This window comes from Streptococcus sp. 2018110 (assembly GCF_019754115.1).
Lineage (GTDB): Bacteria > Bacillota > Bacilli > Lactobacillales > Streptococcaceae > Streptococcus > Streptococcus hashimotonensis.
In genome coordinates, this window is the sequence record NZ_JAIJZO010000018.1 from 1 (window position 1) to 47,286 (window position 47,286).

Below are 47,286 nucleotides of genomic sequence, written 5' to 3' on the forward strand. Positions count from 1 at the left end.
TGAAGTAGTTGGGGGTTGCCCCCTGTTAGATACGGTAGTCGCTTAGCAAATTGGGAGTTTAGCTCAGCTGGGAGAGCATCTGCCTTACAAGCAGAGGGTCAGCGGTTCGATCCCGTTAACTCCCATAGGTCCCGTAGTGTAGCGGTTATCACGTCGCCCTGTCACGGCGAAGATCGCGGGTTCGATTCCCGTCGGGACCGTTGAAACATCACAGTTTGATGTTTCAAGTGACTTAAATAAGGAAAGACTCGTTAGCTCAGTTGGTAGAGCAATTGACTTTTAATCAATGGGTCGCTGGTTCGAGCCCAGCACGAGTCATATGCGGGTTTGGCGGAATTGGCAGACGCACCAGATTTAGGATCTGGCGCTTTCGGGCGTGGGGGTTCAAGTCCCTTAACCCGCATAGAATAGAAATAGGCCGGCTTAGCTCAGTTGGTAGAGCATCTGATTTGTAATCAGAGGGTCGCGTGTTCAAGTCATGTAGCCGGCATTAGGAAAGATTGCGAACGTAGTTCAGTGGTAGAACACCACCTTGCCAAGGTGGGGGTCGCGGGTTCGAATCCCGTCGTTCGCTTTGAGAGGCCGGGGTGGCGGAACTGGCAGACGCACAGGACTTAAAATCCTGCGATGGCAACATCGTACCGGTTCGATTCCGGTCCTCGGCATGAAGATTATAATAGTTAGCACCCTTAGCTCAACTGGATAGAGTACCTGACTACGAATCAGGCGGTTAGAGGTTCGAATCCTCTAGGGTGCATCACTCGCTTAATGGAGACGTTAGGGGAGCTTTATTTTTAATAGTATCGGGAAGTAGCTCAGCTTGGTAGAGTACTTGGTTTGGGACCAAGGTGTCGCAGGTTCGAATCCTGTCTTCCCGATTATATTATTTTGGCGGTGTAGCTCAGCTGGCTAGAGCGTCCGGTTCATACCCGGGAGGTCGGGGGTTCGATCCCCTTCGCCGCTATATACTCTTGTTTGCTGGACCTTTAGCTCAGCTGGTTAGAGCTCTCGGCTCATAACCGAGCGGTCGTAGGTTCAAGTCCTACAAGGTCCATATTATTGGAGGATTACCCAAGTCCGGCTGAAGGGAACGGTCTTGAAAACCGTCAGGCGTGTAAAAGCGTGCGTGGGTTCGAATCCCACATCCTCCTTTTCTACTACCGCGGGATGGAGCAGCTAGGTAGCTCGTCGGGCTCATAACCCGAAGGTCGTAGGTTCAAATCCTGCTCCCGCAATTTCTTTAAGAATTTGGCTCGGTAGCTCAGTTGGTAGAGCAATGGATTGAAGCTCCATGTGTCGGCGGTTCGATTCCGTCTCGCGCCATTAATTTAACTTTGTCCAAGTTTATTATCTTGGGCGCGTAGCTCAGATGGTTAGAGCGCACGCCTGATAAGCGTGAGGTCGGTGGTTCGATTCCACTCGTGCCCATATTATATTGATGGAGAATTACTCAAGAGGCTGAAGAGGACGGTTTGCTAAATCGTTAGGTCGGGTAACTGGCGCAAGGGTTCGAATCCCTTATTCTCCGTAGTGAACGAGATTATCGCTTGATATTCTCGTTTTATTGTATCTTGGTGAGGGTCTATTATGAATAAATTTTCAAAATTAGTAGTAGTTGTTTCTATCTTTTTATTACTGTCATTTTCTCTTTTGTTTGTGACTTTCTCTAAGGGGTTACAGGTACCATATTTAAATAATATCATTAGTGTTGTTGTAACGCCAATTCAATCGGTTATTTCAGTACCTACTAGATTTTTTTCTGAGCAGAAAGATGTCTTGACAGATTTGATGAACGCTTACGAGGAAAATAAACAATTAAAGGAAGCTATTATGAGCCTTGAAGGGATGGCTGCTGAAAATACTAGCTTGAAAGAAGAGAATGCATCGCTTCGTAGCAGTTTAGGTGTGGTATCTGATTTTCCTGAAAAACAACTTATTCCAGGATCAGTTTTAGTGAGGACTCCTTCATCGTGGTCGGAGCATATTTCAATTAATATTGGTGAGACTAGTGGTGTGACATCTAATGCACTTGTGGTTGCTAATGGTGGATTAGTTGGCATCGTGAGTTCATTGAGTTCAGATTCGGCGGTTGTTACCTTATTTACGAATTCGGATGAATTCACGAAGTTGCCTGTGAAAATTTCTGTTGATTCTAAAGAAATTTATGGTATTTTATCAGGCTATGATGCAGATACAAATAGTTTTATCATTAATCAGTTGAACTCAGCTGATGAAATTGCAGTGGGTAGCAATGTTGTAACGAGTGATTTGGCTGGTGCAACTCCGGCAAATGTCCAAATTGGTAAAGTTTTATCGGTTAAATCAAATAGTAACAGTTTAAATAGAGAAGTATATGTTGAGCCGACAGCTAGTTTTTCAAACATTTATTCGGTTTTAGTGGTAGGTCAAACAAATGCGCAATAAAATGATAGAAATATTCATGTTTCCCATCTTGTTCTTTATTTTATTACTTGATGGACAGATTTCAACGTTGGTAACAAATTGGTCGGTTGGATTATTTACTATTTCAAGTCATTTGGTACTTATGTTAGCTATTTTTTATGCTAACTATGTGTCTCTTGGTTTTTCATTATTCATATTTACTTTGCTAGGTTTGGTATATGATATTAGTTATCTTAATCTGATTGGTATTGCTACTACAACCCTTCCTTTAGTTTTGTATTGCATCTATTTCTTCTTCCAAAGTGCTGTCAGCAAGCGAGGAATTAATATTCTGATTTTACTAGTAGCTATTTTTCAATTTGAATTTATTAGTTATTCATTTGCTCGTATTTTTCATATAACAAACTTGTCTGTGTTTATCTTTGTTTTTAATAAATTACTTCCAAGTTTACTATTCAATTTGGCCTTATTTTTCGTACTACAGCCGTTATTTGAGCGTTTATTTGGAATAACAAACAAGACATAGAAATGTAATAATTGCGTAATATACTTACGCAATTTTTTTGATAAAATGAGAGAGTCAGAAAGTATAGAGGAGTTATGTTCGGATATGAAGAAAAAAATCTTGGCTACAATTATGTTAAGTACAGTCGTTCTATCTAATGCTAATTATGTAGCTGTGATTAGTGCGAATGATGTAGATAGTCAGATTGCAGCAAAAAATCAACAGATTAGTGAGTTGACAGCACAACAAGCTGAAGCTCAACAACAAGTTGATGCTATTCAAGGACAAGTTGATGCAATTGTTAGTGAACAGGCGAAATTAACAGAAGAAAACACTCGTTTGGAAGCAGAATCGCAGACATTGGCGGCAGATATTGAGCGTTTGTCAGCTGATATTGTGTCACGTGATGGTGCTTTAAAGGAGCAGGCGCGTAGTGCTCAAGTTGATGGCTCTGCTTCAAGCTATATTAATACAATTTTAGATTCAAAATCAATCGTTGATGCTGTTTCGCGTGTTAATGCAATGCGTGAGATTGTTTCAGCTAATAACCGTATGTTGGAACAACAAAAAGCTGATAAGGAAGCAATTGTTGAAAAACAAAAGGCAAACCAAGAGGCAATCACTACTTTGGCAGCTAATCGCCAAAAATTGGAAGATGACGCTCAAGTATTGCAAGTGCGTCAGGCTGAATTGGAAGCTGCTAAGTTAAATTTGGCTGTGCAGAAAGCTACTGCTGAAGATGAGAAAAATTCATTGTTGGTGCAAAAAGCAGCTGCAGAAGAAGCAGCTCGTCAAGCGGCAGCTCGTCAAGCGGAGTATCAAGCACAACAGGCAGCTCTAGCACAGCAACAAGTAGCTTCAGTATCAGCACCAGTTGTGTCAACGCCAGTAGAAACTACAGTGACTGAAACGGTTGCAGCTCCTACTCAAACAGTATCACAATCTACACCAACGGTAAGTACACCTACAACGTCTACATCATCAGGTTCAGGTAGTTCAGCGGCAGCAAATAATGCGCGTTATGATGCTTCATCTTACCCAGTTGGTGAGTGTACTTGGGGAGTTAAATCTCAAATTTCATGGGTTGGTCCTTACTGGGGAGATGCTAAGCAGTGGTTAGCATCAGCACGTGCTGAAGGTTTTAGTACAGGTTCTACGCCACAAGTAGGTGCGATTGCTGTTTGGACAGGTGGTTATTATGGGCACGTAGCGGTTGTTACGGCTGTTCAATCTTCAACAAGTATCCAAGTTGTTGAATCAAACTACATGGGTCGTCGTTATATTGGTAACCATCGTGGTGGTTATTTCAATCCAACAACGACTTCTGAGGGAGCAGTTTACTACATTTACCCTCCATATTAAGAAATTTTCAAATAGAGCGTGTGGATTTGCGCTCTATTTTTGTTTGAAAAATGAAGGAAAAAGGGTTAAAATAGTAAAGGTAGAAATATATAGGAGGCTGTCATGGCGTTTACTGACTTAAAATTGTTCGCTCTTTCGTCAAATCAGAAGTTAGCTGAACAGGTGTCGAAAAAAATAGGAATTCCTCTTGGAAAATCAAGTGTTCGTCAATTTTCAGATGGTGAAATTCAGGTAAATATTGAGGAATCCATTCGTGGAACTCATGTGTACATTCTTCAATCCACTAGCTCACCAGTTAATGATAATTTAATGGAAATTTTGATTATGGTTGATGCTCTTAAACGTGCATCTGCTGAATCAGTAAACGTAGTAATGCCTTATTATGGTTATGCACGCCAAGACCGGAAGGCTCGTGCACGGGAACCAATTACATCAAAATTGGTAGCTAATATGTTGCAGACAGCAGGGGTCAATCGTTTGTTGACAATTGATTTGCATGCTGCGCAGATTCAGGGATTCTTCGACATTCCTGTTGATCATTTGATGGGTGCTCCATTGATTGCGGATTATTTTGAGCGTCGTGGTATGGTAGGTGATGGCTATGTTGTTGTATCACCTGACCATGGTGGTGTGACACGTGCCCGTAAGTTAGCACAGTTCTTGAAGACACCGATTGCTATTATTGATAAACGTCGTAGTGTTGATAAGATGAATACATCAGAAGTGATGAACATTATTGGAGATATTAAGGATAAAACTTGTATCTTGATTGATGATATGATTGATACTGCGGGTACCATCTGTCATGCAGCGGATGCTTTGGCAGATGCAGGGGCAACAGCTGTTTATGCTTCATGTACGCATCCAGTATTGTCAGGGCCTGCTATGGATAACATTAGTAAGTCAGCAATTAAGAAATTGGTTGTTCTTGATACAATTGAAATTGCAGAAGATCGCTTAATCGATAAAATCGAACATATTTCAACGGCAGAATTATTAGCGGAAGCGATTATTCGTATTCATGAAAAACGTCCCTTGTCACCTTTGTTTGAGGCAAGTCGTGTTAAATAGGTATGAGGAGAGTCAAATGACTCTTCTTTTTTACATTTATTTTCAAAATGTATTATAATAGTTTTATATGTTTTTGAGGTGGTAGAATGGATTTATTAAATCGTTTTAATAAGAATTTGAATCGGATTGAGGTTTCGATGATTCGTCAGTTTGATCAGTCTATTTCGGATGTTCCAGGGATTTTGAAACTGACCTTGGGAGAGCCTGATTTTACAACGCCTGATCATGTCAAAGAAGCGGCTAAGGCTGCAATCGATGCTAACCAGAGCTATTATACTGGTATGGCTGGTCTTTTGGAGTTGCGCCAAGCAGCAGCTGAGTTTGTGGCTGAAAAATATAATTTACACTATAATCCAGAAAATGAAATCCTCTCTACAATCGGTGCGACAGAAGCTCTATCAGCGAGTTTAGTTGCTATTTTGGAAGCTGGGGATACGGTACTTCTACCTGCACCTGCCTATCCTGGTTATGAGCCGATTGTCAATATGGTGGGAGCAGACATTGTTGAAATCGATACGACGGCAAATGATTTTGTTTTGACACCTGAGATGTTGGAAGAGGCGATTATTGAGCAGGGGGATAAGCTAAAAGCTGTCATTCTCAACTATCCTGCCAATCCAACGGGAGTGACCTACTCACGTGAGCAAATTCAGGCCTTTGCGGATGTCTTGCGTAAGTATCCTGTCTTTGTCCTATCAGATGAGGTCTATGCGGAGTTGACTTACACTGGCCAGCCCCATACTTCGATTGCGGAGTTTTTGCCAGAACAGACCATTTTGATTCAGGGATTGTCCAAGTCCCATGCCATGACAGGTTGGCGGATTGGCTTGATTATGAGTCAGGCTCCCATCATCGCTCAAATCATCAAGAGCCACCAATATCTCGTGACTGCAGCGTCAACTGCTATGCAGTATGGTGCGGTTGAGGCCTTGAAAAACGGTAAGGATGATGCTCTGCCAATGCGGGCGGAGTATATCAAGCGTAGGGATTACATCATCGAGAAGATGACGGACTTGGGCTTTAAAATTATCAAGCCTGATGGAGCATTTTACATCTTTGCAAAAATCCCTGCGGGTTACAATCAAGATTCCTTTAGCTTCTTGCAAGACTTTGCGAGAAAGAAAGCGGTGGCCTTAATTCCGGGTGCAGCCTTCGGTCAGTATGGAGAAGGCTATGTGCGAATTTCCTATGCAGCAAGTATGGAGAAAATTCAAACAGCTATGGTTCGTTTGAAGGAATATCTAGAAGAAAATGGAACGAATTGAAACTAGGGGATTAGTCCTTTACAATCGGAATTTTCGAGAAGATGACAAGCTGGTCAAGATTTTTACAGAGAAGGCTGGCAAGCGAATGTTTTTTGTGAAACATGCCTCTAAGTCCAAGCTGGTAGCTTCTATCCAGCCTTTGACCTATGCGGATTTTATCGTTAAAATCAATGATGATGGTCTGTCTTATATCGAAGATTTTCATCAGGTACAGCCATTTAAGAATATTAACGGCGATATTTTCAAGCTTAGCTATGCTACCTACATCTTGGCCTTGGCAGATGCGGCCTTGCAGGACAAGGTCTATGACCCAGCCCTCTTTGCATTTTTGGTCAAGACCTTAGATTTGATGGAGTCGGGTTTGGACTATGAAATTTTGACCAATATCTTTGAAATTCAACTCTTGGGACGATTTGGGATCAGTCTGAATTTTCACGAGTGTGCTTTTTGTCATCGGGTTGGCCTGCCTTTCGACTATTCCTACAAGTACAGCGGTGTCTTGTGTCCGCAACACTATCAACAAGATGAGCGACGGGCTTATCTGGATCCCAATGTTCCCTATCTACTTGATCAATTTCAGGCTATTTCCTTTGATGAGCTGGAAACCATTTCCATCAAGCCTGAGATGAAGCGAAAATTACGGCTTTTTATTGACCAGCTGTACGAGGAATATGTGGGGATTCACTTGAAATCCAAGAAATTTATAGATGATTTGTCTTCTTGGGGGCAGATTATGAAACCAAGAACAGAAAATGAGGAAACAGAATGAAACGTATTGCAGTAGATGCTATGGGTGGGGACCATGCCCCTCAGGCAGTGGTAGAAGGTGTCAATCAAGCCCTGGCTGCCTTTCCAGACATTGACATTCAACTTTATGGTGATGAGGCTAAAATCAAGCAGTATTTGACAGCGACAGAGCGTGTCAGCATCGTCCATACGACGGAGAAAATCAATTCAGATGATGAGCCTGTCAAGGCTATTCGTCGTAAGAAAGAGGCTTCTATGGTCCTAGCGACCAAGGCTGTCAAGGATGGTCAGGCAGATGCAGTCTTGTCAGCTGGAAATACAGGTGCTCTTTTGGCGGCAGGCGTCTTTGTCGTCGGTCGCATCAAGAACATCGACCGTCCTGGTCTTATGTCTACCTTGCCGACTATGGACGGTAAGGGATTTGATATGATGGACTTGGGGGCAAATGCTGAAAATACAGCTCATCACCTCTATCAGTATGGTATTCTTGGTTCATTTTACGCGGAGCACGTGCGTGGTGTCAAACAACCTCGTGTGGGACTTTTGAACAACGGTACGGAAGATACCAAGGGCACGCCAGTTCACCAAGAAGCCTATAAACTCTTGGCGGAAGACAAGTCGATTAACTTTATTGGCAATGTGGAGGCGCGTGAGTTACTTAACAGCGTGGCGGATGTGGTCGTGACGGATGGTTTCACGGGAAACGCTGTGCTGAAAACAGTTGAAGGGACTGCAAAATCCATCGTTGGTCAGTTGAATGGCTCAATCAAGAATGGTGGTCTGCGTGCTAAATTGGGTGGTCTCTTGGTCAAACCAACCTTGAAAAAGGCCTTGGGGGCTATGGACTATAAAACTGCAGGTGGTGCTGTCTTGCTTGGTCTGAAAGCACCTGTCATCAAGGCGCACGGATCCAGCGATGCTCAGTCAATTTTCTATACGATCAAGCAGACGCGTTCGATTTTGGAGGCTGGCATTGTTGAAAAATCAGTGGCCAAATTTTCAGTAGTGGAGGAAAGTCATGACTAGAGAGCAGGTCTATCAGCGGGTTGTTGAATTAATTCAGGATGAAAAGGGAGAAGATTTTCAAGTTCAACCTGAATCTACTTTGGCAGATAATATTGCAGCAGATTCAGTAGAAATCATGGAATTTGTTCTTAATTTGGAGGATGAATTTCATGTAGATGTCCCAGATGCTGCTATTGAGCATTTTGAGGTCCTATCTGATATTGTTGATTTTATTTATGAAGAAGTAAAAAAACGTTCGTAGTTTACGGGCGTTTTTCTTTATTTTTTCCTAAATAACCGTAAATTTGTTGTGAATACGAATGTTGTATGTTAGAATAAACGAAAAGACTAGAATATTTTACGAAAGGCGAACATTCTCATGAAAACAGACCTTCTCTATTCAGGAAAAGCCAAAGACATCTACGCAACGGCTGACAGCGACCAGATTGTTGCGGTTTATAAGGATCAGGCGACGGCTTTTAATGGTGGTAAGAAAGAACAGATTGTGGGTAAGGGCCGGCTCAATAATCTGATTTCCTCTTTTATTTTTGAAAAATTGAATGAAGCGGGTGTCCAGACGCATTTTATCAAGCGTTTGTCGGATACGGAGCAGTTGAATAAGAAGGTGGAGATTATTCCTCTTGAGGTGGTTTTGCGAAATGTGACAGCAGGTTCTTTCTCAAAACGCTTTGGGGTGGAAGAAGGGATTGCCTTATCTACTCCTATCGTGGAATTTTACTATAAAAAAGATGAATTAGACGATCCTTTTATCAACGATGAGCACATTGCCTTTCTAGAACTGGCTAGTCAGGATCAAATCGCCTATATCAAGGAAAAAACAAGACGAATCAACGTTTTCTTGAAGGACTTGTTTGCACAGATTGGGCTGACTTTGGTGGATTTCAAGCTAGAATTTGGGGTTGACTCGTCTGGTCAGATTTTATTGGCGGATGAGTTTTCTCCTGATAATTGTCGTTTGTGGGATGCGGATGGCAACCATCTGGACAAGGATGTTTTCCGTCGGGGTATCGGGGAGTTGACCGAGGTTTACGAGGTCGTATTGGCAAAGTTACAAGAAGTGAAGTAAGGATTGGAAAAAATGGCGAAGCGGATTTTTGTTGAGAAGAAGGCGGATTTTCAGATTAAGGCGGAGGCTCTTCGCAAGGAGTTGACTCATAATTTGCAGCTGACGAGTTTGACGAGTGTACGTCTGGTGCAGGTTTATGATGTCTTCCATCTGGAGGATGACTTGCTGGAGCAGGCGATCAAGCATATCTTTACCGAGCAGGTGACGGACAAGGTCTTGTCGGAAGCGGAACTGGACTTGGCCGAGACTGCTTATTTTGCGATTGAGGCTCTTCCTGGGCAGTTTGATCAGCGAGCTGCCAGCAGTCAGGAGGCCCTTCTCTTATTGGGCAGTCGTCAGGAGGTGCGTGTCAATACAGGTAAGCTCTATATCTTGAATGGCGATGTGCGGGAAGAAGAGTTAGCTGCTATCAAGAACTATTTGCTCAACCCTGTGGATTCGCGGTTCAAGGACTTGGATGCTCCTTTGGTAGCTCAGGAGTTTTCGGTGTCAGATACGACTATTCCAAGCTTGGACTTCTTTGCTAGTTATGGGGTGGAAGAGTTTGCAACTTACAAGCGTGAGGCAGGCTTGGCTATGGAAGTGGACGATCTGCTCTTCATTCAGGACTATTTCAAGTCAATTGGTCGAGTACCAACTGAGACGGAGCTCAAGGTCTTGGATACCTATTGGAGTGATCACTGCCGTCATACGACGTTTGAAACAGAACTCAGAACGATTGACTTTTCAGCTTCAAAATTCCACAAGCAATTGCAGGCGACTTATGACAAGTATCTGGCTATGCGAACAGAGTTAGGTCGGACAGATAAGCCGCAGACGCTTATGGATATGGCGACTATTTTTGGTCGCTATGAGCGGGCAAATGGTCGTCTGGATGACATGGAAGTGTCAGATGAAATCAATGCCTGCTCGGTGGAAATCGAAGTGGATGTGGACGGCGTGAAAGAGCCATGGCTCCTCATGTTCAAGAATGAAACCCACAATCACCCAACAGAAATCGAGCCTTTCGGTGGTGCAGCAACCTGTATCGGCGGAGCCATTCGTGATCCTTTGTCAGGACGTTCCTATGTCTATCAGGCCATGCGAATTTCAGGTGCAGGTGATATTACCCAGCCTCTGACAGCTACTCGTCCAGGGAAATTGCCACAGCAAATCATTTCTAAAACAGCGGCACATGGCTATTCTTCTTACGGTAACCAAATCGGTCTTGCGACCACCTATGTGCGTGAATATTTCCACCCAGGCTTTGTCGCTAAACGTATGGAGCTAGGCGCCGTAGTCGGTGCTGCTCCTAAGGAAAATGTGGTCCGTGAAAAACCAGCCGCAGGCGATGTGGTCATCTTGTTAGGAGGCAAAACAGGTCGCGATGGTATCGGCGGGGCAACAGGCTCGTCCAAGGTACAGACAGTCGAGTCTGTGGAAACAGCTGGTGCGGAAGTCCAAAAAGGAAATGCCATTGAAGAACGCAAAATCCAACGCTTGTTCCGCAATGGTGCCGTGACTCGCTTGATTAAAAAATCCAATGACTTTGGTGCAGGTGGTGTCTGCGTTGCCATTGGAGAGCTGGCTGACGGTTTAGAAATCGATTTGGACAAGGTTCCACTCAAGTATGCAGGTTTGAACGGAACGGAAATTGCCATTTCTGAATCACAAGAGCGGATGAGCGTGGTTGTTCGTCCTCAAGATGTAGATACCTTTATCGCAGCCTGCCGTGAGGAAAATATCCATGCGGTTGTCGTGGCCAAAGTGACGGAAAAACCAAATCTGGTCATGACCTGGAATGGACAAACCATTGTCGATTTGGAGCGCTCCTTCCTTGATACCAACGGTGTCCGTGTAGTCGTCGATGCCAAGGTAGTTGACAGTGCTGTCAACTTGCCAGAAACACGCACAACATCTGCCGAAACACTACAAGAGGACTTGAAAGATCTTCTATCAGACCTCAACCATGCTAGTCAGAAAGGTTTGCAGACGATTTTCGACTCATCTGTTGGTCGTTCAACCGTCAACCACCCTCTCGGAGGTCGTCACCAGCTGACACCGACAGAAAGTTCTGTGCAAAAGCTGCCTGTCCAACACGGTGTGACGACGACGGCTTCTGTCATGGCTCAGGGCTATCATCCTTATTTGGCAGAATGGTCTCCTTATCACGCTGCAGCCTACGCGGTCATTGAAGCGACAGCTCGCTTGGTGGCGACGGGGGCTAACTGGTCTAAGGCTCGTTTTTCTTATCAGGAGTATTTTCCGCGAATGGACAAGCAGGCCGAGCGTTTCGGTCAGCCAGTAGCAGCACTTCTGGGCTCTATCGAGGCTCAAATTCAGCTTGGTTTGCCCTCTATCGGTGGCAAGGATTCCATGTCTGGTACCTTTGAGGACTTGACAGTTCCGCCAACCCTGGTTGCCTTTGGTGTGACCACGGCTGATAGTCGCAAGGTCCTCTCGCCTGAGTTCAAGGCGGCTGGCGAGTACATTTACTACTTACCAGGTCAGATTTTGTCCGAAGATATTGATTTTGCCCTTATGAAGTCTAATTTTGAGGCTTTTGAAAAATGGCAGAGCGATTACGTGATTACGGCTACTAGTGCAGTCAAGTATGGTGGTATTCTAGAAAGTCTAGCCCTCATGTCCTTTGGAAACCAAATCGGAGCAAGAGTCGAGCTTGCAGACCTTGAAACCAGCTTGACAGGTCAGCTTGGCGGATTTGTCTTTACATCGAAAGTAGACATTCCAGACGTTGTGAAAATTGGACAAACCACTGCTGACTTTACACTTCTTGTCAACGGTGTCAACCTAGCTGGGCAGGATTTGCAAGCAGCCTTTGAAGGCAAACTAGAAGAAGTATATCCAACAGAATTTGAACAGGCGACAGAGCTACAAGAGGTTCCAGCTCTTGCAAGCGACTTAGTTGTGCAAGCCAAGGAAAGAGTAGAAGTACCTGTGGTTTATATCCCAGTCTTCCCAGGTACCAACTCAGAATATGATTCTGCTAAGGCATTTGAACAGGCTGGTGCTAAGGTTAATCTGGTGCCATTTGTGACCTTGGATGCAGAGAGTATTGAAAAGTCAGTTGACACAATGGTTGACAACATTGACAAGGCACACATTCTTTTCTTTGCAGGGGGATTCTCAGCTGCGGATGAGCCAGACGGGTCTGCCAAGTTTATCGTGACCATCTTACGAAATGCCAAGGTCCGCTCTGCTATTGACAAATTCATCGAAAAAGGTGGCCTCATCATCGGTATCTGCAATGGATTCCAGGCCCTTGTCAAATCGGGCTTGTTGCCGTATGGAAACTTTGAGGAGGCGGGTGAAAGCAGTCCGACCCTCTTCTACAACGATGCCAACCAGCATGTTGCCAAAATGGTAGAGACACGGATTGCCAATGTCAACTCTCCGTGGTTGGCAGGTGTTCAAGTCGGTGATATTCACGCTATCCCAGTTTCTCATGGGGAAGGAAAATTTGTAGTGACGGACGAGGAGTTCGCTATCTTGCGGGATAATGGTCAGATTTTCAGCCAGTACGTTGACTTTACAGGTCAGCCAAGCATGGATTCTAAGTACAATCCAAACGGTTCTAGCCATGCCATTGAGGGCATTACCAGTCGCAACGGTCAGATTATCGGGAAAATGGGACATTCAGAGCGGTATGAGGACGGTCTTTTCCAAAACATTCCAGGTAAGAAAGACCAAGGACTCTTTGTTTCAGCGGTTCGCTATTTTACAGGAAAATAAATATGACATACGAAGTTAAATCACTCAATGAAGAATGCGGTGTTTTCGGCATTTGGGGACATCCGCAGGCTGCTCAGGTTACTTATTTTGGTCTCCATAGTTTGCAGCACCGAGGTCAAGAAGGGGCAGGGATTTTAGCCAATGATGGTGGGCATTTGCGTCGCCATCGTGGAACAGGTCTGATTGCAGAAGTCTTCAAAAATCCAGTAGATTTAGAAGCCTTGACAGGAACGGCTGCCATTGGTCATGTCCGCTATGCAACTTCTGGTTCTGCTTCTATCAATAATATCCAGCCCTTCCTCTTTGATTTTGCAGATATGCAGGTGGGTTTGGCACACAATGGGAATTTGACCAATGCGGTTAGTTTGAAGGCTGAACTTGAAAAAAATGGTTCCATTTTCTCTTCTTCTTCTGACACTGAAATTCTCATGCACTTGATTCGCCGCAGTCACAATCCAGACTTCATGGGAAAAATCAAGGAAGCCCTCAATACTGTTAAAGGTGGCTTTGCCTACCTGATTATGCTGGAAGATAAGCTGGTCGCAGCCCTGGATCCAAATGGATTCCGTCCCCTGTCAATCGGTCGGATGAAAAATGGTGCCTGGGTAGTTGCCAGCGAAACTTGTGCTTTTGAAGTAGTGGGGGCTGACTGGGTGCGAGATGTGGAGCCTGGTGAAATTGTCGTCATTAATGATTCAGGAATTCAATATGATAGCTATACAAGAGATACGCAACTGGCAGTTTGCTCTATGGAGTATGTCTATTTTGCTCGCCCAGATTCGGTAATTCACGGGGTCAATGTCCATACGGCCAGAAAAAACATGGGTCGTCGTTTGGCCCAGGAATTTCAACAGGAAGCAGACATTGTCGTTGGTGTGCCAAACTCCTCCCTATCTGCGGCTATGGGATTTGCAGAGGAATCTGGTTTGCCAAATGAAATGGGGCTAATTAAAAACCAATATACCCAGCGGACCTTTATTCAACCAACCCAGGAATTGCGGGAGCAGGGGGTTCGCATGAAGTTGTCAGCCGTTTCAAGTGTTGTCAAAGGCAAGCGCGTGGTCATGATTGACGACTCTATTGTTCGCGGTACAACTAGCCGCCGTATTGTCCAGCTTCTTCGTGATGCAGGGGCAAAAGAAGTCCATGTGGCTATCGGTAGCCCAGAACTCAAGTACCCATGTTTCTATGGCATTGATATTCAGACCCGTCGGGAGCTGATTTCAGCCAACCATACAGTTGAGGAAGTCTGTGAGATTATTGGGGCAGACAGTCTGACCTACCTTTCTCTTGAGGGGATGATTGAAGCCATAGGCATCGAAACCGATGCGCCAAAAGGCGGGCTCTGTGTGGCCTACTTTGATGGAGAATTTCCAACGCCTCTCTATGACTATGAGGAAGAATATCTCCGTAGCCTAGAAGAGAAAACGAGTTTCTACATTGAAAACGTCAAGTAAGTGACAGCGGTGTCAATGTTACTTGACAGACCTGTAAACTGTTGAAAGGAATCAAAATGACAAATAAAAATGCCTACGCCCAGTCGGGCGTTGACGTCGAAGCTGGATATGAAGTTGTCGAGCGTATCAAGAAACACGTAGCTCGGACAGAACGCTTGGGTGTGATGGGAGTTCTTGGTGGTTTTGGCGGTATGTTTGACCTGACCAAACTGGATGTCAAAGAGCCAGTCTTGGTATCAGGAACAGACGGTGTCGGCACCAAGCTCATGCTGGCGATTCAGTACGACAAGCACGACACCATTGGTCAGGATTGCGTGGCCATGTGTGTCAACGACATCATCGCTGCAGGTGCGGAACCACTTTACTTCCTCGACTACATTGCGACAGGAAAAAATGAACCAGCCAAGCTGGAGCAGGTGGTGGCCGGTGTGGCTGAAGGCTGTGTCCAAGCTGGTTGCGGCCTGATTGGCGGTGAAACGGCTGAAATGCCTGGTATGTACGGAGAGGATGACTATGACCTGGCTGGCTTTGCTGTCGGCATTGCGGAGAAGTCCCAGATTATCGACGGCAGTAAGGTCCAGGAGGGCGACATTCTCCTCGGCCTAGCTTCCAGCGGCATCCACTCCAACGGCTATTCCTTGGTCCGTCGTGTTTTTGCGGATGTTTCTGGCGACGCTCTGTTGCCAGAGCTCAATGGCAGAGCTCTGAAGGATGTTCTCTTAGAGCCGACCCGCATCTATGTCCAGCAGGTATTGCCACTGGTAAAAGCAGGGCTGGTCAACGGCATTGCCCATATCACAGGCGGTGGCTTCATCGAAAATATTCCCCGTATGTTTGCTGATAATCTCGCAGCTGAAATTGAAGAGGATAAGATTCCAGTCCTTCCAATCTTTACGGCCCTTGAAAAATATGGCCACATCAAACATGAAGAAATGTTTGAAATCTTCAATATGGGAATCGGCTTGGTCCTGGCAGTCAGTCCAGACAAGATTGACAGTGTTTGTCAACTAGTTGACGAGGAAGTTTACACCATTGGTCGTATCATCGCCAAGGAAGATAAGAGTGTGGTCATCAAATGAAACAAATAGCAGTGTTTGCATCAGGCAACGGCTCCAATTTCCAAGTCATCGCAGATCAGTTTGAGGTAACCTTTGTTTTTTCAGACCGTAGAAATGCCTATGTCTTGGAACGGGCTGAAAAACTAGGTGTACCGACTTTTACTTTTGAACTAAAAGAGTTTGCGGATAAGCAGGCCTACGAAGAGGCCCTTATCCGACTATTAGACCAGCACCAGATTGACTTGGTGGTCTTGGCAGGCTATATGAAGATTGTAGGACCAACCCTGCTGGCTCAGTACGAAGGTCGGATTATCAATATTCACCCAGCCTATTTACCTGAATTTCCAGGAGCCCATGGGATTGAAGATGCCTGGCAGGCAGGCGTGTCTGAAAGTGGTGTAACAGTCCACTGGGTTGATAGCGGCGTCGACACAGGACAAATTATCAGACAAGTCCGTGTGCCTAGACTGGCTGAGGATACCCTGGAAACCTTCGAAGCCAGAATACATGAAGCGGAGTACCAACTCTATCCAGCGGTCTTGGAGGAGTTAGGGGTAGTGAGAAAATAAGGAGAAATCATGACAAAACGTGCGTTAATTAGCGTATCCGACAAGGCAGGCATTGTAGAGTTTGCCCAAGAATTGACCAAGTTTGGTTGGGAAATTATCTCGACCGGTGGTACCAAGGTTGCCTTGGATCAGGCTGGTGTAACTACCATCGCCATTGACGATGTGACTGGTTTTCCTGAGATGATGGACGGTCGTGTCAAGACTCTTCATCCGAAAATACACGGTGGTTTGTTAGCACGTCGGGATTTGGACAGCCACCTACAAGCAGCCAGCGACCATGAAATCGGCTTGATTGACTTGGTAGTGGTTAACCTTTATCCCTTCAAAGAGACTATTTTATGTCCAGATGTGACCTATGATTTGGCGGTGGAGAATATTGACATCGGTGGTCCCTCTATGCTTCGTTCGGCAGCCAAGAATCACGCCAGCGTGACAGTTGTTGTGGATCCGACAGATTATCCGACGGTTTTAGGGGAAATTGCAGAGCAGGGGGAAACAAGCTATGCAACACGTCAGCGATTGGCTGCCAAGGTCTTCCGTCACACCGCAGCTTATGATGCCCTAATAGCAGATTATTTTACCAAGCAAGTAGGCGAAGATAAGCCTGAAAAATTAACCATTACTTATGACCTCAATCAGCCGATGCGTTACGGAGAAAATCCCCAGCAAAATGCGGATTTCTACCAAAATGCCCTTCCAACAGATTATTCGATTGCCTCTGCTAAGCAGTTAAATGGTAAGGAATTGTCTTTCAACAACATTCGTGATGCGGATGCAGCCATTCGGATTATCCGTGATTTTAAGGACCGTCCAACTGTTGTGGCTCTTAAACACATGAACCCCTGTGGTATCGGGCAGGCAGAAACCATTGAGAAGGCTTGGGATTACGCTTATGAGGCTGATCCAGTGTCGATTTTCGGAGGCATCGTCGTACTGAACAGAGAAGTAGATGCTGCGACGGCAGAAAAGATGCACCCGATTTTCTTAGAAATCATCATCGCACCGAGCTACTCGGCAGAAGCGCTAGCTATTTTGACCAATAAAAAGAAAAATCTGCGGATTTTGGAATTGGCCTTTGACGCACAGGATGCGAGCGAAGTGGAAAAAGAGTTCACAGGCGTTGTCGGCGGGCTCTTGGTGCAGGATCAGGACGTGGTGGTGGAAAGCCCAGCGGACTGGCAGGTGGTGACCGAGCGTCAACCGTCCGAGCAAGAGTGGGCGGCTATGGAATTCGCTTGGAAGTCCTCCAAGTATGTCAAGTCCAACGGTATCATCATCACCAATGACAAGATGACCTTGGGCGTGGGACCGGGGCAAACCAACCGTGTGGCGTCCGTCCGTATCGCTATTGAGCAAGCCAAAGATCGTTTGGAGGGAGCCGCTTTGGCGTCGGACGCCTTCTTCCCATTTGCTGATAATGTGGAAGAAATCGCAGCGGCAGGCATCAAGGCGATCATCCAGCCAGGTGGTTCTGTTCGTGACCAAGACTCCATTGACATGGCCAACAAGTACGGCTTGACTATGGTCTTTACGGGAGTCAGACATTTTAGACATTGAGAATTTGGAGAAAGAGGAACACCCCAGCTGGAGGAGTTGGGGTGGATTTGGTAAAACCTTCAAAAGATAGTTTACTTTTGTGAGAAGGAGGAGTTAGAGTGGATTTGATAAAAACGTTTGAGTATTTTGTCGTTTATTTTATACCAACAATTACGTTTATCATTCAAATATATGGAGAATTCAAAAATGATAAAAGTAAATCAGAAATTGGTCAGGAATTAGATAAAAATGAGATAAATTTTGATTTTGGGGATAATAATGGACAAATTGTAATTCATCAAACAATAAATAAAAATTTAAACGAAAAAGTAATAGAGTATAATAAGAATATAGAAGATACAAAATTCTATTCTTCTATGTTGTTTAAACTATCAGGGACAGTATTTTTTGTAATCATCGTATTGAATATTTTTAGCGGTCTGTACGAGAATTGGATTAACATTTCTTCTGCGCCAATTCTTGATTTAACGGGGACATCCTCAACAAAATTGGCAGTAATAGGTCAGTCAATAATTAGTGTGATGCCAAATATATATACTCAAATTTTAGTTTTCATGTCATTGTTCTTATTTATAAATTCATTAAAATGGGGAATGCGGATATTTAGGGGTTACAAAGTAAGTGTGGTGAAGTTTGTTTATTATTTATTCCTTAGTGCGCTTTATTATTTTGATTCTCAGTTAAACCCTAATGAATCTGTAGCAATGTATGCATCAAAATTAAGACCTTTATTCTCTGATAATACAACCATAACTGTGGTTTCTATTATATCAGTGTTTTATATAATAGCAATGATATTTGTATCAGATGTGGTGATTGATCGCTATTTTGATTTAGTGAAATCGTCCAAGAAATCAGAAAGACATAATCAACTTATAAATTTAAAAGACAATATTTTAGTTATGGGAGTAGGCATTGTAATATTCTTAGTAGTGTCCTATAGAGGATAATGATTCCACGCACCTTAGAGGTGCTTTTTTCTTATATTCAAATGATATTCCCGAACATTCCCCTGTTTTTTCTATCAAAACCCGTCTGTTTTTGCTATACTGTTTATAGAAAATCCGTTTTTGAGGTGTGAAACATGAAACTTTTGGTTGTTGGGTCTGGTGGTCGTGAACATGCTATCGCAAAGAAATTGTTAGAGTCTGATCAGGTAGAACAGGTCTTTGTCGCTCCTGGAAATGATGGAATGCTTTTAGATGGGATTGAATTGGTAAATGTCGGTATTTCCGAACATTCTGCTCTGATTGACTTTGCAAAGAAAAATGACATTGCATGGACTTTTGTTGGTCCAGATGATGCTCTGGCAGCAGGTATCGTTGATGATTTTGAACAGTCGGGACTAAAGGCTTTTGGTCCGAGTCGTCTAGCCGCGGAGCTGGAGTGGTCAAAAGACTTTGCCAAGCAAATCATGGTCAAATACGGCATTCCAACAGCAGCCTTTGGCACATTTTCCAACTTCGAAGAAGCCAAGGCCTACATCGAAGAGCAGGGGGCTCCCATCGTGGTCAAGGCAGACGGCTTGGCACTGGGCAAGGGTGTAGTCGTGGCGGAAACCGTCGAGCAGGCGGTCGAAGCAGCACGGGAGATGCTCTTGGGCAACAAGTTCGGCGACTCAGGTGCCCGCGTGGTCATCGAGGAGTTCTTGGCAGGCGAGGAGTTTTCCCTCTTTGCCCTGGTCAACGGCGACCAGTTCTATATCCTACCGACAGCCCAGGACCACAAGCGTGCCTTTGACGGTGACCAAGGTCCCAACACAGGTGGCATGGGGGCTTACGCTCCTGTTCCCCACCTGCCTCAAAACGTGGTGGACACAGCGGTTGACACCATTGTCAAGCCTATTCTTGACGGCATGATTGCGGAAGGGCGGTCTTACCTGGGTGTGCTCTATGCTGGCTTGATTCTGACCGACCAAGGTCCCAAGGTCATCGAGTTTAACGCCCGTTTTGGCGACCCAGAAACCCAGATTATTCTGCCTCGTCTGACCTCTGATTTTGCTCAGAACATCGACGACATCCTCCACAAACGCCCGACACAGCTGACTTGGCTGGATAGCGGCGTGACGCTAGGCGTGGTCGTGGCCTCAAACGGCTATCCTTTGGACTACGAAAAAGGCGTGACCTTGCCAGCGAAGACTGAAGGCGACATCACGACCTACTATGCAGGGGCTCGTTTTGCGGAAAATAGCAGAGCACTGCTTTCAAACGGCGGTCGGGTTTATATGCTGGTCACCACAGCAGACACAATTCAAGAAGCCCAAGAGAAAATTTACTTGGAACTGAAAAATCAAGATACGACAGGCCTCTTTTATCGGACAGATATTGGAAGTAAGGCAGTAAAATAAGGGATAAAGAAAAGGAAAGACAAGCATGAACATTCCAATTTCCATCATCATGGGTTCTAGTTCTGACTGGAAAACCATGAAAAAAACAGCAGATGTGCTGGACAAATTTGGCGTAGCCTATGAAAAGAAAGTGGTCTCTGCCCACCGCACCCCAGACCTCATGTTCTGTCACGCCGAGGAAGCGCGTGGCCGTGGTATCAAGGTTATTATCGCAGGAGCTGGTGGTGCGGCTCATTTGCCGGGTATGGTGGCAGCTAAGACCACCCTGCCTGTCATCGGAGTCCCTGTCCAATCTCGTGCCCTAAGTGGTGTGGATTCGCTCTATTCTATCGTGCAGATGCCGGGCGGTGTACCTGTTGCGACCATGGCAATCGGTGAAGCAGGTGCGACCAATGCAGCCCTGACGGCTCTTCGCATTCTCTCCATTGAAGACCAAACCATTGTGGATCAGCTGGCAGATTTTGCCAAGGAACAGGAAAAAATTGCGGAGGCTATGACAGATGACCTCATCTAAGACTATCGGAATTATCGGCGGCGGTCAGCTAGGGCAGATGATGGCTATTTCCGCTATTTACATGGGGCACAAGGTGATCACGCTGGATCCTGCAGCGGACTGCCCAGCCTCCAAGGTCAGCGAGGTCATCGTCGCTCCCTATCACGATGTGGTGGCCCTCAAACAGTTGGCGGAGCGGTGCGATGTCCTGACCTACGAGTTTGAAAATGTCGATGCCGACGGACTGGACGCGGTCATCAAGGACGGCCAGCTCCCTCAAGGGACAGACCTCCTCCGCATTTCCCAGAACCGCATTTTTGAGAAGGATTTTTTGGCAAAAAAAGCTGGCGTGCAAGTCGCCCCCTACAAAGTGGTTACCTCTAGCCTAGATTTAGAAGGTCTGGACCTCAGCAAAAACTACGTCTTGAAAACAGCCACTGGGGGCTATGATGGACATGGCCAGAAGGTTATTCGAGAAGAGGCGGACTTGGTAGAGGCTAGTCGACTAGCCAACTCTGCCGAGTGTGTCTTGGAAGAGTTTGTAAATTTCGACCTGGAAATCTCCGTCCTTGTGTCTGGCAATGGCTCCGACTACACCGTCTTTCCTGTGCAGGAAAATATCCACCGCAATAATATTCTTTACAAGACCATCGTGCCTGCCCGTATTTCAGATGAACTAGCTGAAAAAGCCAAAACAATGGCCCTGCAAATCGCAGACAAGCTCCATTTAGCAGGTACTCTCTGTGTTGAAATGTTTGTCGCAGGGCAGGACATTCTGGTTAACGAAATCGCCCCTCGACCACATAATTCGGGGCATTATTCTATTGAGGCCTGTAATTTTTCACAGTTTGATACCCATATTCGAGGCATCCTAGGACAGCCTCTGCCTCCTATCCGCCTGCTTTCTCCAGCTGTTATGATCAACGTCCTCGGACAAGATATGGAAGCAGTCCAAACCTTTCTTCAAGAAAATCCTACCGCCCATCCCCACTTTTATGGTAAACTAGAAGCAAAGCACAATCGCAAAATGGGACACGTGACGGTGTTGGGGGAGGGTGAATATAGATTTTGAAAGTAAAGGATAGTAGATTAAATATTATTCAATTAATAAAAAATTGGCGTAAAAAAGATATGAAAAAAAGTAAGAAAGTAATAACTATCAATTCGGTCAGTGACTATATTTTGCACATAAAAAGCAGCGGTGATAAGTCTTACTACTTTAGGGGAGAAAACAGTGTCTATCCAAGAAGGATTCCAGGTATTTATCGTTCGGAAAATCCAGCAAATAAGGGGGAGCAATTCAAATATAAAAAGTTGCTAGAGGTTGGAACTCGAGAATATTATTATGAATTATTTGAAGAACTAGGTAGAGGCATTAGTGCAATAAGAGGAAATCGGTTTGAACAGTTACTAGAGCTTCAACATTATGGTGCCATCACTAATATTTTAGATGTTAGCAATAATCCGCTTGTTGCTCTGTTTTTTGCATGTTATGGAAATGATTCAAATGATGGAAAAGTTTATGTCTATTCACCACTTGGAGATGAGAAGCATTATTTTGGGCATACAATATCAATAATGACAGCTCTTAATTTTATTCCACGTAATGATATAGATAGATTTATTGTTACTTTTATGGAGTTGGAAGAGGTTATCCCCCAAGACTCTTCTATGCGACAAATATTTTCTCGTTCATTTACAATTTATGACATTATTTCAAAATTAAAAGATGAATTGTCTAGTGATACAAAAGAAGCTAATACTGAGCAATTTGGAAAAGAGTGTTTCCAACTTCCGTTTAAAAAGTTAAATATTAAGAGTGTTAGTGGAAGTGTTTGTATCAAACGTACAGAGGATGAAGCAAAAAAACAAATACTAGATTTCCTTAAAAAAATATGTCCAGAGACTATTGTACAACAATATAGAGATGCGGGATACACTCTTAAAGCATATCAAGATATTTTGTTACATAACATATCAGAAGTATGCGATAAATTTTTGGAACAATTGAACCAAAATGCTGGTGTAAGAGAAACTTTAAAGTATCCTTATGCCATCTATGAAGACATACAAAGAAGTTATGTTGTCAAAACCGCTAAGATAAATGAGAGAATCAAAAATCAAAGGGGAGCGTTTATTGTACCTGGCTATGTTTCCACTAAAGACAAAAAAGTAGGAGATATTCAGGGGGAGATAAACGCTTCAATCGAAAAATCAATAGACATAGTTCAGGAAGTTATTATTCCACAAAAAGTGAAAAGTGAAATTCTTGTTCAGTTGAAAAAAATTGGAATAGATGAGGGTTTTATCTATCCAGATATAAAACATATTGCAGATGCTGTTTTAGAAAAATACCAATAAGTATCATTAAATTATTGTAGCTTGGATAAGAAAAGTTAAACCAGATGAACGGGCAATGTGCTCTTTCATTGTGAAGACGAACGGAGAGTCTGTAAGAACTAGAGTCGTCAAATATAAAAAAGAAGTCAACCCCATTTTAAATAATAGAAAGGAGAGAGGGCAAGTTCGAGTATTTTAACTCGATCTAAAAGCGTCGGAAAAATGATAAACGGTCTTGTGTGCTAGCACACAGTGGCAATTTCCTATTTTTCTTTTGTTTTCATAAAGCCCTCTGTATCATAAACAATGATCAATCGTTATTCCCGTCCAGAGATGGCGGCTATTTGGAGTGAAGAGAACAAGTACAAGGCTTGGTTGGAGGTGGAAATCCTCGCTGATGAGGCTTGGGCTGAGTTGGGTGAGATTCCCAAGGAAGATGTGGCTTTGATTCGTGAGAAGGCGACTTTTGACATCGACCGCATTTTAGAGATTGAAGAGGAAACTCGTCACGATGTGGTGGCTTTCACTCGAGCGGTTTCGGAAAGTCTTGGTGAGGAACGCAAGTGGGTCCACTACGGTCTGACGTCGACCGACGTGGTGGATACGGCTTACGGTTACCTCTACAAGCAGGCCAACGACATCATCCGTCGTGACCTTGAAAACTTTACAAACATTATCGCTGACAAGGCTCGTGAGCACAAGTACACCATTATGATGGGTCGGACCCACGGTGTCCATGCGGAGCCAACGACCTTCGGTCTTAAATTAGCGACTTGGTATAGCGAAATGAAACGCAATATGGAGCGTTTTGATGTGGCGGCTAAGGGTGTTGAAGCTGGTAAAATTTCGGGTGCGGTTGGAAACTTTGCCAACATTCCTCCATTTGTGGAAGAGTATGTTTGTGGCAAATTGGGCATTCGTCCGCAGGAAATTTCGACTCAGGTCCTTCCTCGTGATCTTCACGCAGAATATTTCTCAGCCCTAGCCTTGATTGCAACGTCTATCGAGCGTATGGCGACAGAAATCCGTGGGCTACAAAAATCTGAACAACGTGAAGTCGAAGAGTATTTCGCCAAAGGCCAAAAAGGCAGCTCTGCTATGCCCCATAAACGCAACCCTATCGGCTCTGAAAATATGACCGGTCTGGCTCGTGTGGTGCGTGGTCACTTGGTAACGGCTTTTGAGAATGTGGCGCTTTGGCACGAACGTGATATTTCTCACTCGTCAGCAGAGCGGATTATCACGCCGGATACGACCATCCTCATCAATTATATGCTCAATCGTTTTGGCAATATCGTCAAGAACTTGACGGTCTTCCCTGAAAACATGAAACGTAATATGGAGTCGACTTTTGGCTTGATTTACAGCCAGCGTGTCATGCTCAGTTTGATTGAGAAAGGTATGACCCGTGAGGAAGCCTATGACTTGGTGCAACCAAAAACTGCGCAGTCTTGGGATAATCAAGTGGACTTCAAGCCCCTTCTCGAAGCGGATGAGCGCGTGACAGCTAAACTTAGTCAGGAAGAAATCGATGAACTCTTCAACCCAGACTACTATGCTAAACGGGTAGATGATATCTTTGAACGACTTGGATTATAAAAAAATTAAAATTCTTTGGATTTTCCAGAGAATTTTTTTGTTTACTTGCGAATAAATAGGTGAAGGGGAAAACAAGCTCCCTCCGCTAGACAATCATTCGTGAGTAAAAATAAATTATTTTTTACAAAAGTTTACGAATAGATAAGTGTGGGGGAAGCAAGCTCACAACTTATTCAAAAAAAGTAAGATTTTTTCAAAAAAATGACAACGACTTGCGAATAAGTAAGTGAGAGGGAAAACACCCCTCAAGGAGATACACACTTGAAAAAATAAATCATTTTCCAAATGATTTACGAATAAACAAGTGTAGGAAAAATGAAAGGAGAAGAAGGATGATTATAGCACCAGCTTTATGGATTTTATCATGGTGGAAAAAATAAGTTTGTTTTAATTTAGGGGAGTAGAGATGATAACAGTTCAACATATCCATAAACAGTTTGGAGACAAGGTTGCCTTAGACAACATTAGCTTTGACATTCAAAAAGGACAAATCTTTGGATTCTTGGGTCCCTCTGGCTCGGGGAAGACAACCATGATTAAGATTATTACCGGGCAGCTACCAGCAGATAACGGAAAATCTTATCTACTAGGTAAGGAATCGACCCTATTGTCACCAGAGGACTTTGAAGCAATGGGCTTGGTCAGTGATTCAAGTGGTTTCTTCGAGAAGATGACCTTGGAAAATAATTTGTTGTTCTATGCAAAATTCTTTGGTGTCAGTTCGAAAGAAGTAGAGGTTATTCTACAAAAAGTAGGATTGCTGGATAGTAAAAAGACAATTGCAGAAAAACTATCTACAGGCATGAAGCAACGAATGTTGCTTGCAAGGGCCTTAATCAATTCACCAAAAGTATTGTTTCTTGATGAGCCGACAAGCGGTCTAGATCCTACAACTTCAAAGCGGATTCATGAACTCTTATTGGAGCTAAAGGGTAAGGGGACGACGATCTTCTTGACCACGCATGATATGGCAGAAGCGACATTCTTATGTGATCAATTGGTTCTATTGAATCAAGGAAATTTGGTTGAAAAGGGAAGTCCGCAGGATTTGATTCATAAGTACAATGTCACTAAAAAAGTGAGGGTTACTTTTGAGGACGGTAGTGATAATGAGCTATTGTTTAGTGAATTGACACCTGAAAAGTTAGCTCAGGCGACAACTATTCACTCTTGTGAGCCGACTTTGGAAGATATTTTTATTCAACAGACAGGAGCAACCTTAAATGTATAAACGATTTTTAGCCTTGCTTTGGCTTCGAACACAAGTCTTGGTGACCAATAAGAACATTTTATTGCCAGTATTGATGCCCTATTTCATGTTATTGCTGTTTAAGTTTGTCATGAAAACAGATGATACCAAGGCAATGGATTTAATGGGAATCTGTTTTTCAATGGCTATTGGTATGTCAGTAGGAAGTCCTATATCAGCAATGATTTCTGAAGAAAAGGAAAAGAATAATCTGTCTACCTTGTTACTGACAGGTGTTCGCCCGAGTGAATATGTGCTGTCTATTTTGTGTTATCCTGTTGTCATTAGCTTTGTCAACCTCATTCTATTTCCAGCTATCACACAGGCTGATGTATCAGGATATATTCTTAGCTATTCGGTTATCATGCTTTTGACATCACTGGCTTCCATTTTAATCAACCTTTTAATCGGGGCAACTTCCCAATCTCAATCCAAGTCACAGGTTACCTCGATGCTTATCACAATGGCAGTATCTATGGGACCTAGCTTGTCTTTGATGAATGAGACAGTAGGGCAGATTTTGAAATATAGTTTTCTTGGAGCTTATATTGAATTTTTCAAAAATCCCCATTTTGAACTTTGGAATCAGGAACTCTATTACCTCTTGGGGTGGATTGTCCTGATTAGTTTGGCCTTGATTCTCTATTTGGGAAATTGGAGGAAATATTTTAAGAACTCCCTATCAGGAATAAAAGAAAAAATTCAATATTCTTTATAATATGAATAAATTAGAAAGGAGAAATTTATGGTATCAGCATTCATTATCGGTGTCGGTGTAGGAATTATTGTTTATTGTATTCAAAACTAATAGGAAATTGAAGAAAGAGTATTATATTATGAAGGAGGAGAAATACATGCTAGTAGCTGCAGTTACAGGTTTCGTTGTTGGTTATGTGGCGGCACATTATTTGAGACCATAATTGATGGTGAAATATGAGTATTAAAATTCTTTGGTTTTTCCAGAGAATTTTTCTTTTTGTTTACGAATAAATAAGTGAGGGAGTTATTGCTCATCTATCTTATTGATAAAAAGGGGAAACAATATGAATATGTTTAGGTCTATTTTTAAATCGATTATCTATAGAAGAGATGTTGCTTTGTTCTATGCCTTTGCTGGTTTACCAATCTTAGTTCCGATATTGTCTAAATTTTTGGTAGGTGTAAAAGCTGAATATACGGATAATTTTTTAGATTTTCTAGGGGCAGCATTGGCAACACAGGATGGGATTGTGTTACCAACATTGCTGTTATCCTTGATAATTTCCGCAGTTTTTAGGGATGAGATTGATAGTGGTATTCTATTTTTATATAAAGATCTGAATAGAACCCAACTTTTTAATGCAAAAATCATTAGTTTAGTGGCGATGTATACCTCTTATGTCCTTCTAACAATGCTGACAAGTGCGATTGCTTATTTTGGCTTCTTGAATGCTTCTGGAAAAGTAGTGTCGGATGATTGGGGTAATGTACAGTCTACTTTGCTATCTATTTTTGCAACAATTTCAATCAATGTTATCGGTATTCTAATGGTTGCCATGGTTTCTATCAAAGCCAAATCCTTACAGGCAGTTTTAGCAGGAGTTTTTTGGTCGCTGTTTACAACAACTGCACCATTTCTCATTGGAGTTCGTTATGTCGTACCGAATGGCTATGCTCAGATGAACCTTAATCAGTCACTGCTTGCATGGTCCTTGGTAGCAGCTATAACGACATTTTATATTGTTGCTATCTATCTCAAAGGCCGTTCGAACTTTGAAAAGCTGGAGTTTTAGAAATAGTTAGAAAAAGGAGTTACTTATGCTTAAAATCAATCATTTATCAAAACAGTTTGCAGGAAACGAATTTTACTCACTAAAAGATGTGAGTTTGGAGATCAATAAGGGCGAGATTGTTGGTTTGATTGGGAAAAACGGAGCTGGAAAATCCACGCTCATGAAATTAATGGCCAAGTCCCTAAAACCAAGTTCAGGAACCATTACTTATAAGGGGACGGATATTTTTAGTCAGGATAATTTGTTGGCAGATTTTGGGATTATGATTGATCCAGTCTTCTATCCAGAAATGACCGTTATGGACAATCTTAAGTTTTATTTGGACCTGCATGGGAAAAAAGAGCTCTATCCAAATATTGAGAAGACTTTGAAATTGGTAGAGTTATGGGATGCTCGTAATCGGAAACCCAAGGGATTCTCGTTTGGTATGAAACAACGGACTGCTTTAGCGATTGCCTTGGTTGCGGAGCCAGATTTCCTTATCTTAGATGAGCTTTTTGTGGGCTTGGATCCGATTGGTGTTCAGAAATTGATTGATATTTTGAAGCAGTGGTCTAGTGAGCGACAAACTTCCATGCTGATTTCGAGTCACCAACTGGGTGAGCTGGAGGCCTTGTGCAGCCGCTATGTCTATATCGAATCGGGAGAATTGGCAGAGGCTTTTGAAGGCAAATCTCATCCAAGTGTGCTCGTGCAGTTGGATACGACTAAAAACCTAGATTCTGTAGAGGCTTTGCTCAATGACCATGTGGTGCTAGAGGGGGAAGTGTTAGAGATTTCCACTGCTACACCTACAAGTGAGCTAAATCAGATTTTTGGTGTGTTGGCTCGTCAAGAATTGATTGTGAAACTAGAAGTGAAAGAGAATCACTTGAAAGAAATCTTTACGAAAGGGTAGTGAGTATGAAGCAAATTTTTCCAGCTATCTTTAAAACGATTTGGAAGCGAAAGGAGACGCAGATTTATCTCCTGTTCACTTTGTTTCCTTTTATTTATCTGGTCACTTCATTTATTGAAGGGTCGAATTTTATGCAAATTCATGCTAGTGAGGGGTCGGTTAGTCTCGTTGCCTTTACGAATATGATGATGAGCTCTGTGGATAGTTTTATTCTTCCTAGTTTGACCCTGTATTTCTTGGCTATCTCTGTCTTTAGGAAAGAAGTAGATGAACATACCATGTTTTTATACAGAGATCTTGGGCGGAAACAGATTTTCTGGTCTAAATATTTGGGTCTCTTAGCAACAATTGTTATTTTCTATGGTCTCTTCTTTGCGACATCTGCATTTGTACATTATGTTCGAGTAATTCACCTACCTTTTGGTAGTCCGTCCGTTTTTGATACTAGTTTGGCAGAGAGTTTGAGTAATGTGTTTTGTATTGTCGCTTATTTGCTAAAAGATATTTTATCGGTTAGTTTGGCAACGGCTCTTTGCTTGTATCTGAAAAATATTACCACAATGATCACAGGATTTTTGGTGACGATTACGATGATGATTTTAGCAGTTGTTGGCGGTCCAGTTGCGATGCTTTTTCCAACTACTTATATGCCTTTAGCGAGCGAAGGCCTGACAGGAGCGGGACTTGCTTACTTAGGAGCTATCGGTGTGACGCTTGTTTACGCACTCGTATTTACTAAAATTGCTGCGAAAAAGTTCAAGAATTTGGAGTTCTAGGTATGAATAGAAGACTCGTAGGAGTGTTGTTGAAATCGCTCAATAAAACGATGTTCTTGTTTGGAATAGCGCTGAGTGCTCTTGGGGTTGGAATGGGGTTGCTTCTTCCCCAGTTTATTGGTCAGTTGCTAGATCAAACCTATTTAAGCAATCTATTAACACGACCAGCATTGCTGGCTGGCTTCATCCTTTTCTTTGTATCGGTTTATACGGTACAAGCCCTATCCAATTATTTCATCGGGCGTAGTGGTAGTAAGGCACTCAAACAGTTGCAACAATATATTTATGAATCCTTGTTGACCACATCTGTAAAGGACTTGGATCAGTACCAATCCGGCGATCTTGCCAGTCGTTTGACCAATGATATGTCGGTTGTTCTGAACTTCATTACCGTTATTCTTCCAAATTTCTTGATGAATGGTTTGATGGTTGTCGGGTCAATTTATTTTCTGTGGACCATCAGTCCGTGGCTCACAGGTCTTAGTCTTTTGTTGCTTCCTTTGTTGTCAATGGTTATGATTCCAATGAATCAGCGGCTGGAAGGTTACTACTCTGCTTACCAAGAAGGATTAGGGCAGGTTTCTAGTAGAATTAGTCATAAATTTACAACGATTCGTTTGATGAAGGCCTTTCAGGGAGAAAAGCATGAACAACGAGAGATGGGCAAGTCTTTTCAGAAACTGTCGCAAACCTTTGAGAGAATGATTAGACTGTCAGCGGTGCAACATACTTTGGTTAGTAGCTTGATGACGGGTTTTATCATTCTGATGTTGCTGGTAGCAGGTATAGAAGTGACCAAGGGAGTGATGACCATGGCTACATTGACAACCTTTGTATTGTACATGATGCAACTGATTGATCCAGTAACAGATATTGCCTCTTCCTTAAATGAACTAACGGAGTTTCAGGCGGTGTCTAAACGTTTGGTAGAGTTGCTGGAGCTGACTAAGGAAGAACAGGCAGATACAGAGTTGGTTGATGAAGCTAGTATCCAGTTGGAAAATGTTCGGTTTTCCTATCATACAGATCCGGTTTTGAATGGAGTATCGGTTAGAATTCCTGAGGGAGCTCATGTGGCGATTGTTGGTCCAAGTGGGGCAGGAAAATCAACTATTTTTGCCTTGCTGATGAAATACTATCAAGACTACCAAGGGGAGATTCGGATTGGTCAACAATGCTTAAGTGATATTTCAACCAAGGAGATGAGAAGATTGATTTCCTTCATACCTCAAGATAATACTCTCTTCCATGGAACGATTAGAGAAAATCTATTGTATGGAAAGAACGAGTCTGTGTCTGAAGAGCGTATTGCTCATATTCTCAAGGAGTTGGGACTGTCTCATTTAGTAGCTGAGCTGGAAGATGGTTTAGATACTCGGATTTCAGAAAATGGGACAGGTTTGTCGGAAGGCCAAAAACAACGGTTTAGCATTGCGAGAGCCTTGTTGTTAGAGCATCCTATCTATTTGTTGGATGAGGCGACAGCGAGTTTAGATACTGTCACAGAACGTGTCATTAGCAAAGCGATTGACCGTTTAACAGCTGGGAAAACAAGGCTAACCATTGCTCACCGTTTGCACACAGTGCGTGAGGCGGATGCGATTCTGGTCTTAGATAAAAATGGGCAAGTAGCCGATTATGGTCCTCATCAGCAGTTAGTGGAGAGAAATCTTCTCTATCAAGATTTCTTAAGAGGCTTACCGCAAGCCAGTTAGTGAATGGGAGTCGATGGACCGACTAGTCTAAGTCTAGGGTTACCTAATAATAAAATGGAATACTGATGATTACTTGTACAATAAATAGATAGGAGAAAAGAATGAAACAAACAACTTACACATTATCTTTGGGAGGAAATGATAGCGGGGACTCGAAAGTTTCAAAGATGGAAGAAAAGTTTGAAAAATATATGGAGGGAATCGGAGAGCGGTTACGGCGTTCTGGGAAGAAAAGTATTGACAAATGGTTTGTTCATGTGCGAATTGAGGAGTAAAGTAGCTATGACCAAAATTCACAGACGTTTTTATAAATAATGAAAAATACATAAAATGAATTCTGTTTTAGCTTCCCTTAAGCTTGGCGAGTTATACTATATCCAAGCTAGAAATAGCGAAAACTTTTCTTTTTCATATAATCTCCTGAGAGCGGTCGGCAAAAGTCGGCTGTTTTCATTTTTATCAAAAAAAGATGCAGATGAATTTCTGCACCTTATTATTAAACATTATTTAACAACTCCACCTTCTACAACAAGATCATCAGCTTGAGCAGCATCACCATATACTGGTTGAAGGGTTTCTTGGTAGGCTTTATGGAAGAATTCTTCCTCACCAAGTTTTTCAATTGTTTGGTTGATGAAATCAAGTAATTCGGTATTTCCTTTTTGGACGGCAGGAGCGATAGTGTCTACATCTCCTAGCGCTTTTACACCAACCTCGAAACCTTTGTTTTCCAAGGCCCATGCGAGAACTTCAGTATTGTCTGTACTCATGGCATCGCCACGTCCGTCTAAGAGGGCAGCATAGGCTTCGCTGTATTGGTTGTATTTTTGAAGTTTGACTTCTGGATAATTCTCTTCGAAATAAAGTTCAGCTGTGGTACCCTTGCTGACGATGAGAGTTTTACCATTGAGTTGTTCTGGATCAGTGATGACAGCAGAGCTTGGAGACACGATACCGAGGGATACTTTCATGTAAGGTAGGGCGAAGTCAACCTGTTCTTTTCGCTCATCTGTTACTGTGAAATTGGCTAGGATGATGTCAACCTTAGCAGAAGTGAGATACTCCACACGGTTTGCAGCTTCGACAGGGACGTACTCTACCTCAACGCCCAATTCTTTTGCCAAGCGGTTGCCTAGATAGACGTCATATCCTTGGTATTCACCATTTGCATCCACATAGCCAAACGGTTTCTTGTCACTGAAAACACCGATTTTGACTGTTCCACTCTCTTTGATTTCTTCAAGAGTACGTGCGGTTGCCCCGCTGGTGGAACTGCTGGAACTAGTTAAAGAAGTGCTTGTATTACTGCAGGCGACTAAAATAACTGCAGCTAATACACTAAAAATAGCAAAAATAGGTTTAAAGATTTTCATAAAATTCTCCTTTTAAAAATGATTAAAGTCAAAAGTTGTTAGAAAGGCTTGAGCCCGTTGAGTTTGTGGATGTTGGAAGAAATTCTGAGCAGTATTCTCTTCGATAATTTCTCCCTTGTCCATGAAAATGATGCGGTCAGCAATGGCGCGTGCGAATTCCATTTCATGCGTCACAATCAGCATGGTCCGTCCTTCTTTTGCCAAATCATTGATAAGAACCAAGACTTCCCGAACCATTTCTGGGTCAAGAGAAGCAGTGACTTCATCAAATAATAAAATTTCAGGGTGCATCAGGAGGGAACGAATGATAGCCACCCGTTGCTTTTGCCCGCCAGATAATTCTCTAGCATAACTATGTTTTTTCTGTTCAAGTCCTACCCGTTTTAGCAAGGTCTCGGCTTCTGCTTGTACCTCTTCTTTGTTGCGTTTTAGGGCTTTGACAGGTGCAAGGGTCAGATTTTGTAAGACATCCATATGGGGAAAGAGTTCATAATCTTGAAAGACCATGCCAATTTTTTGCCGAATATCCTGTAGAGAAAGTGAACCAGACAGAATAGATTGGTCATCTAGTAAAATATCGCCCTCTTGAATGCTTTCTAACTTGTTAATACAGCGTAGTAGTGTACTCTTTCCACAACCAGAGGGGCCTAAGATGACGACCACTTCTCCTTCCTTAATGGATAAGGAAAGATGGTTGAGAATGGTTTGTTGACCAAAATTTTTAGTAATATTTTGTAATTCTAAGACAGGTTGACTCACGACTTCACTCCTTCCAAATTGTTTCGAGATAGCGAGAAAATGCAGATATTGGAAAACAGATGATAAAGTAGATACAGAAAATTACTCCGTAAATCCATAAGGACACACTAGGAGAGGTAGTCCTGTAAAAATCAATAATCTGTTGTCCGATTTTATTGACTTCGACCACGCCAATGAGGATAACCAAAGAGCTGGTTTTGATCATGCGGGTGACCAAGTTAATTGCCTGTGGGAGTAGTCTTCGTAGAACTTGTGGAATAATCACATACCGATAAAGACTCCCTTTACTCAAACCAAGTGCTAGCCCACTGTCGAATTGGTGTTTAGGTAGAGAAGTGACGGCTCCTCGAACTAAATCTCCCATTTCAGCCGTCCCCCAAAGTGAGAATACTATAATCGCGGCCAGTTCACCGGAAATATTGATATTGAATCCCCGTGCTAATCCAAAGTAGAAAAGGAAGAGTAGAACCAGCTGGGGTACAATGCGAATGGTTTCTAAATAAATCCGTGACATCCATACAATCAGCTTATTTTTTGAAGTCATGATGATGCCAAATCCTAGTCCAGCAATGGTGGAAATACCGATAGAGAGAAAGGAAATCCAGAGTGTGACACCAAGCCCGGCCATTAGCCGTTGCAAATTATTTCCTTCTAGTAAGACTTTAATGCCCATATCCTGCATGGCGAATCCTCCTTTCTAGGTAATAAAAGAAAAGCGAGAGTGGAAGCAGGACAATCAAGTAGGAACTCACTAGGAGAAAGAGTGCTTCATCTGTTTCGTATTGTAGTCCAATCAAATCTTGAGCGACATACATGAGGTCGGCCAAGGCAATAATGGAGAAGACGGAAGTTTCTTTGATGAGAAAGATGACATTGGCGCTAAAGGAAGGTAGAGCGATAGCTAGTGATTGAGGGAGCAAGATATATTGGAAAATTTGCCAATTTGTCAGACCCAAACTAGCTCCGATTTCTATCTGACTTTTCTTGATAGCCTCAAATCCACTACGGAAGGATTCTGCCATATAGGAACCACCTAGAAAAATCAAACCAGCAATGGCGCAGACTTCAGCATCCAGCACAATTCCCAATCTCGGCAAACCATAGTAGAGGAAGAAAAGTTGAATGACCAAGGGAGTATTGCGTGACAACTCAATATAAGCTGTAGAAATCTGTTGAAGAAGAGGAATACGATAATAACGGATGATACTAATAATCACCCCCAAGCTAAAAGCACCGATAATTCCGAGGAATGCGAGTCTGATCGTTAGAATGAATGCCTCTTGATAGAGTGGTATGGATTCTTGAATAAAGTTCCAATCCAGAAGATTCACCTCCTTTGTGAAGTATTGAATTTATAGTAACATATATGCTTTTGCTTGAAAATTTTATTTTTTTAATGGGAGGTATAAGTTTTCTCTATCAGTTAACGGGCTATGCTATAATAGATGCATGAGTAGAATTTTAGATATGGAACAAATGCAGGACGAGGAATACGTTGAGCGTACCCTACGTCCGCAGAAATTAAATGAATACATCGGTCAGGACAAGGTCAAGGACCAGCTGAAAATCTTTATCGAGGCAGCCAAGCTCCGTGATGAAGCCTTGGACCATACGCTTCTTTTTGGTCCTCCAGGTTTAGGTAAGACCACCATGGCCTTTGTCATTGCCAACGAACTAGGGGTCAATATCAAGCAGACCAGTGGTCCCGTCATTGAAAAGGCAGGCGATTTGGTGGCCCTTCTCAATGATTTGGAGCCAGGAGATGTCCTCTTTATCGATGAAATCCACCGTATGCCCATGGCGGTTGAGGAGATTCTCTACTCTGCCATGGAAGATTTTTACATTGACATCATGATTGGGACTGGGGAGGCCAGTCGCTCTGTGCATCTGGAGTTACCACCGTTTACCCTGATAGGAGCAACCACTCGTGCGGGGATGCTGTCCAATCCCCTGCGGGCTCGTTTTGGTATCACTGGTCACATGGAGTATTACGAACTGGCTGATTTGACCGAGATTGTCGAGCGGACAGCGGACATCTTTGACATGGAGATTACCCATGAAGCAGCGATCGAACTGGCTCGTCGTTCCCGTGGGACCCCTCGTATCGCCAACCGCCTGCTCAAGCGGGTGCGGGATTTTGCACAGATTATGGGCGACGGTCTGATTGACGATAGCATTACGGACAAGGCTCTGACCATGCTGGATGTGGATCGTGAGGGGCTGGACTACGTGGACCAGAAGATTCTCCGTACCATGATTGAGATGTACGGCGGCGGTCCCGTCGGCCTCAACACCCTGTCGGTCAACATCGCCGAGGAGCGTGAAACGGTGGAGGACATGTACGAGCCCTACCTGATTCAGCAAGGATTCCTCATGCGGACACGGACGGGTCGGGTTGCGACAGCCAAGGCTTACGAGCACTTGGGTTATCCCTATACGGAAAAATAATGGCAGAGCAGATGAACCATATAGCTAGCTTATTTGGAAATTGGCCTGAAACCCTTATCTGGACCTGTTTAGAAGGCACAATGGGGCAAATTTATGTTGATGATAGCCAGTTGCCTCAGTCAGCCCTAGCTCTCTATGGACAGCAGAGCTTCTTTGGTTTTTTGGCTGGAAAACCAAATGTGGACTTGCTAAAAATGTGTGAGGGAAAGGATATTATTTTAGTACCCCAAAACCAAGCCTGGTCAGACTTGATAGAAGGGACTTACGGAGACAGAATCCGGTCCTTTACCCGTTATGCTACGAAAAAAGATACTAGTTTTGACCTTGGGCATTTGCAGAAACTGATTGATGCCCTACCTGAAGAGTTTGACCTGAAAGTGATTGACCATAATCTGTATGATGCCTGTCTGGTAGAAGAATGGTCACGCGATTTGGTGGGCAATTATGCTGATGTGGAGCAGTTTTTAGACTTGGGTCTAGGCTATGTCATCTTGCATAAGGAACAGGTGGTGTCAGGTGCCTCATCCTATGCCAGTTATTCAGGTGGGATTGAGATAGAAGTGGATACTAGGGAAGACTATCGAGGTTTGGGTTTAGCTAGAGTTTGTGCTGCTCAGTTAATCTTAGCTTGTTTAGACCGTAATCTCTATCCTAGCTGGGATGCCCATACTCTGACTTCCTTGAAACTGGCTGAAAAATTGGGTTACCAATTGGACAAGCACTATCAAGCATATGAATGGAGATAAGATGACACCGACATTTATTTGGGATTTGGATGGAACCCTTTTGGATTCCTATGAAGCGATTTTGGCTGGTATACAGGAAACCTATGAGCAGTTTGACCTTCCTTTTGACCGTGAAGAAGTGAGAAAATATATTCTCCGCTATTCTGTCAAAGATTTGCTAGTGCGTGATGCGGAAAAATACGGTCTGGATAGTGATGAACTCAATCGTGTGCGTGCGACTTCCTTGAAGGAGAAGAATACGCAGATTCCCTTGATGGCTGGTGCGACAGAAATCTTGGACTGGACAGCTCAGCAAGGTATTCAAAACTTCGTCTATACACACAAGAGTGACAATGCTTTTCAGGTTTTGGCGGAGTTGGGCATTGCTCACCATTTCACAGAAATCTTGACCAGCGATTCTGGTTTTGCCCGCAAACCAAGTCCAGAAGCTCTGCTATTTCTCATCGAAAAATATGGACTGGACAAGGAAAACACCTACTACATCGGCGATCGGTTGCTCGATGTAGAAACAGCTATCAACGCAGGGATTCATAGCATCAACCTGCAAATTGATGGTGTAGAGAAGAATTGGAAGATTGTTTCTTTATTGGACATAAAACAAATATTAACCGATGAATACAAACAAAAACAAACGTAAAACCGTTTGTTTTTTGTTTAAAAACAGAAAAAGTATGGAAATTGAGTGATGATTTTGCTATAATATACAAAAGAATATTTGGAGGTATCTTATGAACGATAAGGAATTTGGACAACGTGTACGTCAACTTCGCGAAACCGCTAGTCTGACACGTGAACAGTTTTGTGATGATGAACTGGAGCTCTCCGTCCGACAATTAACCCGTATCGAAGCAGGTACTTCTAAGCCGACTTTTTCAAAAATCCAATATATCGCAACCCGCTTAGGTATGGGGCTCTATGAGCTTATGCCTGATTATGTATCCTTGCCAGAAAGATACTCCAAGCTGAAATTTGATGTCCTCCGTACACCGACTTATGGTAATGAGGAATTAGTTGAAAAACGTGATGCTATCATGACGGAAATCTATGATGATTATTATGATGACTTGCCTGAGGAGGAGAAAATAGCGATTGATGCCATTCAATCCCGAATTGATACCTTAGAGTCAGGGACAGCAGGCTTTGGAAAAGAGATACTGGAAGATTACTTTGAACAAATTTTTCGAAAACAAAAGTACGAAGTGAATGATTTGCTGATTATTAGGCTCCAGCTTGAATACGTTAGATTATCCAGTAGTGACTCAGAAATATTTGGACAGTTTTTGAAAATTATAGAATATTTACATGGACAAATTGATATTATCAATTCAAGTGATTTATTTGTTCTAAGAGATACATTGTTATCTTGTGTAAACATTTTGGGAAGTAAAAAATATTATGAACCAATACCAAAGATATTCGACAGTGTAGATAAAATTATACAGTTAACACAAGATTTTCAGAAAAAGCCAATTGTCAGCGTGTTGAAATGGAAGTACGCACTTTTTGTAAATAAGGATAGAGGTGAGGCTGAAAAGCATTATCTAGATGCGATGCTATTTGCAAAATTGATAGAAAATAGAGAGTTAGAGGAGAAGATTGAAGAAGATTGGAAAGTTGACAATCAATAAAGTGACATTTTTGTCCTGTTGAAGAATTGCCAAAAGCATTATACTAAACTCATAAAGATTAAAGGAGATTAGTAATATGTTTAACATTTTGAATTTTTTTGGTCGTCTTGGTGGTAATTGGGGGACATGGGTTGAAGAATAATATTAGTAAAAAGCCAACATCCGTTAGGCTTTTTTGTTATACTAGACAGTATGTAGGAGGTGGCTATGTTAGAAAATTGGTTAAACACCAAGCAAGGTCAGGTGTTTCATTACAAGATGGAAAAGATTGAGTATGCCCTAGAACAGCTAGGAAATCCCCAGTTTGCAGTGCCGGTCATTCATGTTGCTGGAACCAATGGCAAGGGATCGACCATTGCCTTTATGCGCCAGCTATTTCAGGCACATGACTTGCGTGTCGGCAGTTTCGTGTCACCCCACATGGTGAGCGTACACGACAGGATTTGTATCGACAGCCAGCCCATTTCTGACCATGATTTTCAGCACTATTTACAGAAAGTCTACGACTTGGAGCAGGAAGTCGCCACTCGTTATGAGCCTTTTCGCTATTTTGAGGTCATGGTGCTCATTATGTTCCTCTATTTCCAGGACCAGCAGCCCGATGTGGCACTAGTAGAGGTGGGCATCGGAGGGCTTTTGGATACGACCAATGTCGTGGCACCAGCCCTAAGCGTGATCACCTCCATCGGCATGGACCATCAGGATTTATTAGGCTCGACTTTAGGGGAAATAGCAGAGCAGAAAGCAGGGATTATCAAGGAAAACGTGCCTGTCGTCCTTGGACCACTTTCTCCAGAAACCACAGCCATCTGTCGCCAAATTGCCCTTGATAAACAAGCACCTGTCTACCAATTTGGTCAGGAATTCACCTATAAAGCAGGACAGTTCAGCAATACGGACATTGACCTATCAGAATTAGTTCTGGGTCTGGCTGGCCATCACCAAGAAGAGAATGCGGCCGTAGCCCTACAAACTTTTCTACTCTATATGACCAATATCCAAAAAGACATTCAACCTCAGTTGATTCAACAAGCCCTTGCCCAAACCAGCTGGCCTGGTCGTTTGGAATTGGTTGCTCAAGGGCCAAAAATCTATTTGGACGGAGCCCACAATGTCCCCGCTATCGAACGTCTGGTTGAATTTATTCAAGAACAAGAAGAACCTGTTACTATTCTCTTTTCAGCCCTTCGACGCAAGGACTTTCAAGAAATGCTGGAATTATTGGACGAAAAATTACCACATACTGCCCTTGTATTAACCAGCTTTGCTTATGATGGTGCCTTGTCTGAGGAAAACCGACAAGGACGAGATTATGTTGAGAATTATCAGCAGTTTATAGAAGACTGGCAATCTAGCAAGCAAGGGATTTTGATTGTCACAGGCTCTCTCTACTTTATCTCAGAAGTTCGTCGGATTTTTAAAAAATGACTATCATTTTGCGAATAAATAGGTATGACACATGCAGAAAAAATAGCATTTCTAAAGGAATTTGAAAAGCTCAAACGCCATACCTTTCGCCAGTTAGAACAGTTTGCAAAAATTTCTAGAACTCCCGATAGGAAATGACATCGGGAGTGCTTTTTGATATAATAAGGAAAGCAAATCCAAGGAGAAGAAAATGACAGAATTAGATGTAGTTTCGGACGTAGTTACTCATCCTGAGGAAACTTATCGGCGTAGTCGTAGAGCATCACGCAGACAGCAAGTGCAACTGAATGGTGAATTTCATGAAAGAGTATTAAAGACAAAGTATTGGTCAGCTCTTGTTTGGAGCTTAGTTTTAAGTGTTTTTAGCGTAGCCAATCCACTGCTAATGCCATTTGCAACCAATATACAAACTCAAAATTTATATGCAGGGATGGCAATGGCAAATGGACAAATCCCTTATGGTGATTTCTTTGGTACAAGCGGGTTATTATTCTACTTACTTGCTTTCTTAGGTCATCTGGGAGGGACTTTCATTATCTTTGGAATCCTCCAGTTTATAGCGTTACTGATAGCGGGAATCTATTTCTATAAGATTGTAGCTTATTTTAGTCAGTCAGAACACCTAGCGACAAGTTCTAGTCATTGGTTCTATGTGTTTATTTTTGCACTTGGTTTTGGAGGGATGTATGCAGAAATGTTTGCTCTTCCGTTTCTTTTGACTAGTGTGTGGTTTCTGGTCCGCTATTTTGAAAATGCAGTGCGTGATGAGGCATTTATCCTCTACGGAATCGATGCGGCATTGGTATTTTTAATTTACCCAAAAAGTCTGATTCTTTGGTTAGTTGCGGGTCTAGTTTTATTTATTTTTAATATCCAACACCGCCAAGTTACTCGAGGAATTTATCAATTATTAGCGACCATATTTGGTTTTCTTCTGATTCTATATGCGGTAGGTTATTATGCTTTTGAGGCGCAGATTCTGGGGACAGCTATTCAACAAACTTTCCTTTATAACTTACAGTTAGACTTTCACCATTCCTATCTATATTTAGCCTTGGCGATTGTGTCTGTATTTTTACTCTTATCTGGATTCTTTAAAAGTTTCATCCAAATGGTGTTTTCTTTCAAACAAGGAAGACATACCTATATCAAAGTTCTCCTATTACTGACTTTCTTAGTTCAATGTGTCTTTATTATTGGGAATGAAAACTTTCAGTGGAGCCAACTCATTCTTCTTTTACCGTATGGTTTTGCGATGTCAGTCGCTTACCTGCGTGATGAGGATGTAGAAGATCATCGTGGATATTTGCGTCGTCAATTCTTCCTTCCATTAGCTATTTGCTTGGGTATTATCGCTCAACCTGCTTATCTTTATTTGATACAGGGAGATTTGAGAACTGACCGTGAACAAGTTGCCAATTACATTGGTGAACAAACGAAAGATTCGGATAAGATTTATGTTTGGGATAATAGCGCAAGCATCTATCTTTCAAGTCAACGTTTATCCGCCGCAACGATTACTACAGCAGAACCCTATCTGAATACTGACGACAATAAAAATAGCTTGATGTATGACATCAATAAAAATGAGGCAAAATTTGTAGTCGTCAATAAGAATTTGCCAATTCTAGATGAAATCAAGACAAATTTAGAATCACAGTACCAGTCTGTTCAGACAACGGACTACTTTACGATTTATCAAAAGAATGAATGATTGCTCAGGCAGTCATTTTTTCTTTAGCCTATCTGGGAAAAGGAGGGAAAGTGGATATGTGGTATAATGGAAAAATAAGCATTCGGGAAAAATTATTAAAGAAATGTAGGAGAAATGATGTCACATATTATTGAACTACCAGAAATACTAGCCAACCAGATTGCGGCTGGTGAGGTCATTGAGCGACCGGCCAGTGTGGTTAAGGAGTTGGTGGAAAATTCCATTGACGCAGGGGCTAGTCAGATTGAAATTAGTGTTGAAGAGGCTGGCCTTAAAATGATTCAAATCACGGATAACGGTGAGGGGATTGCCCCTGATGAAGTAGCGCTTGCCCTCCGCCGTCACGCCACCAGTAAGATAAAAAGTCAATCGGATTTGTTTCGTATTCGCACCCTCGGTTTTCGTGGAGAAGCTCTGCCTTCCATTGCTTCTGTCAGTCAGATGGTTATTGAGACAGCTACGGCAGACTCTGCACACGGACTTCATTTGGAGGCCAAAGGTGGTGTCATCGAGAAAGAGGAGCCCGTTAGTCGTCCAGTTGGTACGCAGATTACTGTTTCGGATTTATTTTACAATACCCCTGCTCGTCTCAAATACGTTCGCAGTCAACAGGCTGAATTATCACATATTGTTGATGTTGTAAATCGATTGAGTCTAGCTCATCCGGAAATAGCTTTTGCCTTAGTAAACGAAGGACGAGAATTAATTAGAACTGCAGGGACAGGGAAACTTCGTCAGGCAATTTCAGGGATTTATGGGATTGCTTCTGCCAAAAAAATGGTTGAAATTGAGGCAGAAGACCTGGATTTTCAGATTTCAGGTTACGTTTCCTTGCCAGAGTTGACTCGTGCCAACCGCAACTACATTTCCATTTTCATCAATGGTCGCTATATCAAGAATTTTTTGCTGAATCGAGCGATTTTGGAAGGTTATGGTAGTAAGTTGATGGTTGGACGCTTTCCGCTGGCGGTGATTTCTATTGAGATTGATCCTTATTTGGCTGATGTCAATGTGCATCCGACCAAGCAGGAAGTTCGCATCTCCAAGGAAAAAGAACTCATGACCTTGATTCGAGAGGCGATTAGTCAAGCGCTTAAAGAGCAGGACTTGATACCAGATGCTCTTGAGAATTTAGCTCAGTCAAGTACTCGACCAAAAGTAAAAGTAGAGCAAGGCACCTTACCACTCAAAGAGCCAAAAATCTATTATGATACGATTAAGCAAGACTTCTTCTTAAAACCAGACGTGGTCGCTGAGGATGTCAAACCTCTCGAAGAGGATAGGCAAGAGATTGTTGAGTCGCCTGTCGAAAATAAACCTACATCCGTTCAATTTGCAGAACGTCAGTCGGTGGAATCAGAAGATCAGGAGCATCCTAATCTAAGTGCAAAAGAATTGGCAAAACTGGCAGATAAATTAGACCAGGAGGAAACATCGACATTTCCAGAGTTAGAATATTTTGGTCAAATGCATGGGACGTATTTATTCGCACAAGGTAAGACAGGACTTTATATCATTGACCAGCATGCCGCACAAGAGAGGGTCAAATACGAATACTATCGTGAGAAAATTGGACAGGTTGACAATTCAGCTCAACAGTTATTGGTGCCGTATATTTTTGAATTTCCGCAGAATGATGCCCTTAACCTTGTCCACAAAATGGATGCTCTTCGTCAAGTTGGTGTCAACTTAGAAGAATATGGAGCTAATCAATTTATTCTGCGTGAACATCCTATTTGGATGAAGGAAGAAGAGATTGAGTCTGGCATCTATGAGATGTGTGACATGTTGCTCTTGACCGATCAGGTGTCAATCAAGCAGTATCGGGCAGAACTGGCCATCATGATGTCTTGTAAACGGTCGATCAAGGCCAACCATGCTTTGGATGATTATTCGGCGCGTGATTTATTGAGACAATTGTCTTACTGCCAAAATCCCTATAACTGCCCGCACGGCCGTCCAGTTTTAGTGCATTTTAGCAAATCGGACATGGAAAAAATGTTCCGTCGCATTCAGGAAAATCACACGAGTTTGCGAGAATTGGGCAAGTATTAACATAGTTGAAAAAGTTGACACATTAGTAAAGGAAGTATATGTACGACTATATCAAAGGAATTTTAACAAAAATCACTGCAAAATACATTGTGGTAGAAACGCATGGAGTAGGCTATATCTTGCAGGTTGCTAACCCCTACGCCTATTCAGGACAAGTCCAGCAAGAAGTGACTGTCTATACTCATCAGGTGATTCGTGAAGATGCTCATTTGCTCTACGGATTTGCTACAGAAAATGAAAAATCCGTCTTTCTGAGTCTGATTTCAGTATCAGGAATTGGTCCAACAACAGCTCTGGCTATTATTGCTGTCGATGATAATGATGGGCTTGTTCGTGCCATTGAGCAGAAAAACATTACCTACCTGACCAAGTTTCCAAAGATTGGCAAGAAAACAGCCCAGCAGATGATTTTGGACCTGGAAGGCAAATTTGTCATGAGCGAAGAAGCTGGTCCTGTCCAACAAGTAGCACCATCCAGTGAAAATATCGCCCTCGAAGAAGCTATGGAGGCTATGGAAGCCCTTGGTTACCGACCAGCCGAACTCAAGAAAATCAAGAAATTCTTTGACGGCACCAATGACACCGCCGAAAACTACATCAAGTCAGCACTTAAAATGTTGATGAAGTGATAAGATACAAAGGACGTAAAGGACAAAGAGAAAATAGACGGCCGAACAGAAATTTTGCTAGAAATTTCGTTATGAGACCTCCGCAATGACAGCTAGGTAAGAGGCGAGTTTTAACGACGCCTCTTGCCAGATGTCAACTGCGTTATTCGGTGATATTTAGGATTCAGTTTGACAATTTTACAAAGTATCGTAGTCGTGTTTCAGTCAGTTTATCCTGATTCGCACTTTAGTTATTCACGAAAAGGAGTTTCTATGTCCCGTTGTGCTTGGGTTAATCTAAATAATCCACTCTATATTGCTTACCATGATGAAGAATGGGGCAAGCCACTTCACGATGAGCAGGCCCTGTTTGAGTTGCTCTGCTTGGAGTCCTATCAAGCTGGACTTTCCTGGGAAATTGTTCTCAATAAACGCCAGGCTTTTCGCTCTGCTTTTTTCAACTATGATATTCAAAAGGTTGCGGCCATGATAGATAGCGAGTTAGACGGTCTTCTTGCCAATCCCAACATCATTCGCCACAAGGCAAAGCTGTACGCCACCCGTGCTAATGCCCAGGCCTTTCTTCGAGTACAGGAGGAATTCGGCACGTTTGATACGTATCTTTGGGAATGGGTTAACTTTACATCTATCGACAACCCTGTCAAGTCCTTCCGAGAATTGCCGACCAAGAACGACTTGTCTGAGCGAATTTCAAAAGATTTGAAAAAGCGAGGTTTCAAATTTGTAGGTCCTGTCTGTATTTATTCTTATTTGCAGGCTGCAGGTCTGTTGAATGAACATGAAGAAACTTGTGAGATTGGAAAGAAATTACGAACTAATTAGATGAGCGAGCAATCGCACCCTAGACAGAGGAGGAATATGAAAGCAGAACTAATCGCCGTTGGGACGGAGATTTTGACAGGCCAAATCGTTAATACCAATGCTCAGTTCCTTTCGGAGAAATGTGCAGAGCTGGGAATTGATGTTTATTTCCACACAGCTGTTGGAGATAATGAACAGCGACTATTGTCTGTACTTGAAATTGCAAGTAAACGGAGTGATATGGTCATTTTATGTGGTGGTTTAGGTCCTACTGAAGACGACTTGACTAAGCAAACTTTAGCGACATTTTTGCAAAAAGAGTTGGTTGTTGACGAACTAGCGATGGCAAAATTAGACCGTTTCTTTGCCAGTCGACCAGGTCGTGTTCGCACACCTAATAATGAGCGTCAAGCGCAGATTGTGGAGGGAAGTCGGGCGCTACAGAACCCAGCAGGGTTAGCTGTTGGTGGTATGATTGAGCAAGATGGTGTGACTTATATTGTTTTACCCGGACCACCAAGTGAACTCAAGGCTATGTTTTCTGAGAGTTTGTTACCTTTTTTGACTCAATCTCAGCAGCAACTTTATTCGCGAGTCCTACGCTTTTTTGGCATTGGTGAAAGCCAGTTGGTGACTGTTTTGGCGGACTTGATTGACAAGCAGACAGACCCAACTCTTGCACCCTATGCTAAGGTTGGAGAGGTAACTTTACGCTTGTCCACCAAGGCGACCAGCCAAGAAGAAGCAAATCTACGTTTGAATCAGTTGGAAGAAGAAATCTTACAACATGACAAACTGGCAGACTATTTCTATGCCTACGGAGAGGACAATAGTTTGGTCAAAATGGTAGCGTCTTGTTTGATAGAGAAAAAACAAACTATAGCCATCGTCGAACAGGGGACAGGTGGTCTCTTGCAAGCTGAATTGAGTTTGGCTTTGGCTGATCAGCCGTATTTTAGCGAAGGGAAAGTCATCGGTCAGCTAGGGACAGAATCGGGCTGGCTATCAGAGGAAGTTGACTGCATTCGGCAGGAGCTGCAAGCTGATTTGGGTCTGGCTGTGTCTGTGCTTATCAAGCCTGAGTCGACAGAGGACAACGTACTTGCAAAAGTATATCTCACTTTGGCTATGACCTCGGGTATTTCCCAAAAAGAGATAGATTTAGGTGGTTATTCGTGGCAATACCTTCGCCAGCTTGCTTGTCTGCAGGCCTGGGATTTTGTACGAAACACTTTGTGAAATAGCAGATATTTGCTATAATAGTTTGACTAAGAAAAGAGGAGAAAATCATTGGCTAAGAAACCAGGAAAAAAATTAGAAGATATTACAAAGAAATTTGGCGATGAGCGTAAAAAAGCGCTGGATGATGCCCTAAAATCAATTGAAAAAGATTTTGGTAAGGGTGCTGTCATGCGTCTTGGTGAGCGTGCTGAGCAAAAAGTTCAAGTCATGAGTTCAGGTAGCTTGTCAATCGACATTGCGCTTGGAGCGGGTGGCTATCCGAAGGGACGTATCATTGAGATTTACGGTCCAGAGAGCTCAGGTAAGACAACTGTTGCCCTTCACGCAGTAGCTCAAGCCCAGAAAGATGGCGGTATTGCTGCCTTTATCGATGCGGAGCATGCCTTGGATCCAGCCTATGCAGCAGCTCTTGGTGTCAATATTGATGAGTTGCTCTTGTCACAGCCAGACTCAGGAGAGCAGGGTCTTGAAATTGCAGGCAAGCTGATTGACTCTGGTGCGGTTGACTTGGTTGTTGTTGACTCGGTTGCAGCCCTTGTACCACGTGCAGAAATCGATGGCGATATTGGTGATAGCCACGTTGGTTTGCAGGCTCGTATGATGAGTCAGGCCATGCGTAAACTCGGTGCATCCATTAACAAAACAAAAACAGTAGCCATTTTCATTAACCAATTGCGTGAAAAAGTCGGTGTCATGTTTGGTAACCCTGAAACAACGCCAGGTGGACGTGCGCTTAAATTCTATGCATCTGTCCGTATGGATGTTCGTGGAAACACACAAATCAAAGGAACAGGCGACAAGAAAGATCAAAACGTTGGTAAGGAAACCAAGGTGAAGATTGTGAAAAACAAGGTGGCGCCACCATTTAAAGAAGCTGTTGTTGAAATCATGTACGGTGAAGGAATTTCTCGCACAGGTGAATTGATTGAGATTGGTAGCAACCTCGGTATCATCCAAAAAGCAGGTGCTTGGTATTCATATAATGGAGAGAAAATTGGCCAAGGTTCTGAAAATGCTAAGAAATTCTTAGCAGATAATCCAGCCATCTTTGATGAAATTGACCGCAAGATTCGTGTTCATTATGGTTTGATTGAAGCAGATGGAGTTGAAGAGGTTGCGACCGAAGAAGCTCCTGTTGTTGCGGAAGAGATCCAAGATGTTATCCTAGATCTTGATGGCGGTATTGAATTAGAAGATTAATTCCTAACAAAATAGATTTAATATTGAACCATTGGCGCATATCTATTATAGGTATGTTCGAAATTGTTTAGTATAAGCACGAAAAAGTCTGGAGATTCCAGGCTTTTTTCTAATAAAAACCGAATTTTCGAAAGTTCTATAATGAAGTTAGCCACCTTACCTTAGTCAAGAATTAGATGTTTCACTATGTTTGAGTAAGTTGATGATTTCATTTGATAACAGGTTTGAAGCTGTTAGGCTAGGTGGCCAAGGCTAA

42 protein-coding genes and 16 tRNA genes are annotated in these 47,286 nt (G+C 42.8%); 54 read left to right on the top strand and 4 right to left on the bottom strand.

Translation table 11 applies throughout. From position 1 onward, the window contains the following. The first annotated feature begins 52 nt into the window (after window positions 1-52). From K5Q34_RS09535 to K5Q34_RS09745, 43 genes are all read left to right on the top strand, one after another. Window positions 53-125: transfer RNA gene (locus K5Q34_RS09535), tRNA-Val, on the top strand. A 2-nt stretch (window positions 126-127) separates the two neighbouring features. Continuing rightward, window positions 128-200: transfer RNA gene (locus K5Q34_RS09540), tRNA-Asp, on the top strand. Between the two features lie 45 nt (window positions 201-245). Continuing rightward, window positions 246-318 (top strand) — tRNA-Lys (locus tag K5Q34_RS09545). A gap of 3 nt (window positions 319-321) precedes the next feature. Next, window positions 322-403: transfer RNA gene (locus tag K5Q34_RS09550), tRNA-Leu, on the top strand. A gap of 14 nt (window positions 404-417) precedes the next feature. Next, window positions 418-490, top strand: a tRNA-Thr gene (locus K5Q34_RS09555). Between the two features lie 12 nt (window positions 491-502). Beyond that, window positions 503-574: transfer RNA gene (locus tag K5Q34_RS09560), tRNA-Gly, on the top strand. A gap of 7 nt (window positions 575-581) precedes the next feature. Further along, window positions 582-665, top strand: a tRNA-Leu gene (locus tag K5Q34_RS09565). A gap of 18 nt (window positions 666-683) precedes the next feature. Then, window positions 684-757: transfer RNA gene (locus K5Q34_RS09570), tRNA-Arg, on the top strand. Window positions 758-804: 47 nt separating this feature from the next. Next, a tRNA-Pro gene (locus K5Q34_RS09575) sits at window positions 805-878 on the top strand. Window positions 879-890: 12 nt separating this feature from the next. Then, window positions 891-964, top strand: a tRNA-Met gene (locus K5Q34_RS09580). 16 nt (window positions 965-980) lie between these two features. Then, window positions 981-1,054 (top strand) — tRNA-Ile (locus tag K5Q34_RS09585). Between the two features lie 7 nt (window positions 1,055-1,061). After that, a tRNA-Ser gene (locus K5Q34_RS09590) sits at window positions 1,062-1,151 on the top strand. A gap of 10 nt (window positions 1,152-1,161) precedes the next feature. After that, window positions 1,162-1,235, top strand: a tRNA-Met gene (locus K5Q34_RS09595). Window positions 1,236-1,250: 15 nt separating this feature from the next. Next, a tRNA-Phe gene (locus K5Q34_RS09600) sits at window positions 1,251-1,323 on the top strand. 31 nt (window positions 1,324-1,354) lie between these two features. Continuing rightward, window positions 1,355-1,428 (top strand) — tRNA-Ile (locus K5Q34_RS09605). 12 nt (window positions 1,429-1,440) lie between these two features. After that, a tRNA-Ser gene (locus K5Q34_RS09610) sits at window positions 1,441-1,528 on the top strand. A 59-nt stretch (window positions 1,529-1,587) separates the two neighbouring features. Next, the gene (mreC, locus tag K5Q34_RS09615) at window positions 1,588-2,424 is read left to right on the top strand and encodes a rod shape-determining protein MreC (protein WP_208547164.1); all 837 of its coding nucleotides are present in this window, start codon (window positions 1,588-1,590) and stop codon (window positions 2,422-2,424) included. Further along, complete coding sequence (mreD, locus tag K5Q34_RS09620) at window positions 2,414-2,929, top strand: rod shape-determining protein MreD (RefSeq protein WP_024385106.1); 516 nt, start codon at window positions 2,414-2,416, stop codon at window positions 2,927-2,929. The genes mreC and mreD overlap by 11 nt, the downstream gene beginning before the upstream one ends. Window positions 2,930-3,013: 84 nt before the next feature. Next, window positions 3,014-4,270: a peptidoglycan hydrolase PcsB gene (gene pcsB, locus K5Q34_RS09625; RefSeq protein ID WP_024407781.1), complete on the top strand. Its 1,257-nt coding sequence runs from the start codon at window positions 3,014-3,016 to the stop codon at window positions 4,268-4,270. Between the two features lie 102 nt (window positions 4,271-4,372). After that, window positions 4,373-5,341, top strand: a complete 969-nt coding sequence (locus tag K5Q34_RS09630) for a ribose-phosphate diphosphokinase (RefSeq protein ID WP_002935337.1) — start codon at window positions 4,373-4,375, stop codon at window positions 5,339-5,341. 86 nt (window positions 5,342-5,427) lie between these two features. Then, the gene (locus K5Q34_RS09635; protein WP_029172090.1) at window positions 5,428-6,606 is read left to right on the top strand and encodes a pyridoxal phosphate-dependent aminotransferase; all 1,179 of its coding nucleotides are present in this window, start codon (window positions 5,428-5,430) and stop codon (window positions 6,604-6,606) included. Beyond that, on the top strand, window positions 6,593-7,375 hold the full coding sequence (recO, locus tag K5Q34_RS09640) for a DNA repair protein RecO (RefSeq protein WP_024385103.1): 783 nt from the start codon (window positions 6,593-6,595) through the stop codon (window positions 7,373-7,375). Before K5Q34_RS09635 ends, recO begins: the two co-directional genes overlap by 14 nt. Beyond that, the gene (plsX, locus tag K5Q34_RS09645; RefSeq protein WP_221864905.1) at window positions 7,372-8,379 is read left to right on the top strand and encodes a phosphate acyltransferase PlsX; all 1,008 of its coding nucleotides are present in this window, start codon (window positions 7,372-7,374) and stop codon (window positions 8,377-8,379) included. The genes recO and plsX overlap by 4 nt, the downstream gene beginning before the upstream one ends. Further along, window positions 8,372-8,620, top strand: coding sequence for a phosphopantetheine-binding protein (locus K5Q34_RS09650; RefSeq protein ID WP_014637254.1), 249 nt, complete (start codon window positions 8,372-8,374; stop codon window positions 8,618-8,620). The genes plsX and K5Q34_RS09650 overlap by 8 nt, the downstream gene beginning before the upstream one ends. A 117-nt stretch (window positions 8,621-8,737) precedes the next feature. Beyond that, entirely contained in the window at window positions 8,738-9,445 is a 708-nt protein-coding gene (gene purC, locus K5Q34_RS09655) for a phosphoribosylaminoimidazolesuccinocarboxamide synthase (RefSeq protein WP_221864906.1), read from the top strand. Between the two features lie 12 nt (window positions 9,446-9,457). Continuing rightward, entirely contained in the window at window positions 9,458-13,177 is a 3,720-nt protein-coding gene (locus tag K5Q34_RS09660; protein ID WP_221864907.1) for a phosphoribosylformylglycinamidine synthase, read from the top strand. A 2-nt stretch (window positions 13,178-13,179) separates the two neighbouring features. After that, window positions 13,180-14,634, top strand: coding sequence for an amidophosphoribosyltransferase (purF, locus tag K5Q34_RS09665; RefSeq protein ID WP_105150927.1), 1,455 nt, complete (start codon window positions 13,180-13,182; stop codon window positions 14,632-14,634). 56 nt (window positions 14,635-14,690) lie between these two features. Beyond that, window positions 14,691-15,713, top strand: coding sequence for a phosphoribosylformylglycinamidine cyclo-ligase (purM, locus tag K5Q34_RS09670; protein ID WP_105150928.1), 1,023 nt, complete (start codon window positions 14,691-14,693; stop codon window positions 15,711-15,713). Continuing rightward, window positions 15,710-16,261, top strand: coding sequence for a phosphoribosylglycinamide formyltransferase (purN, locus tag K5Q34_RS09675; protein ID WP_105150929.1), 552 nt, complete (start codon window positions 15,710-15,712; stop codon window positions 16,259-16,261). The genes purM and purN overlap by 4 nt, the downstream gene beginning before the upstream one ends. Window positions 16,262-16,270: 9 nt before the next feature. Further along, a complete protein-coding gene (purH, locus tag K5Q34_RS09680; protein ID WP_105150930.1) occupies window positions 16,271-17,818 on the top strand; it encodes a bifunctional phosphoribosylaminoimidazolecarboxamide formyltransferase/IMP cyclohydrolase in 1,548 nt (515 codons plus the stop codon). A gap of 98 nt (window positions 17,819-17,916) precedes the next feature. After that, a complete protein-coding gene (locus K5Q34_RS09685; protein ID WP_024385094.1) occupies window positions 17,917-18,768 on the top strand; it encodes a hypothetical protein in 852 nt (283 codons plus the stop codon). Between the two features lie 134 nt (window positions 18,769-18,902). After that, complete coding sequence (purD, locus tag K5Q34_RS09690) at window positions 18,903-20,165, top strand: phosphoribosylamine--glycine ligase (protein WP_172115909.1); 1,263 nt, start codon at window positions 18,903-18,905, stop codon at window positions 20,163-20,165. 25 nt (window positions 20,166-20,190) lie between these two features. Beyond that, window positions 20,191-20,679 (top strand): 5-(carboxyamino)imidazole ribonucleotide mutase, encoded by a 489-nt coding sequence (purE, locus tag K5Q34_RS09695; RefSeq protein ID WP_172115910.1) that lies wholly within the window; start codon window positions 20,191-20,193, stop codon window positions 20,677-20,679. Further along, on the top strand, window positions 20,666-21,730 hold the full coding sequence (gene purK / locus K5Q34_RS09700; RefSeq protein ID WP_172115911.1) for a 5-(carboxyamino)imidazole ribonucleotide synthase: 1,065 nt from the start codon (window positions 20,666-20,668) through the stop codon (window positions 21,728-21,730). Before purE ends, purK begins: the two co-directional genes overlap by 14 nt. Continuing rightward, the gene (locus K5Q34_RS09705) at window positions 21,727-23,019 is read left to right on the top strand and encodes an FRG domain-containing protein (RefSeq protein ID WP_172115912.1); all 1,293 of its coding nucleotides are present in this window, start codon (window positions 21,727-21,729) and stop codon (window positions 23,017-23,019) included. Before purK ends, K5Q34_RS09705 begins: the two co-directional genes overlap by 4 nt. Window positions 23,020-23,304: 285 nt before the next feature. Further along, entirely contained in the window at window positions 23,305-24,597 is a 1,293-nt protein-coding gene (purB, locus tag K5Q34_RS09710; protein WP_024377044.1) for an adenylosuccinate lyase, read from the top strand. 406 nt (window positions 24,598-25,003) lie between these two features. Continuing rightward, entirely contained in the window at window positions 25,004-25,828 is an 825-nt protein-coding gene (locus tag K5Q34_RS09715) for an ABC transporter ATP-binding protein (protein WP_172115913.1), read from the top strand. After that, window positions 25,821-26,564: an ABC transporter permease gene (locus K5Q34_RS09720; RefSeq protein ID WP_172115914.1), complete on the top strand. Its 744-nt coding sequence runs from the start codon at window positions 25,821-25,823 to the stop codon at window positions 26,562-26,564. Before K5Q34_RS09715 ends, K5Q34_RS09720 begins: the two co-directional genes overlap by 8 nt. 325 nt (window positions 26,565-26,889) lie before the next feature. Further along, window positions 26,890-27,618, top strand: coding sequence for an amino acid transporter (locus tag K5Q34_RS09725; RefSeq protein ID WP_221864908.1), 729 nt, complete (start codon window positions 26,890-26,892; stop codon window positions 27,616-27,618). 25 nt (window positions 27,619-27,643) lie between these two features. After that, window positions 27,644-28,516 carry an ABC transporter ATP-binding protein gene (locus K5Q34_RS09730; protein ID WP_221864909.1) on the top strand — a complete coding sequence of 291 codons (873 nt, stop codon included), beginning with the start codon at window positions 27,644-27,646 and terminating at the stop codon, window positions 28,514-28,516. A 5-nt stretch (window positions 28,517-28,521) separates the two neighbouring features. Continuing rightward, window positions 28,522-29,292: a hypothetical protein gene (locus K5Q34_RS09735; RefSeq protein WP_221864910.1), complete on the top strand. Its 771-nt coding sequence runs from the start codon at window positions 28,522-28,524 to the stop codon at window positions 29,290-29,292. A 2-nt stretch (window positions 29,293-29,294) separates the two neighbouring features. Next, window positions 29,295-31,007, top strand: a complete 1,713-nt coding sequence (locus K5Q34_RS09740; RefSeq protein WP_221864911.1) for an ABC transporter ATP-binding protein — start codon at window positions 29,295-29,297, stop codon at window positions 31,005-31,007. Between the two features lie 101 nt (window positions 31,008-31,108). Beyond that, window positions 31,109-31,282 carry a hypothetical protein gene (locus tag K5Q34_RS09745; protein ID WP_221864912.1) on the top strand — a complete coding sequence of 58 codons (174 nt, stop codon included), beginning with the start codon at window positions 31,109-31,111 and terminating at the stop codon, window positions 31,280-31,282. A gap of 228 nt (window positions 31,283-31,510) precedes the next feature. Here K5Q34_RS09745 and K5Q34_RS09750 read toward each other — a convergent pair whose 3' ends face one another. The 4 genes from K5Q34_RS09750 to K5Q34_RS09765 are packed head-to-tail and all read right to left on the bottom strand — an operon-like array spanning window position 31,511 to window position 34,461. Further along, window positions 31,511-32,380 carry a cysteine ABC transporter substrate-binding protein gene (locus tag K5Q34_RS09750; protein WP_221864913.1) on the bottom strand — a complete coding sequence of 290 codons (870 nt, stop codon included), beginning with the start codon at window positions 32,378-32,380 and terminating at the stop codon, window positions 31,511-31,513. Window positions 32,381-32,392: 12 nt separating this feature from the next. Continuing rightward, window positions 32,393-33,139 (bottom strand): amino acid ABC transporter ATP-binding protein, encoded by a 747-nt coding sequence (locus K5Q34_RS09755; RefSeq protein ID WP_172078659.1) that lies wholly within the window; start codon window positions 33,137-33,139, stop codon window positions 32,393-32,395. A 4-nt stretch (window positions 33,140-33,143) separates the two neighbouring features. Further along, a complete protein-coding gene (locus tag K5Q34_RS09760; RefSeq protein WP_221864914.1) occupies window positions 33,144-33,821 on the bottom strand; it encodes an amino acid ABC transporter permease in 678 nt (225 codons plus the stop codon). Next, entirely contained in the window at window positions 33,802-34,461 is a 660-nt protein-coding gene (locus tag K5Q34_RS09765; RefSeq protein WP_221864921.1) for an amino acid ABC transporter permease, read from the bottom strand. The genes K5Q34_RS09760 and K5Q34_RS09765 overlap by 20 nt, the downstream gene beginning before the upstream one ends. Before the next feature lie 127 nt (window positions 34,462-34,588). On the opposite strand from K5Q34_RS09765, the gene ruvB reads away from it, so the two are divergent. From ruvB to recA, 11 genes are all read left to right on the top strand, one after another. Further along, a complete protein-coding gene (gene ruvB / locus K5Q34_RS09770) occupies window positions 34,589-35,587 on the top strand; it encodes a Holliday junction branch migration DNA helicase RuvB (RefSeq protein WP_221864915.1) in 999 nt (332 codons plus the stop codon). Then, a complete protein-coding gene (locus K5Q34_RS09775) occupies window positions 35,587-36,333 on the top strand; it encodes a GNAT family N-acetyltransferase (protein ID WP_221864916.1) in 747 nt (248 codons plus the stop codon). Before ruvB ends, K5Q34_RS09775 begins: the two co-directional genes overlap by 1 nt. A gap of 1 nt (window position 36,334) precedes the next feature. Then, window positions 36,335-36,970, top strand: coding sequence for an HAD-IA family hydrolase (locus K5Q34_RS09780; protein WP_221864917.1), 636 nt, complete (start codon window positions 36,335-36,337; stop codon window positions 36,968-36,970). A 91-nt stretch (window positions 36,971-37,061) separates the two neighbouring features. Beyond that, complete coding sequence (locus K5Q34_RS09785) at window positions 37,062-37,961, top strand: helix-turn-helix domain-containing protein (protein ID WP_044692547.1); 900 nt, start codon at window positions 37,062-37,064, stop codon at window positions 37,959-37,961. A 207-nt stretch (window positions 37,962-38,168) separates the two neighbouring features. Next, entirely contained in the window at window positions 38,169-39,389 is a 1,221-nt protein-coding gene (locus K5Q34_RS09790; RefSeq protein ID WP_221864918.1) for a folylpolyglutamate synthase/dihydrofolate synthase family protein, read from the top strand. A 190-nt stretch (window positions 39,390-39,579) separates the two neighbouring features. Continuing rightward, window positions 39,580-41,103 (top strand): quinol oxidase, encoded by a 1,524-nt coding sequence (locus tag K5Q34_RS09795; RefSeq protein WP_221864919.1) that lies wholly within the window; start codon window positions 39,580-39,582, stop codon window positions 41,101-41,103. A gap of 117 nt (window positions 41,104-41,220) precedes the next feature. After that, window positions 41,221-43,158: a DNA mismatch repair endonuclease MutL gene (gene mutL, locus K5Q34_RS09800; protein WP_221864920.1), complete on the top strand. Its 1,938-nt coding sequence runs from the start codon at window positions 41,221-41,223 to the stop codon at window positions 43,156-43,158. Window positions 43,159-43,196: 38 nt separating this feature from the next. After that, complete coding sequence (gene ruvA, locus K5Q34_RS09805; RefSeq protein WP_024406764.1) at window positions 43,197-43,787, top strand: Holliday junction branch migration protein RuvA; 591 nt, start codon at window positions 43,197-43,199, stop codon at window positions 43,785-43,787. A 252-nt stretch (window positions 43,788-44,039) separates the two neighbouring features. Further along, the gene (locus K5Q34_RS09810; RefSeq protein WP_205028838.1) at window positions 44,040-44,609 is read left to right on the top strand and encodes a DNA-3-methyladenine glycosylase I; all 570 of its coding nucleotides are present in this window, start codon (window positions 44,040-44,042) and stop codon (window positions 44,607-44,609) included. 36 nt (window positions 44,610-44,645) lie between these two features. Beyond that, entirely contained in the window at window positions 44,646-45,827 is a 1,182-nt protein-coding gene (locus K5Q34_RS09815) for a competence/damage-inducible protein A (protein ID WP_205014404.1), read from the top strand. 51 nt (window positions 45,828-45,878) lie between these two features. Then, complete coding sequence (gene recA / locus K5Q34_RS09820; RefSeq protein ID WP_011922545.1) at window positions 45,879-47,030, top strand: recombinase RecA; 1,152 nt, start codon at window positions 45,879-45,881, stop codon at window positions 47,028-47,030. Window positions 47,031-47,286: the final 256 nt, after the last annotated feature.

What these genes read in the sequence shown, in the direction of transcription:
- K5Q34_RS09630 (WP_002935337.1), top strand. Translation starts at nt 4,373, where the DNA reads ATGGCGTTTACTGACTTAAAATTGTTCGCTCTTTCGTCAAATCAGAAG.
- K5Q34_RS09650 (WP_014637254.1), top strand. Translation starts at nt 8,372, where the DNA reads ATGACTAGAGAGCAGGTCTATCAGCGGGTTGTTGAATTAATTCAGGAT.
- K5Q34_RS09720 (WP_172115914.1), top strand. Translation starts at nt 25,821, where the DNA reads ATGTATAAACGATTTTTAGCCTTGCTTTGGCTTCGAACACAAGTCTTG.
- K5Q34_RS09760 (WP_221864914.1), bottom strand. Translation starts at nt 33,821, where the DNA reads ATGCAGGATATGGGCATTAAAGTCTTACTAGAAGGAAATAATTTGCAA.
- purD (WP_172115909.1), top strand. Translation starts at nt 18,903, where the DNA reads ATGAAACTTTTGGTTGTTGGGTCTGGTGGTCGTGAACATGCTATCGCA.
- K5Q34_RS09660 (WP_221864907.1), top strand. Translation starts at nt 9,458, where the DNA reads ATGGCGAAGCGGATTTTTGTTGAGAAGAAGGCGGATTTTCAGATTAAG.
- K5Q34_RS09735 (WP_221864910.1), top strand. Translation starts at nt 28,522, where the DNA reads ATGAAGCAAATTTTTCCAGCTATCTTTAAAACGATTTGGAAGCGAAAG.
- mreD (WP_024385106.1), top strand. Translation starts at nt 2,414, where the DNA reads ATGCGCAATAAAATGATAGAAATATTCATGTTTCCCATCTTGTTCTTT.
- K5Q34_RS09785 (WP_044692547.1), top strand. Translation starts at nt 37,062, where the DNA reads ATGAACGATAAGGAATTTGGACAACGTGTACGTCAACTTCGCGAAACC.
- K5Q34_RS09790 (WP_221864918.1), top strand. Translation starts at nt 38,169, where the DNA reads ATGTTAGAAAATTGGTTAAACACCAAGCAAGGTCAGGTGTTTCATTAC.
- purH (WP_105150930.1), top strand. Translation starts at nt 16,271, where the DNA reads ATGACAAAACGTGCGTTAATTAGCGTATCCGACAAGGCAGGCATTGTA.
- K5Q34_RS09815 (WP_205014404.1), top strand. Translation starts at nt 44,646, where the DNA reads ATGAAAGCAGAACTAATCGCCGTTGGGACGGAGATTTTGACAGGCCAA.
- K5Q34_RS09715 (WP_172115913.1), top strand. Translation starts at nt 25,004, where the DNA reads ATGATAACAGTTCAACATATCCATAAACAGTTTGGAGACAAGGTTGCC.
- purM (WP_105150928.1), top strand. Translation starts at nt 14,691, where the DNA reads ATGACAAATAAAAATGCCTACGCCCAGTCGGGCGTTGACGTCGAAGCT.
- purC (WP_221864906.1), top strand. Translation starts at nt 8,738, where the DNA reads ATGAAAACAGACCTTCTCTATTCAGGAAAAGCCAAAGACATCTACGCA.
- K5Q34_RS09725 (WP_221864908.1), top strand. Translation starts at nt 26,890, where the DNA reads ATGAATATGTTTAGGTCTATTTTTAAATCGATTATCTATAGAAGAGAT.
- K5Q34_RS09810 (WP_205028838.1), top strand. Translation starts at nt 44,040, where the DNA reads ATGTCCCGTTGTGCTTGGGTTAATCTAAATAATCCACTCTATATTGCT.
- K5Q34_RS09795 (WP_221864919.1), top strand. Translation starts at nt 39,580, where the DNA reads ATGACAGAATTAGATGTAGTTTCGGACGTAGTTACTCATCCTGAGGAA.
- K5Q34_RS09730 (WP_221864909.1), top strand. Translation starts at nt 27,644, where the DNA reads ATGCTTAAAATCAATCATTTATCAAAACAGTTTGCAGGAAACGAATTT.
- purE (WP_172115910.1), top strand. Translation starts at nt 20,191, where the DNA reads ATGAACATTCCAATTTCCATCATCATGGGTTCTAGTTCTGACTGGAAA.
- pcsB (WP_024407781.1), top strand. Translation starts at nt 3,014, where the DNA reads ATGAAGAAAAAAATCTTGGCTACAATTATGTTAAGTACAGTCGTTCTA.
- recO (WP_024385103.1), top strand. Translation starts at nt 6,593, where the DNA reads ATGGAACGAATTGAAACTAGGGGATTAGTCCTTTACAATCGGAATTTT.
- purK (WP_172115911.1), top strand. Translation starts at nt 20,666, where the DNA reads ATGACCTCATCTAAGACTATCGGAATTATCGGCGGCGGTCAGCTAGGG.
- ruvB (WP_221864915.1), top strand. Translation starts at nt 34,589, where the DNA reads ATGAGTAGAATTTTAGATATGGAACAAATGCAGGACGAGGAATACGTT.
- ruvA (WP_024406764.1), top strand. Translation starts at nt 43,197, where the DNA reads ATGTACGACTATATCAAAGGAATTTTAACAAAAATCACTGCAAAATAC.
- K5Q34_RS09740 (WP_221864911.1), top strand. Translation starts at nt 29,295, where the DNA reads ATGAATAGAAGACTCGTAGGAGTGTTGTTGAAATCGCTCAATAAAACG.
- purF (WP_105150927.1), top strand. Translation starts at nt 13,180, where the DNA reads ATGACATACGAAGTTAAATCACTCAATGAAGAATGCGGTGTTTTCGGC.
- purB (WP_024377044.1), top strand. Translation starts at nt 23,305, where the DNA reads ATGATCAATCGTTATTCCCGTCCAGAGATGGCGGCTATTTGGAGTGAA.
- K5Q34_RS09745 (WP_221864912.1), top strand. Translation starts at nt 31,109, where the DNA reads ATGAAACAAACAACTTACACATTATCTTTGGGAGGAAATGATAGCGGG.
- purN (WP_105150929.1), top strand. Translation starts at nt 15,710, where the DNA reads ATGAAACAAATAGCAGTGTTTGCATCAGGCAACGGCTCCAATTTCCAA.
- plsX (WP_221864905.1), top strand. Translation starts at nt 7,372, where the DNA reads ATGAAACGTATTGCAGTAGATGCTATGGGTGGGGACCATGCCCCTCAG.
- K5Q34_RS09635 (WP_029172090.1), top strand. Translation starts at nt 5,428, where the DNA reads ATGGATTTATTAAATCGTTTTAATAAGAATTTGAATCGGATTGAGGTT.
- mutL (WP_221864920.1), top strand. Translation starts at nt 41,221, where the DNA reads ATGTCACATATTATTGAACTACCAGAAATACTAGCCAACCAGATTGCG.
- K5Q34_RS09775 (WP_221864916.1), top strand. Translation starts at nt 35,587, where the DNA reads ATGGCAGAGCAGATGAACCATATAGCTAGCTTATTTGGAAATTGGCCT.
- K5Q34_RS09750 (WP_221864913.1), bottom strand. Translation starts at nt 32,380, where the DNA reads ATGAAAATCTTTAAACCTATTTTTGCTATTTTTAGTGTATTAGCTGCA.
- mreC (WP_208547164.1), top strand. Translation starts at nt 1,588, where the DNA reads ATGAATAAATTTTCAAAATTAGTAGTAGTTGTTTCTATCTTTTTATTA.
- K5Q34_RS09780 (WP_221864917.1), top strand. Translation starts at nt 36,335, where the DNA reads ATGACACCGACATTTATTTGGGATTTGGATGGAACCCTTTTGGATTCC.